At 38.0% G+C, this 57671-nt stretch carries 57 protein-coding genes and 1 riboswitch (1 of these 58 only partly in view); of the genes, 28 read left to right on the top strand and 29 right to left on the bottom strand.

Annotation, left to right across the window (positions count from 1 at the left end):
* Positions 1-165 precede the first annotated feature (165 nt).
* The 4 genes from ACZ5V8_RS05780 to ACZ5V8_RS05765 all read right to left on the bottom strand — a co-directional run bounded on the left by ACZ5V8_RS05780 (position 166) and on the right by ACZ5V8_RS05765 (position 5349).
* Positions 166-354 carry a hypothetical protein gene (locus tag ACZ5V8_RS05780; protein WP_440617112.1) on the bottom strand — a complete coding sequence of 63 codons (189 nt, stop codon included), beginning with the start codon at positions 352-354 and terminating at the stop codon, positions 166-168.
* A 135-nt stretch (positions 355-489) separates the two neighbouring features.
* Complete coding sequence (locus ACZ5V8_RS05775; protein WP_464217017.1) at positions 490-1116, bottom strand: NAD(P)H-dependent oxidoreductase; 627 nt, start codon at positions 1114-1116, stop codon at positions 490-492.
* An 8-nt stretch (positions 1117-1124) separates the two neighbouring features.
* Entirely contained in the window at positions 1125-2342 is a 1218-nt protein-coding gene (locus ACZ5V8_RS05770; protein ID WP_464217016.1) for a pyridoxal phosphate-dependent aminotransferase, read from the bottom strand.
* Positions 2343-2514: 172 nt separating this feature from the next.
* Positions 2515-5349 (bottom strand): ATP-binding protein, encoded by a 2835-nt coding sequence (locus ACZ5V8_RS05765; RefSeq protein ID WP_464217015.1) that lies wholly within the window; start codon positions 5347-5349, stop codon positions 2515-2517.
* A 253-nt stretch (positions 5350-5602) separates the two neighbouring features.
* On the opposite strand from ACZ5V8_RS05765, the gene ACZ5V8_RS05760 reads away from it, so the two are divergent.
* Positions 5603-5911 (top strand): helix-turn-helix domain-containing protein, encoded by a 309-nt coding sequence (locus ACZ5V8_RS05760; protein ID WP_464217014.1) that lies wholly within the window; start codon positions 5603-5605, stop codon positions 5909-5911.
* Positions 5912-5926: 15 nt separating this feature from the next.
* Here ACZ5V8_RS05760 and ACZ5V8_RS05755 read toward each other — a convergent pair whose 3' ends face one another.
* From ACZ5V8_RS05755 to ACZ5V8_RS05745, 3 genes are all read right to left on the bottom strand, one after another.
* Positions 5927-7339, bottom strand: a complete 1413-nt coding sequence (locus ACZ5V8_RS05755) for a coniferyl aldehyde dehydrogenase (RefSeq protein ID WP_464217013.1) — start codon at positions 7337-7339, stop codon at positions 5927-5929.
* A 129-nt stretch (positions 7340-7468) separates the two neighbouring features.
* Positions 7469-8458 (bottom strand): oxygen-dependent tRNA uridine(34) hydroxylase TrhO, encoded by a 990-nt coding sequence (trhO, locus tag ACZ5V8_RS05750; protein ID WP_464217012.1) that lies wholly within the window; start codon positions 8456-8458, stop codon positions 7469-7471.
* A gap of 126 nt (positions 8459-8584) precedes the next feature.
* A complete protein-coding gene (locus ACZ5V8_RS05745; protein WP_464217011.1) occupies positions 8585-9427 on the bottom strand; it encodes a LysR family transcriptional regulator in 843 nt (280 codons plus the stop codon).
* A gap of 118 nt (positions 9428-9545) precedes the next feature.
* Here ACZ5V8_RS05745 and ACZ5V8_RS05740 point away from each other — a divergent pair, with 118 nt between their 5' ends.
* A complete protein-coding gene (locus ACZ5V8_RS05740; protein ID WP_440617121.1) occupies positions 9546-9971 on the top strand; it encodes a nuclear transport factor 2 family protein in 426 nt (141 codons plus the stop codon).
* The gene (locus ACZ5V8_RS05735) at positions 9968-11197 is read left to right on the top strand and encodes an MFS transporter (protein WP_464217010.1); all 1230 of its coding nucleotides are present in this window, start codon (positions 9968-9970) and stop codon (positions 11195-11197) included. Before ACZ5V8_RS05740 ends, ACZ5V8_RS05735 begins: the two co-directional genes overlap by 4 nt.
* Before the next feature lies 1 nt (position 11198).
* Here ACZ5V8_RS05735 and dxs read toward each other — a convergent pair whose 3' ends face one another.
* Complete coding sequence (gene dxs / locus ACZ5V8_RS05730) at positions 11199-13070, bottom strand: 1-deoxy-D-xylulose-5-phosphate synthase (RefSeq protein ID WP_464218695.1); 1872 nt, start codon at positions 13068-13070, stop codon at positions 11199-11201.
* Between the two features lie 456 nt (positions 13071-13526).
* Positions 13527-13723, top strand: a riboswitch (cobalamin riboswitch).
* Between the two features lie 28 nt (positions 13724-13751).
* On the opposite strand from dxs, the gene ACZ5V8_RS05725 reads away from it, so the two are divergent.
* Positions 13752-15770 (top strand): TonB-dependent receptor, encoded by a 2019-nt coding sequence (locus ACZ5V8_RS05725; RefSeq protein ID WP_464218694.1) that lies wholly within the window; start codon positions 13752-13754, stop codon positions 15768-15770.
* A 6-nt stretch (positions 15771-15776) separates the two neighbouring features.
* The gene (locus ACZ5V8_RS05720; RefSeq protein WP_464218693.1) at positions 15777-16502 is read left to right on the top strand and encodes a hypothetical protein; all 726 of its coding nucleotides are present in this window, start codon (positions 15777-15779) and stop codon (positions 16500-16502) included.
* 244 nt (positions 16503-16746) lie between these two features.
* Here the strand turns inward: ACZ5V8_RS05720 and ACZ5V8_RS05715 are convergent, their stop codons facing one another.
* Entirely contained in the window at positions 16747-17415 is a 669-nt protein-coding gene (locus ACZ5V8_RS05715; RefSeq protein WP_464218692.1) for a carboxymuconolactone decarboxylase family protein, read from the bottom strand.
* Positions 17416-17538: 123 nt separating this feature from the next.
* On the opposite strand from ACZ5V8_RS05715, the gene ACZ5V8_RS05710 reads away from it, so the two are divergent.
* The gene (locus tag ACZ5V8_RS05710) at positions 17539-18408 is read left to right on the top strand and encodes a LysR family transcriptional regulator (RefSeq protein ID WP_464218691.1); all 870 of its coding nucleotides are present in this window, start codon (positions 17539-17541) and stop codon (positions 18406-18408) included.
* A gap of 308 nt (positions 18409-18716) precedes the next feature.
* On the opposite strand, the gene ACZ5V8_RS05705 is transcribed toward ACZ5V8_RS05710, so the two are convergent.
* Both ACZ5V8_RS05705 and ACZ5V8_RS05700 read right to left on the bottom strand, forming a co-directional pair.
* A complete protein-coding gene (locus ACZ5V8_RS05705) occupies positions 18717-19208 on the bottom strand; it encodes a hypothetical protein (protein WP_464218690.1) in 492 nt (163 codons plus the stop codon).
* 7 nt (positions 19209-19215) lie between these two features.
* Complete coding sequence (locus ACZ5V8_RS05700; RefSeq protein WP_464218689.1) at positions 19216-19908, bottom strand: TSCPD domain-containing protein; 693 nt, start codon at positions 19906-19908, stop codon at positions 19216-19218.
* Positions 19909-20099: 191 nt separating this feature from the next.
* On the opposite strand from ACZ5V8_RS05700, the gene hutG reads away from it, so the two are divergent.
* From hutG to hutI, 4 genes are all read left to right on the top strand, one after another.
* Positions 20100-21101 (top strand): formimidoylglutamase, encoded by a 1002-nt coding sequence (hutG, locus tag ACZ5V8_RS05695; protein ID WP_464218688.1) that lies wholly within the window; start codon positions 20100-20102, stop codon positions 21099-21101.
* A 27-nt stretch (positions 21102-21128) separates the two neighbouring features.
* A complete protein-coding gene (gene hutU, locus ACZ5V8_RS05690) occupies positions 21129-22829 on the top strand; it encodes a urocanate hydratase (RefSeq protein WP_440617140.1) in 1701 nt (566 codons plus the stop codon).
* On the top strand, positions 22826-24403 hold the full coding sequence (hutH, locus tag ACZ5V8_RS05685) for a histidine ammonia-lyase (protein ID WP_464218687.1): 1578 nt from the start codon (positions 22826-22828) through the stop codon (positions 24401-24403). Before hutU ends, hutH begins: the two co-directional genes overlap by 4 nt.
* 170 nt (positions 24404-24573) lie before the next feature.
* Positions 24574-25773: an imidazolonepropionase gene (hutI, locus tag ACZ5V8_RS05680; RefSeq protein ID WP_464218686.1), complete on the top strand. Its 1200-nt coding sequence runs from the start codon at positions 24574-24576 to the stop codon at positions 25771-25773.
* Positions 25774-26134: 361 nt separating this feature from the next.
* Here the strand turns inward: hutI and ACZ5V8_RS05675 are convergent, their stop codons facing one another.
* On the bottom strand, positions 26135-26488 hold the full coding sequence (locus tag ACZ5V8_RS05675) for a hypothetical protein (protein WP_464218685.1): 354 nt from the start codon (positions 26486-26488) through the stop codon (positions 26135-26137).
* Positions 26489-26594: 106 nt separating this feature from the next.
* Here ACZ5V8_RS05675 and ACZ5V8_RS05670 point away from each other — a divergent pair, with 106 nt between their 5' ends.
* A complete protein-coding gene (locus ACZ5V8_RS05670) occupies positions 26595-27104 on the top strand; it encodes a helix-turn-helix domain-containing protein (RefSeq protein WP_464217022.1) in 510 nt (169 codons plus the stop codon).
* Between the two features lie 64 nt (positions 27105-27168).
* The gene (locus tag ACZ5V8_RS05665; protein WP_464217023.1) at positions 27169-27843 is read left to right on the top strand and encodes a transposase; all 675 of its coding nucleotides are present in this window, start codon (positions 27169-27171) and stop codon (positions 27841-27843) included.
* A gap of 3 nt (positions 27844-27846) precedes the next feature.
* Here ACZ5V8_RS05665 and mpl read toward each other — a convergent pair whose 3' ends face one another.
* From mpl to ACZ5V8_RS05600, 13 genes are all read right to left on the bottom strand, one after another.
* Positions 27847-28935, bottom strand: coding sequence for a UDP-N-acetylmuramate:L-alanyl-gamma-D-glutamyl-meso-diaminopimelate ligase (gene mpl, locus ACZ5V8_RS05660; RefSeq protein WP_464218684.1), 1089 nt, complete (start codon positions 28933-28935; stop codon positions 27847-27849).
* A 3-nt stretch (positions 28936-28938) separates the two neighbouring features.
* Positions 28939-30354 (bottom strand): bifunctional D-glycero-beta-D-manno-heptose-7-phosphate kinase/D-glycero-beta-D-manno-heptose 1-phosphate adenylyltransferase HldE, encoded by a 1416-nt coding sequence (gene hldE / locus ACZ5V8_RS05655; RefSeq protein ID WP_464218683.1) that lies wholly within the window; start codon positions 30352-30354, stop codon positions 28939-28941.
* Positions 30355-30459: 105 nt separating this feature from the next.
* Positions 30460-35298: an NAD-glutamate dehydrogenase gene (locus ACZ5V8_RS05650; protein ID WP_464218682.1), complete on the bottom strand. Its 4839-nt coding sequence runs from the start codon at positions 35296-35298 to the stop codon at positions 30460-30462.
* Positions 35299-35634: 336 nt separating this feature from the next.
* Complete coding sequence (locus ACZ5V8_RS05645; RefSeq protein WP_464218681.1) at positions 35635-36363, bottom strand: glutathione peroxidase; 729 nt, start codon at positions 36361-36363, stop codon at positions 35635-35637.
* A gap of 30 nt (positions 36364-36393) precedes the next feature.
* Positions 36394-36549 (bottom strand): hypothetical protein, encoded by a 156-nt coding sequence (locus ACZ5V8_RS05640; RefSeq protein WP_440616042.1) that lies wholly within the window; start codon positions 36547-36549, stop codon positions 36394-36396.
* Between the two features lie 122 nt (positions 36550-36671).
* The gene (locus ACZ5V8_RS05635; RefSeq protein ID WP_440616044.1) at positions 36672-37253 is read right to left on the bottom strand and encodes an anthranilate synthase component II; all 582 of its coding nucleotides are present in this window, start codon (positions 37251-37253) and stop codon (positions 36672-36674) included.
* Entirely contained in the window at positions 37234-38751 is a 1518-nt protein-coding gene (locus tag ACZ5V8_RS05630) for an anthranilate synthase component I family protein (protein ID WP_440616046.1), read from the bottom strand. Before ACZ5V8_RS05630 ends, ACZ5V8_RS05635 begins: the two co-directional genes overlap by 20 nt.
* A gap of 2 nt (positions 38752-38753) precedes the next feature.
* Positions 38754-39404 carry a flavodoxin family protein gene (locus tag ACZ5V8_RS05625; protein ID WP_440616047.1) on the bottom strand — a complete coding sequence of 217 codons (651 nt, stop codon included), beginning with the start codon at positions 39402-39404 and terminating at the stop codon, positions 38754-38756.
* The gene (locus ACZ5V8_RS05620; protein ID WP_464218680.1) at positions 39405-40319 is read right to left on the bottom strand and encodes a DMT family transporter; all 915 of its coding nucleotides are present in this window, start codon (positions 40317-40319) and stop codon (positions 39405-39407) included. It lies immediately after the preceding gene.
* A 186-nt stretch (positions 40320-40505) separates the two neighbouring features.
* A complete protein-coding gene (gene fic / locus ACZ5V8_RS05615) occupies positions 40506-41111 on the bottom strand; it encodes a protein adenylyltransferase Fic (RefSeq protein WP_440616050.1) in 606 nt (201 codons plus the stop codon).
* A gap of 43 nt (positions 41112-41154) precedes the next feature.
* Positions 41155-42108: a methionyl-tRNA formyltransferase gene (gene fmt / locus ACZ5V8_RS05610; RefSeq protein WP_440616051.1), complete on the bottom strand. Its 954-nt coding sequence runs from the start codon at positions 42106-42108 to the stop codon at positions 41155-41157.
* A gap of 162 nt (positions 42109-42270) precedes the next feature.
* Entirely contained in the window at positions 42271-42735 is a 465-nt protein-coding gene (gene fvfA / locus ACZ5V8_RS05605; protein WP_440616053.1) for a Francisella virulence factor A, read from the bottom strand.
* 39 nt (positions 42736-42774) lie between these two features.
* Positions 42775-43821 carry a FecCD family ABC transporter permease gene (locus ACZ5V8_RS05600; protein ID WP_464218679.1) on the bottom strand — a complete coding sequence of 349 codons (1047 nt, stop codon included), beginning with the start codon at positions 43819-43821 and terminating at the stop codon, positions 42775-42777.
* 162 nt (positions 43822-43983) lie between these two features.
* On the opposite strand from ACZ5V8_RS05600, the gene minC reads away from it, so the two are divergent.
* The 10 genes from minC to ACZ5V8_RS05550 are packed head-to-tail and all read left to right on the top strand — an operon-like array spanning position 43984 to position 49693.
* Positions 43984-44667 (top strand): septum site-determining protein MinC, encoded by a 684-nt coding sequence (gene minC / locus ACZ5V8_RS05595; protein ID WP_440616056.1) that lies wholly within the window; start codon positions 43984-43986, stop codon positions 44665-44667.
* A 49-nt stretch (positions 44668-44716) separates the two neighbouring features.
* Positions 44717-45571 carry a septum site-determining protein MinD gene (minD, locus tag ACZ5V8_RS05590; protein WP_440616057.1) on the top strand — a complete coding sequence of 285 codons (855 nt, stop codon included), beginning with the start codon at positions 44717-44719 and terminating at the stop codon, positions 45569-45571.
* A 1-nt stretch (position 45572) separates the two neighbouring features.
* Complete coding sequence (gene minE / locus ACZ5V8_RS05585; protein ID WP_440616059.1) at positions 45573-45869, top strand: cell division topological specificity factor MinE; 297 nt, start codon at positions 45573-45575, stop codon at positions 45867-45869.
* On the top strand, positions 45869-46666 hold the full coding sequence (locus tag ACZ5V8_RS05580; protein WP_440616060.1) for an ABC transporter ATP-binding protein: 798 nt from the start codon (positions 45869-45871) through the stop codon (positions 46664-46666). The genes minE and ACZ5V8_RS05580 overlap by 1 nt, the downstream gene beginning before the upstream one ends.
* Positions 46667-46681: 15 nt before the next feature.
* Positions 46682-47452 carry a lipid asymmetry maintenance ABC transporter permease subunit MlaE gene (gene mlaE, locus ACZ5V8_RS05575; protein ID WP_440616062.1) on the top strand — a complete coding sequence of 257 codons (771 nt, stop codon included), beginning with the start codon at positions 46682-46684 and terminating at the stop codon, positions 47450-47452.
* A 3-nt stretch (positions 47453-47455) separates the two neighbouring features.
* Positions 47456-47953, top strand: a complete 498-nt coding sequence (gene mlaD, locus ACZ5V8_RS05570; RefSeq protein ID WP_440616063.1) for an outer membrane lipid asymmetry maintenance protein MlaD — start codon at positions 47456-47458, stop codon at positions 47951-47953.
* Positions 47950-48687, top strand: a complete 738-nt coding sequence (locus tag ACZ5V8_RS05565; RefSeq protein WP_440616064.1) for an MlaC/ttg2D family ABC transporter substrate-binding protein — start codon at positions 47950-47952, stop codon at positions 48685-48687. The genes mlaD and ACZ5V8_RS05565 overlap by 4 nt, the downstream gene beginning before the upstream one ends.
* The gene (locus tag ACZ5V8_RS05560; protein WP_440616065.1) at positions 48659-48964 is read left to right on the top strand and encodes an STAS domain-containing protein; all 306 of its coding nucleotides are present in this window, start codon (positions 48659-48661) and stop codon (positions 48962-48964) included. The genes ACZ5V8_RS05565 and ACZ5V8_RS05560 overlap by 29 nt, the downstream gene beginning before the upstream one ends.
* Before the next feature lie 20 nt (positions 48965-48984).
* Entirely contained in the window at positions 48985-49236 is a 252-nt protein-coding gene (locus ACZ5V8_RS05555; protein ID WP_440616066.1) for a BolA family protein, read from the top strand.
* 22 nt (positions 49237-49258) lie between these two features.
* Positions 49259-49693 carry an MAPEG family protein gene (locus tag ACZ5V8_RS05550; protein WP_440616067.1) on the top strand — a complete coding sequence of 145 codons (435 nt, stop codon included), beginning with the start codon at positions 49259-49261 and terminating at the stop codon, positions 49691-49693.
* A gap of 9 nt (positions 49694-49702) precedes the next feature.
* Here the strand turns inward: ACZ5V8_RS05550 and ACZ5V8_RS05545 are convergent, their stop codons facing one another.
* Together ACZ5V8_RS05545 and ACZ5V8_RS05540 are read right to left on the bottom strand one after the other, a co-directional pair.
* Positions 49703-50029, bottom strand: coding sequence for a helix-turn-helix domain-containing protein (locus ACZ5V8_RS05545; RefSeq protein ID WP_440616069.1), 327 nt, complete (start codon positions 50027-50029; stop codon positions 49703-49705).
* A 191-nt stretch (positions 50030-50220) separates the two neighbouring features.
* The gene (locus ACZ5V8_RS05540; protein WP_440616070.1) at positions 50221-51144 is read right to left on the bottom strand and encodes an ROK family protein; all 924 of its coding nucleotides are present in this window, start codon (positions 51142-51144) and stop codon (positions 50221-50223) included.
* Between the two features lie 257 nt (positions 51145-51401).
* On the opposite strand from ACZ5V8_RS05540, the gene rpsA reads away from it, so the two are divergent.
* The 6 genes from rpsA (at position 51402) to ACZ5V8_RS05510 (ending at position 56496) form a co-directional block, all read left to right on the top strand.
* A complete protein-coding gene (gene rpsA / locus ACZ5V8_RS05535) occupies positions 51402-53063 on the top strand; it encodes a 30S ribosomal protein S1 (RefSeq protein WP_440616071.1) in 1662 nt (553 codons plus the stop codon).
* Between the two features lie 447 nt (positions 53064-53510).
* Positions 53511-53711: a hypothetical protein gene (locus ACZ5V8_RS05530; RefSeq protein WP_440616073.1), complete on the top strand. Its 201-nt coding sequence runs from the start codon at positions 53511-53513 to the stop codon at positions 53709-53711.
* Between the two features lie 67 nt (positions 53712-53778).
* On the top strand, positions 53779-54099 hold the full coding sequence (locus ACZ5V8_RS05525; protein WP_440616074.1) for a TusE/DsrC/DsvC family sulfur relay protein: 321 nt from the start codon (positions 53779-53781) through the stop codon (positions 54097-54099).
* Positions 54099-55385, top strand: a complete 1287-nt coding sequence (locus tag ACZ5V8_RS05520) for an MATE family efflux transporter (RefSeq protein WP_440616076.1) — start codon at positions 54099-54101, stop codon at positions 55383-55385. The genes ACZ5V8_RS05525 and ACZ5V8_RS05520 overlap by 1 nt, the downstream gene beginning before the upstream one ends.
* Before the next feature lie 325 nt (positions 55386-55710).
* Complete coding sequence (gene msrB, locus ACZ5V8_RS05515; RefSeq protein ID WP_440616077.1) at positions 55711-56244, top strand: peptide-methionine (R)-S-oxide reductase MsrB; 534 nt, start codon at positions 55711-55713, stop codon at positions 56242-56244.
* A 3-nt stretch (positions 56245-56247) separates the two neighbouring features.
* Positions 56248-56496: a DUF4564 domain-containing protein gene (locus ACZ5V8_RS05510; protein WP_440616079.1), complete on the top strand. Its 249-nt coding sequence runs from the start codon at positions 56248-56250 to the stop codon at positions 56494-56496.
* Positions 56497-56515: 19 nt separating this feature from the next.
* On the opposite strand, the gene ACZ5V8_RS05505 is transcribed toward ACZ5V8_RS05510, so the two are convergent.
* Together ACZ5V8_RS05505 and ACZ5V8_RS05500 are read right to left on the bottom strand one after the other, a co-directional pair.
* Positions 56516-57463 carry an acetyl-CoA carboxylase carboxyltransferase subunit alpha gene (locus ACZ5V8_RS05505; RefSeq protein WP_440616081.1) on the bottom strand — a complete coding sequence of 316 codons (948 nt, stop codon included), beginning with the start codon at positions 57461-57463 and terminating at the stop codon, positions 56516-56518.
* Positions 57464-57475: 12 nt separating this feature from the next.
* Positions 57476-57671: the 3' portion of an MFS transporter gene (locus tag ACZ5V8_RS05500; protein WP_440616083.1), read on the bottom strand. 1097 nt of this gene lie beyond the right edge of the window; only the last 196 of its 1293 coding nucleotides appear in the window; its start codon lies off the right edge, out of view; the stop codon is at positions 57476-57478.

Genomic DNA, 57671 nt, shown 5'->3' with positions numbered 1-57671 from the left:
GGATATTTGGGTCAAACGCAAATATGACGATTCATGGTCATTCCCAGACTTGATCCAAGAATCAAAAAACACCTGATCATATTTTCATAACTGCTGAAGATTGTGAGGGGATAAATGTTAAGATCTTGAGAAGGGGGAATGTTTTAGATTAATAATATGATACTTTTATTCACTATCTGAGTTCATCATCGCTATACTTGGTGTGTTTTTGGCAGGTTGAACAAGGCTATGTTTATATGCTTTGTTTGAGTTTGGAACATAATCAGTCCCTGCATAAGCTGCTGCTAAATTACCTGCTAAGAAAATACCGATAAACATCAGTGCAATCGCTTTAAAAAATTTGTTCTTTTTCATTTTAAGTGCTCCTTTAATAATTTTACGTTTCTATCGGGGAGTGTTATAACACCTGTTCATCATCGATAATCAAAATTAATAAAAGCTTAAGATGTCACAGCAAATAAAATAGTTTTAAAAAAGCAAATTCAATAGCTAAATTTCAATAATAACTTCGGTTGAAGCAGCACGAAACTTTTTTGGTAAATCCATGGCACTATAACCAAATGCACACATCACACCTGAGAAATCAAAATCATCAAAATTAATTTGTTTATATTCATCAAGGACTTTCTTAACATTTTCAGCTTCAAAACCCTCGATAGGACAACTGCTAATACCTAAAGATTGTGCGGCATTGAGTAGGTTCGTTAGCGCAATATAACACTGTCTTTTTGCCCAGGCATCCGTATCTTCAACACTGAGATAGTTTTGCACTAAACCTAAATATGTATCCTGCATTTCTGGTGGTAAATTTCGTCGTGAAACCTTTTGACGAACATAATCACTCTTACCACGGAAATTATGCGCTTTGCGGCTTAAGATGATTACAATAAAGCTTGAATCCGTAATTTGACTTTGATTCCAGCATGCAGGTTTTAATTTCTCACGCAATTTATCATCTTGGATCACGACAAACTGCCATGGTTCCAAACCAAACGATGATGGCGACAGACGCCCTGCTTCTAAAATAAATGCTTTATCTTTAGCAGAAATTTTGCGTGTTGGGTCAAATTTCTTGCAAGCAAAGCGCTGTTCTAATAGTTCAATATAATTCATCATGATCCTCTTTATAATGCTTCGATATGCGTTGTTGTTTGTTTAACATAATCGACCAAACGTCCCATGGCATCTGTTAAAACACTGAGATCATCAGCACAGCTAAGGCGTAGATAACCTGATGCACCAAACGCGGAACCTGGCATAACCGCTAAATGCTTGGTTTCTAACAAATGCAAACAAAAACTTAAGTCATCTTTAAAGCCTAATGCATCAATAATTGGTTGCACATAAGGGAATAAGTAAAAGGTTGTCTCTGGTAATAGACAATCTATCTCTGACACGTTTTGTAAGGCGTCATAACAAAAATTGACACGTTCTTGATATGTTGCTAGCTGTTCAAATAGTGCTGATCTAGGTAAGTTAAGCGCTTCTATCGCCGCATATTGTGAGATAGAGCACGCACATGACATCGATTGTGACTGATAACGCTTTAGCATATTGATCATATCCTCGGGTGCGATGATATAGCCAATACGCCACCCTGCCATCGCATAGCTTTTGGATACGCCATTAACAATGGCATAACGCGATTTTAACTCAGGAGCCACTTCAATCAATGTCAGTGGACGATCTCCCCAGTAAAGCATATCATAAATATCATCACTAATAACCCAAACATCAGGGTAATCATTTAATACGCGAGCGATCATATTCAATGTTTCTTTGTGATATATCGCACCGGTTGGATTGTGTGGAATATTAAGGACTAGCGCTTTTGTTTTGGTACTAAGCTTTGCTCTTAAGTCATGCTCCGTTGGTTGGAAATCATTGTGATGCGTTGTCTCAACGACTACCGGGTTACCATGCGCAAGCTTAATCATATCAGGATAAGATGTCCAAAAGGGTGAGAAGAAAAGTACTTCATCACCCGCATTTAAAATACAATTAAAGATGTTATATAGACTGTGCTTGGCGCCTGTCGTTACACATACTTCATTATTTTGGAAACTAAGCTGATAATCGCGGCTGTAGCGTTTAATAATTGCCTCTTTTAATTCAACAATTCCATCAACTGGCGTGTATTGCGTGCGATTTTCATCAATCGCTTTTTTAGCCGCCTCTTTAACCTCATTGGGTGAATGAAACCCTGGCTCACCAACTGCCAAAGAAATCACATCTTGATGCCCTGCTTTAATAAGACTTGCTGCCCGCGCTGCCATTTCAGCGGCTTTTGAACCTTCAACATTCAGTATGCGCTGACTAAAACGTTTTTCTTGATCTAACATGTAGATTTCGCTCCTTAACATGGTTAATTCATTTTAGCAATGAATCAAAAAATAAGTTGAGTTTTAATTACACCCCTCACCCGTGGAGCTTAAGCTGTATGACCTCTCCCACAAGGCGAGAGGTACTAGATAATGCAACTTATTTATACATCATTACTTATTCTTATTTGTTTTATTGATTATATTGATGATACGCATCTATTGTTTTATCACAAACCGTTATAAATTGCTCATACTTCTCTAGCACAATGGCATCAATCGTATAATTATTATGTTGTAATGCTTTTTCGAGGTTTGCCAATTTATTTTTAAGCACGGGCACTCCACAGTAACTAGCACCTCCGTGAAGCTTATGCACTAAATCTCTCAAGTGTTTGCCCTCATTATTTTCATAAGCGGTTATAATTTCTTTAATGGCATCGCTTAAAGAGCTCATAAATGCTGACAACATCTCCTTAGCAAAAGCAATATTGCCTCCAGCCAAGCTTGAAGCTAGCTCAATATCAATATATTTTTTGCTTTCACCTGCATCATTATTTTGAATTATCTCATTTGTTATTTGCTGATCTTGATTCATTTGAGCATATTGGTCATTTATAGCATTTCCAACTTGTATCGGGATATCGCTATTGCCTAAGTAATGTATCAACAGTTCAGATAAGGCAGTATCATCAATCGGCTTAATTTGTATGGCATCAAAACCCTCTTTTAATAAACTTTCACCTTGTCCTTCAACAACATCTGCTGTCACAGCGATGATGGGCACATCACGATAGCGATCAACTTGACGCAATGCATGGCATAATTCAACACCGTCCATTTCAGGCATATGTACATCGGTTAAGACCATTATAAAATTTTGCTTTTCTATTAGTGACAAGGCTTCTTTTGCACTAAAGGCATCGACTGGGGAGTAGCCTTTTGTTTTCAATAAAATATGCAAAAGCTTTAAATTAATAGGATTATCATCAACGATGAGTATCGATTTTTCTGCTTGAAGATTAGGTATGTCATCTATAGTGACAACCTCTTTTGTTTCACTCAACTCAAGCGAATTCTCTAAAAAAGAAGCCAGTTTATTAGGCTTATATGGGTAATTTAAACAATTCTTAAGACCTAACTGGCGCGTATAATCAAATAACTCATTTAATGGCATATTAGCAATAAGAAAGATATCTGCTTGCGTAAATGACTGTAAATCGATGATTAAAGATTGTTTTAATTTCTGCATATCAGGCAAAGTATTATAAATTAACACGATATCAACGGCATCTTGCTCAACAACAGTATCAATCAATGTGGTTTCACTGTCACAATAAATAAATTCAATATCAAGTAGTGAAATGTGTGCAAGAAACATCTCTCCAGCATATTGACTCTGGCTATAAACAATAAGCTTCTTAACGCTTATCGACTTTGTTTCTTTAATGGTTGGAGCAGAGACTTTATCAAAGAACACATTAAAACTAAAACATGCGCCATGATCTAATTCACTTTTAACCTTGATTTCCCCATGCATCTTTTCAATCAATGTTTTACTAATAGTCAGTCCCAGTCCAGTGCCTCCATATTTGCGACTGGTTGATAAATCTGCTTGAGTAAATGCATGAAAAAGTTTATCAATTTGCGCTTGAGACAAGCCAATACCTGTATCCTCAACTTTGATATATATTTCAACTTGGTGTTGATGAGTTGCTTTTAATTCAACATTGACACAGACACTTCCTTGCTCTGTAAACTTCAGTGAATTGCCGACAAGATTAGTTAAAATTTGGCAGAATCTTAACGCATCACCCATAACCATCTGTGGCAATTGCGGGTCTAGTAATACACCAAAGTCAATCTGCTGTTCAATGATTTTGGGTTTAAACAGCATCATACAATTAGTGATTTCTTCGCGTAGGTCAAAAGGTTGGTATTCAAGAATCAAGTTGCCCGATTCAATCTTTGAGAAATCTAAAATATCGTTAATAATGCTCAATAGATTATTAGAAGATAATATAATTGTTTCTAAATACTCACGTTGCAAAGAACTCAGATTACTTTTTGCTAATAAGTCTAAAAAACCTAATACACCATTCATGGGTGTGCGGATCTCATGGCTCATATTTGCCAAGAATTTACTTTTTATCTCGCTAGCTTCAATCGCTTCTTTTCGCGCTTGATCTAATTGAATATTTTGGCGCTCAATTGTGTTCAGCGTGTGCCTTAACTCCCTTGTCGCTTGTTTGATATTACGCGTCATTTCTTGATGGGCATTATTAAGAGATAGTGCCATACTGTTGACACCCTCTTCAAGATTCTTAAGCTCACCGGGTGGATTGCCGTCAAGCTTAGTATCTAACGCGCCTTCTTTAATACGTTTCACTGCATTAATAATATCAAACAGTGGATTAATCAAATCACCACTTAAGCGTAGCCCAAATAAGATACTCACTGTTAGTCCAATAAGCACAATCAACAATGTCGCAATAATCGCCTGATACTGATTCATAATGGTATTTTCGCGACTTAGGGTAATAACGACCCAACCGATACGCTGGTCTTTCTCAGTATAAAGCTTATCAACACTCTTTTCTTTTGGATTAACCGTACGTGAAATAACAGGTGCCAAAAACTGAATATTTTTATGCCCTTCTTGCATAAAGATTTTTTTACTCATTAAGTCTGCATTGTCTTTGAAAAAATCAGGGTTTACTTGTGGAATTCTACCCGTGAATGTTAATAAATCACCATTACTATCATAAATCGCAGCCATGCGTACATCAGGATAACTTAAAATATTATCTGTAACGTTTTGTAAGATAATCTTGCTATCAAAGTACAGTCCATACTCAGAGGCAGCAACAAGTTCTGTGGTAACTGCCTCACCACGAATATATAAATTACGATCCAAATCAGAAAAGCGCATGCTGATAAAATAAAAACCAAGTAATGCTGACACCGTCAGTGTAGGTAATAAGGTTAATAAAATCATCCGACCGCGGATGCCAACATTTTTAAGCATAAGATGTGCTTTTGATTTAGCGCGTTTAATGATGAATTATATCACCCATAAATCATTTTGCAGTGGGAAACTGCCATCTTAAAAATTGAAGTTGCAAATATTTTTGAACTAATACCCATATTGGGTTGAATCATTTATTGTTGCCATCTATAATTCTCAACATGAGCAATGTCTGCCCCCTGCTATGAGTTGGTTAACGATTGTTAAACAAATGGTTAAAAATCATAAATCAAATCAGTCAAAGAGGTAAGATATGAGCTTTGATTTTAAAACAAGTTTGCTACAAAGCGCTAAAGAGGCACTTCAAATTAGCAAAGGCGAGCTATCAGCAGTCAAGTCACATCAAATTTTCATTCCTGAGGATATTGATGTCAAGGAAATCCGATTAAGGTTGAATGTTACTCGTGGTGAATTTTGTGAAAAATATGGTTTTAAATTACGCACACTTGAAAAATGGGAACAAAAGATCACCAAACCTGACTCTGCAACAAGAGCTTACTTGACCGTTATATCCTGTAACCCTGAAATCGTTCATCAATCATTGCAGCAACATCGACTGTAAAAAGTAACCTTATTCTCACCCTTTGAAAAATTTACGAAACCAAGAAAATCGATGTCCATAAGGTGGATAAAGCCATAAAGCACTATTGAGTCTACCGCGCTGACAAATTGATTTGGCATTAGAAAATGTTTTAAACCCTTCAAAACCGTGATAACGCCCCATGCCTGAATTGCCAACGCCGCCAAAAGGCAAATCATGCTGAGCAATATGATTTAACACATCATTAATACACATCCCACCACTGATAATATTTCTATTAATATATTCTTGCTCAGTGCGATCATAACTCAAAAGATAAGCGGCTAATGGTTGATGCTTTTGATTAATATAACTTATCACCTCTTCAATCGATTGATAGCTTAACACGGGCAACAATGGACCAAAGATCTCATCTTGCATCACCTGTAAATCAAGCTTTGGATTTAATAGCAGTGTAATAGGTATTTTTCGATTGTGGTCATTCTTTGCTTCACATTCATCTAACGCAATAACCTTAACGCCCCGCCCTTTTGCCTCCTCAATATATTCTTGTAAGCGATTAAATTGAACCTTATTAATCACGCTACTGTAGTCATCATTACGCATATATTGCGGATACATCTCCTTAAATGCCGCGCTCATTTCAACAACAAATGCCTCAAGTTTTTGCGCATGAACAAATACATAATCTGGTGCAATACATGTTTGTCCAGCATTTAAACCTTTGGCAAAAGTAATCATTTTAGCCGCTTTTTTTAAAGGAAAATTTTGACTGATAATTAACGGTGATTTCCCACCTAACTCAAGTGTTACAGGTGTTAAATTTTTAGCTGCAGCCTGCATTATTTTCTTACCAATAGTCGTTGATCCAGTAAAAAACAAATGATCAAAAGGTAATTCACTAAAACTTTGCGCGACCTCAACACCACCTGTGACAATCGCCACTTCATCAATATTAAAAGTGCGTTTGCAAATGTCCATCATCACGCGATTGGTTTTAGGTGTATGCTCTGAGAGTTTAATGCACACTCGATTTCCCGCAGCCAATGCATAGATAAGCGGAGATAAGCTCAACAAAATGGGATAATTCCATGGCACCATAATACCAACAACACCGACGGGCTGATAATAAACGTAGTTTTTAGCGGGTTTAAAAATCATACTGGTATGACGTTTCTCTTTAGTCATCCAACTGCGTAAAGATTTAAGGACATACTTAATGGTACTGGTAACTTGAAAAATCTCACTCAACCAAGTCTCATTCGCACTGCGATGACCAAAGTCATCACTTACTGCATCAATCAATGCTTTTTCATATTTTAATAATACAGAATATAAACGCTTAATTTTATCTTTACGCAATGTATAATCAGGATATTGATCAAGTGAAAAAGATTTTTTCTGTAGTGACAACAGTTTTAATAAATGCGTTTTGTCGATACTTTCCATTGATCTGGCTATTCCTTTGCTTTAAGTAATAAGTATAAATAAATTGCATCAGCTCATACCTCTCCCCTTGCGGGATCGCTCGTGCAGCTAGCTGCACGGGTGAGGGGTAATTGATTGATCTACTTATTATTAACGACTCTTATTCGCCAAACGATCTCTTTCGCGCTTTTGCTGTTTTTGCGCTTTACGGATTAACCCTACTTGTTTTGCCTCTTCACCGATATGAAACTCTCCTCGTTCACGCGCTAATTGACTTTGTTTTTCACGCTCTAAGAAACGCTTTCTTTGTTCAGAGGTATGGTTACCCTTACAATGATGACAAGAGACTCCTTGCTCATACTCAGGCTTTAGCTTGTCTTCTTCAGTAATTGGACGACGACAAGCATAACATTGATCATATTGCCCCTTGGTCAAATCATGCGTCACAGCAACACGTGAATCAAAGACAAAGCATTCGCCTTGCCATAGACTTTCCTCTTTAGGCACTTCTTCAAGATATTTTAAAATACCACCTTCTAAATGATAGACTTCATCAAAACCTTGTTCTTTCAAAAAGGCAGTTGATTTTTCACAACGAATGCCTCCGGTGCAAAACATCGCTACTTTTTTGTGCTTTGTCTTATCTAAATGCTTTTCAACATATTCAGGAAACTCACGAAACGTCTCCGTATGCGGGTTAACCGCATTTTTAAAAGTACCAATGTCAATCTCGTAATCATTGCGTGTATCAATTAATAAAACTTCAGGATCAGAAATTAGGGCATTCCAATCTTTTGGCTGAACATAAGTACCGCAAACTTTAAGAGGATCTAGTCCTTCAACACCTAAGGTCACAATTTCTTTTTTTAGCTTCACTTTCGTGCGATTAAAAGGAATATGCTCATCAAATGATTCTTTATGTACCAAATCAGTCAAACGTATATCCGATTTTAAAAACTTAAGTACCGCTTCAATGCCTGTTGCAGTGCCTGCTATCGTGCCATTGATACCTTCTTTGGCTAACAATAACGTACCACGCACCATGTTATCTTCCATTGTTTTTAACAATGGCGCTCTTATTGCTTCATAATCTTCCAATGTGACAAACTTATACAGTGCTGAAACCACGTACTTTGACATGCTATACCCTTTATACCTTTTTATTTCTACTATTTATCATTTGTATGATTCGATTTTAAACAGACAACCGCAATCAAAATATGATTGATGGTGGGTGCCGAGTGAACGCATTATACACCATTTCACCTAAAAAACCATTTCAATAAGACTCAATAGTGGTGAGTTTTGCGCATAGACATAATAACTTTGCACATTAGAGGGGGTCTCAGATATCTGCTCGTTTATATTCAGAAGCATCTCCTTTTCTTGAGCGGCTAACAAGGCTGTTGGTAAAAAGCCATAACCAATGCCTTGGGTAATTGCATGCAATATGGTCGTATAAGAGGAAAAATAAAGCGCATTTTTAATCTGTAACGTATCTTTTAATTGTCTTTGCAATATACATTTTAGTGCGTGCAGTTGCTGTGTAATATCATCAAAACGCTTTGCCAAATCACATGAAATATAAGCATCAAAGACAATATTAGTATAGAGTTTGACTTCAAACCCATGATCTTTAAGCATATTTTTTTCGCCTTCATTGAGTACAACCAAGGCTACATCTACCTGATGTTTAAATAACAACTCAATATGCTTTGTTTTATTTTCAACAACAAGGTCATAATCAAATGATTGATCACTCTTCATAATCTGGCTAATTTTGCAAAACAAACTTTGCTCAAATATTTGCGATAAGGCAATTTTAAGCGTTGGCTTTTTTTGCTTTAAAAAAGGCAACTCCAACTGATTGATGCGATCAAACTCAAGTAGCATGGGTTTAATCATCGTGTAAAAAGCATGCCCTTTGTTATTAGCAATTAATTTATTATTGGTTCGTTCAAATAATTGAAAACCCACAATATCCTCCAAGTTTTGCAGCTGTTTAGTCAAAGCTGGAGGCGTTAAAAACATCACTTCTGCACTTTGGCGTAAGCTTTTTAACTCATAGATGGACATAAAGATGCGCAACTGTTGCAAGGTATAGTTCATTTATCTTCTCACTCAATATCGTTCATAATAAGTTAATACTATATTAAATATTATTCAATTTTAATTAACATTGAAAACTGTATACTGCTAACAAATTCAAAAACCTAAGGTAATTATCATGAATCAACACAACTTAACAATCGTTCGTAACTTCTTAAATCATCAAAAAAATGCACAAGCTGAGCAAGCTCTGGCACTTATCGCTGAAGATGCTGTGTGGCATAGTGACAGTATTGGCGCACCATGGAGTGGCGACTTTCACGGCAAAGCTGAAATTATCCGTCACTTTGCCAATATTCGTCAATCAGTGACAAGCTTTAGCAAAACACCAATGGATATCATTGCTAGTAATAACACCAGTTTTGTTTATGAATATGGCTATCTTGAATGCACCTTTAAGCATAATAATGAATTCTTCGCCACTTATATCGTGTCTATTTATGAAGTTACAGAAAATCAGATCATTTCTTATCGTGCTTTAGAAGACTCCAACACGCTATATCACACCTATCATAAAAAATCCCACATCAAGGAAACATTATGAATACACGTATAAAATCACTGATTTATTTACTTGCTTTACTGTCTATATTAACCGTAAACATCTATGTTCCAGCCATTCCAACATTACAACAAACTTTTGCTACTACCAAAGCACATATAAGTCTTACCGTAAGTTTTTATATGCTTGGCTTAGCAATTGGTATCCCTTTATATGGTGCCATCGCCGATCATATTAAAACTTCTAAGGTACTTATTTTCGGACTGACGCTTTATATTGTTGCTAATTTAATTGCGATATTTTCACCCAATATATCCACCTTTATCTTTGCGCGTTTTGTCGAGGGCTTAAGTGCCGCGAGTGCCCTTTGTTTATGGCAGGTGTTGAGCTTTACCTACTTTGAGGACAAAGCAAAACACATGATTAACTCAGGATTTATCATCATTGGCTCGATGCCAGCATTAGCACCGATGTTTGGTGGATTAATCCTATCCTTTAGCCATTGGCAAGCGCTTTTTGTTACACTAACTATTCTGGCAATTATTCTCATTGCGCTGACTTTGAGTTTACCCGCAGCAAGCGCTGCATCACAAATCCAAAAGCCACAACATCAACTAGAGCAAACTCATATCGTCTTATCAATTTTAAGACAATATAAGCACTTAGTTGTTGATGCGCAATTTATGATACTTGCCTTTGCCAGTGCTACGATCTACATGTCGGTATATGTTTACTTATCACAGGTTCCTTTCTTGCTAACAAAACTTCATTTTGCGACAAAAAGTTTTAGTCTGTTCTTTATACCGATTTCAGTGGCGTTTATTTTGGGTGGACTTTTTTCTAAATTTTTATTGAAAAAAGGCATTTCATTTAAACATATGTTCATGTTACCTGTGGCAGTTACGACCATTGTTTTTATCTTAGTTGTTATTGCTGAACTAGCTGGTGTTACTCTATCGGCATGGTTGTTAGCAGTCCCCTTTTTCATCTTTACCATTGGCGCAGGCATTGGGATGCCCAATTTAGTGAGTCAAGCATTGTCTCTTCACCCACATCGCCGCGGAACTGCAGCATCCGCCATTGGGTTGGTGAAAAATCTGTTTGCTTTTGCCTTTAGTAGTCTTGGTGCTTATCTTACCCGCTTTGGCTACGAGGGTCTGGTTGTTTCTTATGCGCTTATGACTGGTTTGCTGATATTATGGTTTGGCATATATCTTTTTATATGCCATCGCAAAAAATCATTCCTTGAGACTTGCCCTACCGCTTAACTTAAACAATTGATTCAACTAACTGAATAATACCCTCTACTGAAATCCCTACTTCTGCCAGTAAAGCATTTTTATCCCCATGATCCTGATAATGATCAGGCAATCCGATGTTACGCACTTTGATTTTACTCAATAGATCATTAGCTATCAGATATTCATTCACGGCAGATCCAGCGCCACCCATAATCACATTTTCTTCTAATGTAATAATAACCTCATGAGAACCGGCTAGCTCTTTAATTATTTGCATATCTAAAGGTTTAACAAAACGCATATCTATTACGGTAGCATTAAGCTGTTCGGCTGCCTTAAGCGCTATGGGGAGCAATGTTCCAAAATTTAAAATTGCCACTTTTTGACCTTCGCGCACGCATTTTGATTTTCCCATTTCCAAATCAAAATCTTTGGTAATCTCGACACCTGTGCCCGTACCACGAGGGTAGCGAACCATTGCAGGTCCTTGGTGTTTAAAGCCAAGATTTAACATATGGTAACATTCATTTTCATCACTTGGCGTCATGACAACCGTATTAGGAATGCAACGCATAAAGCTTAGATCAAAAATACCTGCATGCGTTGCGCCATCCGCACCGACGATTCCTGCACGATCCACAGCATACAGAATATCTAAATTCTGTATGCTGACATCATGAATCACCTGATCATAAGCACGCTGTAAAAAAGTTGAATAAATTGCCACCACGGGCTTATAACCCTCACAGGCAAGGCCTGCGGCAAAAGTCACTGCATGCTGTTCAGCAATTGCTACATCATAATAACGTTTAGGGTATTCCTTTGAAAAACGAATTAAATCTGACCCTTCACGCATTGCAGGTGTGATACCCATAAGCTTGTCATCTTTGGCTGCCATATCGCAGATCCATTGCCCAAAGATATTAGAATAGCTTAACTTTGCAGTAGATGAACTTATGGTGCTATTGCTATGGTTTGAATTAAACTGAGGATTGACATGATGAAACTTAATGGGATCTGCTTCTGCCTTTTCATAGCCTTTACCTTTTTTGGTTAATATATGCAAAAGCTTAGGTCCTTCGTGATGTTTAATGGTTTTTAAAGCTTCAACTAAAGCCTCAATATCATGTCCATCAATTGGCCCCACATAGTAAAAGTTAAGTGCTTCAAATAAATTAGCCGGTACAAACATCCCCTTGGCTTGGGTTTCCAAGCGTTTTGCCAACTCAAACGCACCAGGCAGTTTTTTAAGAAACTTTTTACCGGTTTCACGAATATTGTTATAGGTTGAACCAGAAAGAATTTTGGTCAAATGACTTGTAAGTGCACCAACATTCTCAGAAATAGACATTTCATTGTCATTTAATACAACCAAAACATCCGAGTGCATGCCTCCTGCATGGTTTAACGCCTCAAATGCCATACCTGCTGTTAGTGCGCCATCACCAATAATAGCAACGGATTTAGCAGATGATCCTTTCAATTTATCCGCTTCAGCCATACCTAAAGCCGCACCAATGGATGTACTTGAGTGCCCGACACCAAAGCTGTCATAAACACTTTCGCTGCGCTTAGGAAAGCCTGAAATGCCACCGGGCTTTTTAATCGTAATCAACTCATCCGCTCGCCCTGTTATAATCTTGTGTACATAGGTCTGATGCCCGACATCCCATACTAAGTGATCAATCGGTGTGTCATAGACATAATGCAAAGCAATAGTAAGCTCTAATGCTCCCAAGCTACTAGCGAAATGCCCACCTGAGACATCTAAAGTCTCAACAAGAAACGTCCGTATTTCACTAGCAAGACTATTTAATTGATGAATCGAGAGCTTGCGCAAATCGTAAGGCGAATTGATTTTGGATAACAATGGATAATTGGCACGATTTGTTTTTGACATAACAACAAGCAATGTGTCTATTTTAGTTCTGAGGCATAGTATCCTTTACTATGGCAGCTTTCTCAAGCAAAACCCTTAATATTCTTTGCTTTTAATGTTATTAATTCCATAGTCAATCGTGCCTCATGAGCCCCTAGATAGATCACTTAGGCTTCGACTCACGCTCAGCCAACGCAGCACCCCTCACCCGTGCAGCGTAAGCTGCACGAGCAATCCCACAAGGGGCGAGGTAACAAATTCGTGGGCGCATTGAAGCTTATTACAACTAAGTCCCCAAAAAGTTACTTGCCGTTCCCTGAGCGAAGTCGAAGGGAATGTAAAAAAAGTAAAGATATAAATTGGCTTCGACTCACGCTCAGCCAACGTTTGTAATCAATCACATTATTATCGTTCCCTGAGCTGAGTCGAAGGGAAAATAAAAATAAATGCCGTCTTGCCATTTGCACTAAAGCACTCTAATATCACCAGCTGTTAGGTGCGTGTGTTATAAAACACACGTTAAAAGGGAAATTGGTGTAAATCCAATACTGTACCCGCAACGGTAAACCACGGTGTTTTTGAGTATTCAAAATACCGCTTGCAATCATTCACTGGGCAACTGGGAAGAAGCATTTAGGTCAAGTCCGGAAACCTGCCTAATAATAATTCGTTTACGGGGATATAAACAGCAAAGAGGGCTCCATGCAACCATACCGTTTTCGCACATTAAGTGCCATCATACTATTTGCCATCGTTGGGCAACCAATATTTGCTGATCAGACAACTCAAAATGATCATCAAAATGCAAATGATGGTTCAGTGACTCAGTATACATTACCAACTATTGTTATCGACTACAGCAACCACTTAAAAAGTAACCAGCGCAAAACACCAAACACGGCTAACCATACGCTTAGCTCAACCATTAGCGTGTCTCTTATGCCAAATTATGCCAATCAAAGCATTGATCACACCATTGAGCAAAACGCTTGGGTTAACAGCAATAATAATAGTGCGGCAAATCCAAGTTTTTATTTGAAGGGGCAACGCGCTAGTGTGTTATTAAATGGCATCCCTCTGAATCAATTTAACTCACAAGCGCAAAATATTTCGTTAATTCCACAAAACAGCATTAAAAGCATAGAAATCAACCCAACGGCCAGTAGTGTGCTCTACGGCGGCATGGGTCTAGGCGGCACAATCGATATTGAACAGAAATTTATCGCCCAGAACCAATACACTATTGATTTATCTGGTAGCTACCCATTTGGCGTTGGCATTAATGTCTTTATTAATCAGCTATTGAATGATGACAAAACATGGAGTTTGCAGCTTGGCAACAGTAGTCAAAGCATTGATGGTTATCGCGATTACTCACGTAATAACAGCAATAGTGCCTATATTGCGTTAATGCATCAAACCAATACGCAAAAATTCACACTGAACTTTAGTGATAGTTACCAATATTTGCATTTCCCTGGCGCACTAAATCAACAGCAAAGTGATGATAATCCATGGCAAGCAAGTGGTGGCAAGGAAAAATATATTAACCACACCGTTAATACACAGCTTAATTTTGAACAAACACTTGATAAAGAATGGCAGTTTAGCGTCAAATCGCAATATCAACAGCAATGGGCTAACGCTATTTTTGCTGATTCAAACTATTCCTCTAAACAAGGCAGTAGCTTATTTTATTTACGCCCAAGTCTCATATTTGATAATGACTTTGTAAAAAACACATTCGGTAGCGAGTTTAATTATCAAACCTTTAGACAAAGTGCTACCATCGATAATGCGACACAAACCAATATTGCACTTTTTAATCAAAGTGACTTTACATTCAATCGCTATTGGCAAAGCGGTATCGGTGGACGTTTTGAGCATAGCTATACGAAAGGTGACTTTATCTCTAGTAATAACTCTGGTTCACAGGTGATTAATATTGGCGCAGGTGATATTTATCTGCAATACAATTGGAATAAATACTTTAATTCACGCGCTTCAGTTTCATATGCTTACCAGCTACCCTTTATCGATCAGTCTAATCTAACGCCAGGAGCAACACCAAGCTTTGGCTTAAATCCGCAAACGGCATGGATTTATCAGCTTGATAATACCTATAAAAACAATAAGTTGACTCTTAAGAATAGCAGTTACTGGATACTAATTAATAATCAGATTGATTATGATCCAAGTTTCAAAAGTGATAGCACACCTTTTGGAGCAAATATTAATCTACCGCCCACGCAAACGATTGGTAATTTATTCGCGCTTGATTACGCGTGGCTGTCGAGCTTAAGACTTGGCGGTAGTTTTGCTTTTAATTTAAATACGTTTAGATCCGGTTTTTTTGAGGATAGCAATAAAATTAACGTTGATATTAGCAACAATCAAGTCCCAGGACAGCCGCCTGTTACCGCTGAAATACACACACATTGGCAACTCAATGACAAGCTTTCATTTTGGCTACAAGAACAATATTATAGTAAAAGCTATGCTTATGGTGATTACACCAATACCCTTGCCAAGCAAAGTGGTTATTTCCTTACTAATCTTGGTGCCAAATATCAATTAACGCATTGGCAGTTTAATTTTAATATTTACAACCTATTTAATAAGTTCTATTACAATTATGTCTCAACCTATAATTTAAAAGATCTTAGCTATTATCCGGCTGACGGCATTGTGGCAATGCTTAATATTCAATATCAGTTTTAATTCCTTATGATGAAGCGTGCAACCCTGCTTTCATTGTTTTTGCATATAAGTGTTATCTTATTCATTGCTCTTTTATGCACGCTTGCCAAATATATTAACAACATACCTCAAAAGACGATTGATATTGCACTCACTAAAGAGAGTATCCCCGCACATATTGTTTATCTTAGCCAAAGCAAAGTAAGTGCTAACATTCCAAATAGTGTAACGAATATTAAACCAGCAACCGCTCAAATGAACATTTCAAAATCAACATCAAAAACAGCTTATACGCCGCTGACAACACATAACGCAAAACTTAAAATTGACAATAACCCACCAAAACAAATACAACCACTACATCGCGAAAACAAGAAGATTGAATCAACCAACTCATCAACTCAGTCGAGTAATAAAGATCATCATGTCATTGAGCTAAATACAACCTCAGCCACCTCTGCTTTTAGTAGCGCCGAAGAAATAAACAATATCATGTCAGAATTGCAAACTGCTTTAAGTAACTATCTTGCCAAACAACCAGCACCTGATCAATCCATCAGCGTGGTGATCACACTAACAATTAATGATAAAGGTACATTAGAAAAAATAAGTTTTTCCCCACCAGCACCTAAAGTTTTGCAAAATCTTTTAATTAATTTCTTGCAATCGCAAAATTATACACACAAACTTTTATTACCTCATAGTATTGATATTAATATTCCTTTGGAATTAATCGCTGCGTCTTCCAATTAAATATCAATCATTCCCTGAGAAAATAAGAACTCTTTTCAAATTATTGACCGTTCCCTGAGCCTGTCGAAGGGAGTATAAAGAAGATAAAGACTAAAATTGGCTTCGACTAACGCTCAGCCAGCGCTTGTAGCCACTCAGATTATCCACCGTTCCCTGAGCTTGTCGAAGGGAATATCAAACATAAAGAGGCAGCAAATTCGTAGGGGCGTATTGCATACGCCCTTTAGATTAAACCGCGCCCCACTCAGTTATTTTCGCTATTTAACAAATCATTTAACAGCGCCAAGGCATTAGCAACTCTTGGGAAACCCACAAAGGGAATCGCTAGCAGCAGGGACTCAACAATCATTGACTGACTTGCACCACAATTTATAGCAGCTTCGGCGTGTACAGCCACCTGTCTATCACAATCTCCCATCGCAACAAGCAGCATAAGTGATATTAACTCTTTGCTTAACATGCTAAGCTCACTTTGACGCGCAAAAATCTGACCGAATGCAAAATCATACGTCAACGCGATAAAATCAGGGCAAATATTATTCAGTTCATTTGCAAAGGCTTCCCCTGCATGTTCACCATGTAACTGTTTAAAGATTTTCTCGCCTTCTTTTGCATAGCCAATTTCATCAAAGCAAAGCTTAAAGGGTGCATTGCTTTTAGTGGGATTAAAATGCTTTATGTCATATGATGCTAGCTTTTCAATATAAAATGGATCATTCTCAACAAGATCTTTTCGCTCTTTCTCTGTTAACTCTCGAGTCAAAATAAAACCACCTGTTCGCGGTTCATAGGGACCTGAAGCATATATTAAACCTCTGTCATAATATTGTTGCAAATGCGCAATGTGTGCCTCCCTGTAATCATCAATTTCAGCTAATGATTTGATATATGTGATACTGATTAACGTTAGCATTTGATTTCCTTTTAAGTTTATTGTCTATCAACAAAAACAATCTTACACTGACGCTAGATTTACGATAATACCCATTTTTTGAATATGACTGATTTAAAAATAAGATCAAATAAACTTAGTATTATGCATTATCAGATTTTTGATACACTCGCCCAGTTAAACAACTTTAGACTGACTGCCAAGCACTGCAATACCACATTATCTAAAGTTTCAAATGCTATCAAAGAACTTGAGCGTCATTACAATGCCACTTTATTTTATCGCAATACAAGGAATGTGAGCATCACCCCAGAAGGGCAAAAAATATGGCGTGCAATTAAAGAGTTGCTTGCTATTGAAAACAACCTCAACGCTCAAATTCATAGCATGGAAAACAATTTACATGGGTTACTTAAAATTGGGGTGCCACAAAGTATTTTTAGCGAGGTCTGCATTACATCACTTAAATTTCTAAGCATAGAACATCCGCAACTACAGCTAGATTGGCATATTGGCAATTATCTTGCCAATATTATTGCAGATAACTTTGATGCCATTATTTTTTGTGGCATATTACCTCCTCAACTTGACTATTATGCAGCATACATCGGCACGTGGACTAAAATCACTTGTGCCACACAAAACTATCTTGATCATCATGCTGATATTAAAACACCATCGGATTTAGCCCACCACAAGTGCATTGATCATAGTTACAATTTTAAAGGAACATGGGAATTTACGGTCAATGATAAATTAACTCATATTGCAATAGCAGGACAGTACAGAAGCTCCTCAAGCAAATCATTATTGGAGATGGCTTTAAATGATCTAGGCATTGCTTATCTACCCTCTTTTACGGTGCAATCAGCCATAAAACACAAAAAGCTTATTCCGATATTGCAAGATTTTCAACCACCAACCTTAAACTGTTACTTGATCACTAAAAAAACGCTTAAAGACGATCTAAAATTGCAAGCTTTATTCAATGCCATAAAAGACCATTGGCTTTAAAACGCCCAACAATTGGCTTCGACTGACGCTCAGCCAACGTAGTCCCCCTCACCCGTGCTGCTTACGCCGCACGACTCCGGCAAGGGGAGAGGTAATAAAATTACAGGGTGCATTGAAACTTATTACGACTATGCGCTTCCCCTCAAATTATTCACCGTTCCCTGAGCCTGTCGAAGGGAGATAAAGATAATAATTGGCTTCGACTAACGCTCAGCCAACGTAGTCACTCCTCACCCGCGCAGCTATGCTGCACGACCTCTCCCACAAGGGGCGAGGTGAGATTCGTAGGGGCGTATTGCATACGCCCTTTAAGCATCAAAAGGACGTTTAACAATAAACCGACTTAAGCCCACCCATAAATAAAGATACGTAAAGAAACTTAACCAACCAGCAAAGCTACCAAAGCGATATAGCCAACTAACTTGTGATAACAAATGATTAATATCAGCATTTGCTTGATGCATTAACACCTGCTGCATATAAGGAATGGCAAGACTACTAAATAAAACAACCACACTAAAAAGCACTAATAAAACAGCTGCAACAATAAGCGTTTTGCGTACGTTTGGGCGCGTTAGTTGAATGATTTTCTGAGGGAAAAAATACAACAACACAGCAAACTCGCTGATATAAGAGATGAGCGTTAAAGCAAAGCGCCAACTAAGGTCACTATTAACCTCAGGTAAGCGCACAATAAACCAACTTATAACCGAAATAGTAAGCAATAATGCTGCCCATTTATTCTTAAGAAAAAAACCTAGATAAATACAAAAAGCAAGATAGAAAAAGGCATAAATCATGATTGATTTATCCGCACTTAGAATAACCGCAATTCAAGCAAGTTAAGCAATTATCCATGCGCACCATCGCTTTGGTACTGCATTTGGTGCACAGTTGTGATTCAGGTGGAAAATTATTACTGGCATCATTACTGGGTTGTTGACGTTGGTCAAGCTCTTGACGCTTTGCAGCAATATATTGCTTTTGCTCTTCATCTAGCTCATCATCTGGCAGCATGCCGATTTTCTTTAAATGCTTTTCAATCACATCACCAATTTCAGAAACCAATGAGGGAATATACTTACCACCACGCTTTAAATAACCACCATTAGGATCAAACACGGATCTTAGCTCTTCAACCAAAAAGATAATATCCCCGCCTTTGCGAAAAACTGCTGAGATAATCAAGGTCAACGCAATTGTCCATTGGAAGTGCTCCATATTTTTTGAGCTTAGAAAAATCTCGAATGGACGACGCATTTCGTGCTCTGTGCCTTCATTTAAAACAATATCATTAATCGTCACATACAACGCATGCTCAGCTTGCGGTGGCTTGATCTTATACGTTTCACCAAGGAGTGATTCTGGACGCTTGATATTTTCACTCATCTGCTGATGTGATTTTTCTTTTTTTGTTGGCTTGACTGCAACATTGCTTGCCCCATCATCGGGTTTAACAATATTAAATCCTGTGATTTTTTTCTCTATCTTAACTGCCATCTTTATTCTTTTAGCTCTTTTTTCTTTTTTTCTAAAGGGTTAATAACAAATACTTGTGATAAATCGTGCATCAAAAGTTGTCTTATTTTGCCTGATCACGCTTATGAATACAATCGATAATTCAAGGATATATATGAATAGCACAGTATTTTAAATAATTTTGCAGATCAGGGTTGCGATTAAGCGGTTTATTGGTAAAGATATTACATATTCCACAATTAAGTACAGTTTTTAATCTTATGAAATATCTTCCTGCTAATAGTGCATCAAGCTACGCCTCTCGAGTCACTAATGTTAAGCATGAGTATTTCCATCAACTGGTTAAAAGTATTGATCTCAATCAACCTATTGAGACATTGGAAAACAACAAACAGCATTTTATCTTAATTGGCTTTTGTTGTGATGAAGGGGTTAAACGTAACCAAGGTGTTATTGGTGCCAAAGAAGGTCCTGAATATTTTAGACATGCGTTTTTTAATTCAGCGGTACATCTCAATAACAACATCATGCTTTATGATGCAGGTAATGTTTATTGCGACAGTCAAGATCTTGAATTAGCTCAACAATTATTAGCAGAATATGTAGCTAAAGTCATAAAACTCAAAGCCATACCGATTGTTATTGGTGGCGGACATGAAACAGCTTGGGGACACTTACAAGGGATTTACAAACAAAATCTTAATCCCGTCATTGTGAATTTTGATGCGCATTTTGATTTGCGTGAAACTTTAACAGGTGAGCTTGGCAGCTCAGGCACCCCTTTTTATCAGGCATCGCGCTATTTACAAAATCATCAGTTAGATTTTAATTACTACTGCATGGGTATACAACCACTTGCTAATACCAATAGTTTATTTAATTACGCTCATGCGGCCAATACACACTATTTACTTGCTGAGCACATCAACAATAACCCGCAAGATTTGTCATTTATTGACAAAGTCATAGCAAAACATGATCGCATTTATGTCACGCTGTGCCTTGATGTTTTCCAAGCTGCTATTGCACCAGGGGTTAGTGCACCACAAGCATTAGGCATTGGCAGCCCTTTTGTCATTAATGCTTTACGCAAGCTCAAACAATGCAATAAAGTCATCGCTTTGGATATCGTTGAGCTTAATCCAACAAAAGATATTGATAATAGAACCGCAAAGCTTGCCGCAGCACTTCTTGCCAATTTTTTGCAAGCTTAAACAACACTCATAGGAGGGATTTATAACATGTCACGAACAGTCAAAGCCGCAACTGGCACCAAACTCACTGCCAAATCTTGGCTAACCGAAGCACCTTTGCGCATGCTGATGAATAATTTAGACCCTGATATCGCTGAGCATCCTCAGGATCTTGTTGTTTATGGCGGCATTGGTAAAGCAGCACGTAACTGGGAGTGCTTTGATAAGATCGTTGAGTCTCTAGAGAAGCTTGAAGATGATGAAACATTACTTGTGCAATCAGGAAAACCAGTAGGTGTTTTCAAAACACATGCCGATGCACCACGTGTGCTCATTGCTAACTCAAACCTTGTTCCACATTGGGCAGATTGGCAACACTTTAATGAGCTTGATAAAAAAGGCTTAATGATGTACGGACAAATGACTGCTGGTTCTTGGATATATATCGGCTCACAAGGTATTGTCCAAGGCACCTACGAAACATTTGTTGAGATGGGACGTCAGTATTATAACGGCGACTTATCGGGCAAGTGGATTCTAACTGCAGGATTAGGTGGTATGGGTGGCGCGCAAACACTCGCTGGCGTTTTAGCCGGTGCCTGTGTTTTAGCCATTGAGTGTGATGAAAGCCGTATTGATTTTAGGTTACGCACCAAATACGTTGATTACAAAGCCAAAACATTAGATGAGGCAATGGCTATTCTCAACAAAGCCTGCGCTGAGAAACGTGCTATTTCTGTGGGTCTGTTAGGAAATGCTGCTGAGATTTTACCTGAAATGATCAAGCGCAGCATCAAGCCTGATGCGGTAACGGATCAAACCAGCGCACATGATCCATTAAACGGCTATCTACCGATTGGTTGGAGTTTGGAAAAGGCTAAAAAAGAGCGTCAAAGCAATCCTGAATTAGTTGTAGCAGAAGCCAAAAAATCAATGAAAATTCACGTAAAGGCAATGCTTGAATTTGCCAAACAAGGCATTCCAACTTTTGACTATGGTAATAATATTCGCCAAGTTGCCTTTGATGAGGGCTTGCAAAATGCGTTTGATTTCCCAGGTTTTGTTCCGGCATTTATCCGTCCACTCTTTTGTCAAGGCATTGGACCGTTTAGATGGGTTGCTTTATCCGGTGATCCTGAGGATATCTATAAAACGGATCAGAAAGTTAAAGAACTTATGCCGCATGACAAACACCTACATAATTGGTTAGATATGGCAAAAGAGCGTATCGCCTTTCAAGGTCTGCCGGCACGCATTTGTTGGGTTGGCTTGGGCGATCGTGCGCGCCTTGGCTTGGCATTTAACGAAATGGTTAAAAATGGTGAGCTTAAAGGTCCTATTGTTATTGGTCGTGATCACTTAGATTCAGGATCTGTCGCAAGTCCTAATCGCGAAACAGAAAGCATGAAAGATGGTTCAGATGCGGTATCTGATTGGCCGCTTTTAAATGCATTACTCAATACCGCAGGTGGAGCTACGTGGGTAAGTTTACATCATGGAGGTGGCGTTGGCATGGGCTTCTCTCAACACGCCGGTGTTGTTATCGTTGCCGATGGTACTGAAGCTGCGGCAAAACGTTTGCAACGCGTGTTAACGAATGATCCAGGTACTGGGGTTATGCGTCATGCTGATGCCGGTTATGACATCGCAATTCAATGTGCTAAAGACAAAGGACTCAATTTACCCATGGTTAATGCAGATACAAAAGATACTACCTGTGCTACAGCCAAAAATGAGGCGTTAATATGAGTGAAGTCATGAATAAAACAAATACAACCAATAAAAAAGCGCATAACCCGCAAAGCTTTTGCTTAATCCCGGGTGAGCTTAGTCTTCAGGATATCGAACTATTACTTAATAGTGCATGCCCCATTCATTTGGATGATAGCGCATACGCTAAAGTGGCAACATCACGCAGCATTGTTGAGGAAGTGCTTAAAGAAGGCAAAACAGTTTATGGGATTAACACGGGCTTTGGCTTACTGGCAAATAAAAAAATCCCAACCACAGAGCTTAAAGAACTACAACGCCGCATTGTGCTTTCTCATGCTACCGGCGTGGGTAAAGCGCTAGATAATGACACTGTTAAGCTTATTATGCTACTGAAAATCAACAGTCTTGCACAAGGCTACTCAGGTGTCACACAACAAACCCTAGATGCACTCATCGCCTTTTATAATCATGGCATTTATCCTGTAATTCCTGAGCAAGGTTCAGTTGGTGCATCGGGCGATTTAGCACCTTTAGCGCACATGAGCATGCCACTGATTGGTGAGGGTGAGGTTGATTATCAAGGTCAGCGCATCGATGCAGTCGAGGCTTTAAAGAAAGCAGGATTAAGTGCTATTGAGCTTCAAGAAAAGGAAGGCTTAGCACTGCTTAATGGCACCCAAGCATCAACTGCCATTGCTTTAATGGGGTTGATTAAAGTCGAACGCAATTTCAGTATTGCTGCTATTGCTGGCGCTTTAAGTATTGAAGCAACCTTTGGCAGTATGAAGCCCTTTGATCCAGTTATTTCCAAGATCAAACGCGTTGAGGGTCAAATCCTTTTCTCACAAGTCATGCGCAACTTATTGGAAAACAGTGAGATTATGCACGCGCATGATCACTGTAGCAAAGTACAAGACCCTTACTCATTACGTTGCCAACCACAGGTAATGGGAGCCGCTTGGCAAGTGATCAATGACGCTAAGCGCAATTTATTAAATGAAGCTAATGGTGTCTCTGATAACCCGCTAATCTTGCCAGAAACCAAAGAGATTATATCCGGCGGCAACTTCCACGCTGAGATGGTGGCAATGAGTGCAGATATGTTAAGCATCGCTTGCGCTGAAATTGGGGCTATTTCTGAGCGTCGTATTGCCCTTTTGATCGATAAACATTTAAGTGGCTTACCTGCATTTTTAATTGAAAATGCTGGTCTTAATTCGGGCTTCATGTTGGCACATGTGACCGCATCCTCGTTAGCCAGTGAAAATAAAACACTGGCGCATCCGGCATCTGTTGATAGTCTACCAACTTCTGCTAATCAAGAAGATCATGTCAGTATGGCAACTTTTGCCGCACGCAAATTAAACACAATTGCTCAAAATGTATTATCTATATTAAGTATTGAAGTGCTTGCTGCTTGCCAAGGTGTCTCAATACGAGCACCACTTAAAACATCAAACATATTGGATAATAAGTATCGCCAAATTCGCGCCAAAGTGCCTTATTATGATGAGGATCGCTATTTTGCACGTGATATTGAAAATGCCACCGATATTATCAAACAACATACGTTTTATAGCGATGTGCATGCACAGCTTTTCCAAGTGTAAAGGAGTAAAACATAAGTTGTATCAGCGCCTACCTCCCCCCTTGCGGGAGAGGTCGTTCAGCTTAAGCTGAACGGGTGAGGGGAATATTTAAATCTCAACTTACTTTTATTCCGGATAAAAGAATAAAAAAATAAAAACGTAATAACATAGGAATAACAAAAGGTAAAAGTATGTATGATCTTATCATCCTAAATGCGCAGCTTGTAACCTTCGATCAAGACGACCGTATTTTGGATAATGCCAGTTTAGTCATTGATCAAGGCAAGATTATTGATATCCTGCTCAAAGATTCCATCTTACCCAAGGCGCGAGAAATCATCGATCACAATGGGCAACTTATAACACCGGGACTTATTGATTGTCACACGCATCTTGTCTATGGCGGCAATCGCGCAGATGAGTTTGAAATGCGTTTAAATGGTGCCTCATATGAGGAGATTGCCAAACAAGGTGGTGGCATTCGCTCAACCGTTGCCGCAACACGTAACGCTTCCTTTGAGGAGCTTTATCACAGCGCCAATAAACGTCTTAAACAAATGAGGCAATATGGCACAACCACCTGTGAAATTAAATCAGGGTATGGCTTAGATCTCGATAGTGAAATGAAAATGCTGAAAGTTGCTCGCCAACTTAATGAGTCTAAGGGTATTGATATTATCCCCACCTTCTTAGGTGCACATGCCCTGCCGCCTGAGTTTGATAATAAAGACAAGTATATTGACTTTATCATTGATGAAGTTTTACCCGTGTTGCAAAAAGAAAATTTGGCACACGTTGTCGATGGATTCTGTGAAAATATTGGCTTTTCACATAGTCAAATGAAGCGCCTTTTTACTGCAGCAACAAAAAATCATGGGTTTCAATTAAAACTGCATGCCGAGCAACTATCCGATCAAAAAGGTGCAGCTCTTGCCGCTCAATTTAACGCCCTATCAGCTGATCATTTAGAGTATCTTGCGATTGAGGACATTACTAAAATGCGCGATGCTAATACCGTGGCTGTTTTACTACCTGGTGCCTATTATTTCTTACGTGAAACCAAGTTGCCACCTGTTGCTGATCTGTTAAAACAAAAGGTGAAAATAGCCATTGCCACTGATGCCAATCCCGGCTCATCACCTTTTTTATCGTTGCCACTGATGATGAATATGGCATGCACCCTATTTCGCATGACACCTTATCAGGCATTTCAAGCAACAACGATCAATGCCGCTTATGCACTTGGAATACAAAGCCAAAAAGGAAGTATTGAAATCGGTAAATGCGCTGATTTGATCCTATGGGATTGTGAACATTACAATCAAATCATCTATGACTCAACTTTAAATTATCGCAAAGCAACTATTAAGAATGGTGAGTTAATCGTTTAAGGTGCACTGCACCCATCTGCTATCACTAGTCAAAATGCCTTTGTTTTGCATATAAAAACAATCAAATTAATGCTGCAATCCTTGTTGTTGATTCATGCCATTAGATCAAGTTTATTTTAAGGCTTCATCCCCTAGCTGTTTCATTCAATGCAACTCGCTTTGCGAAGCGCCTATGCTACCGAAGCTTACGGTTTTACATTGTGTTAATTGAGATCTGACTCTCACAAATTACCTCTTTTATGTTTAATATATTTCACCGCTGCAAGCAGCTCAAGTGACTTACCTTTTTGCGTGGTCAAAAAGGTAAGCGAAAAATCCCATTTTACTGACGTCAACAAAACTTGCAGGGCGAGCTTTTTGGTTACTTTTTTGCGGGAAAAAAGTAACTGCCTAAAGCAACGTTAGTTGCGGGCAAGATTTCATCACGACTGAAATTACGCATTTTTTCTATTTCAACACCTCGCCTCGCAAGTGCACCTAACTGTTTATACAACCCATCAAAAGCCCCATTACTCATAATGACGTAATGGGTAAAACGTTCGGGTTGTAATTGCTTAAAATGCGCAACAATATCGGCAACCTCATCAAATACTATAAAGTTTTCTTTAGCGTAAGATGCCGCCTGCCACTGCATCGCACTGTTTTGATAAAACCAGACTTCATCAGCAATAGTAAGCGCATTAATTAATGCCTGCTCTTGCGTACCCATTTTCATCGTATTTGAGCGCGGCTCTAGAATAGCTACTGCTGCATATTCTAAATAAACAAAGACAAAATGTAGTATAATAAATCCTTATAAATGACTGACTATTAAAGCGACAATGGCAAAGGCTAAACAAGCAATTATTCTGACTGAAAAACAAAGACATATTCTGTCAAAACTGCATACATCAAATACGGGACAATATCGCTATAAACTAAGAGCCAAGATTATTCTTGACAGCGCAGATCATAGACGCACAAAAGATACACTTTCTGAGTTGAATATAGTAGCTAGCACGGTAGGCAAATGGCGTGATCGTTGGAATAATGCTTCAGAAAAACTTGCATGCCTTGAACGAGAAGAAATAAAAGGTATTGAGTATGAGCGAGCTATATGCGAAATACTTGATGATCTACCTAGAGAAGGAACACCTGCAAAGTTTAGCGCAGAGCAAATTTGTAAAATTATAAGCGTTGCTTGCGAAGCACCAGAAAAATCAGGGCTTCCTTTAAGTCATTGGAGTTTACCAAGTTTGGCTGCAGAGTTAGTTAAACGACAAATAGTGGACAGCATTTCAATTTCCCAACTACATGTTTTTTTAAAATCAGGCAGATATAAAGCCCCATAAGGTAAAACAGTGGATACACACACCCATTGAGGATCAAGCCACATTTGATCATGAAGTAGCGCAAGTGTGCAACACCTATCAAAAAGCATATGATGAAAAGGACAATGACATGCTTCAAGTGGTCAGTTGTGATGAGAAAACAGGGATACAGGCATTGGAGCGTCAAATCACTCCAATGAATCTGGATCATTGTGAACGCGTTGATAACAGCTATGAACGCCATGGCACACAATGTTTAATTGCAAATTTTGATATTGCTTCAGGTAAAATAATTGCTCCAACCATAGGTGATACCAGAACGGAAGAAGATTTCAAGAATCATGTCGAGCAAACAGTGCAAACGAAGCCTAAGGCTAATTGGGTTTTCGTTGTTGATCAATTAAATACGCACATGTCTGAAGCGTTGGTTTTGCTAGTGCTTAATTTGTGTGGTATTACTGGGGTGGATATTGGTGAAAAAGGCAAACATGGCGTGTTGAAAAACATGCAAACACGTAAAGCGTTTCTTGAAGATAGTTCACATCGTATTCGGTTTGTATATACACCGAAACATGCTTCATGGCTTAATCAAGTTGAGATATGGTTTAGCATTTTGGTTAAGCGATTACTTAAACGTTTATCTACGAAGTCAACAGTTGAGCTTAAAGATAAAATAACGGCATTTATTGGGTACTTTAATGATGTATTGGCTAAGCCATTTAAATGGACATATAAGGGGAGAGTTCTACAGGCGACATAATATTTACTTATTTAAAGGATGAGGTACTACTACCCTTTCTTTTTCACCGGCACGTGCTTTAATTGCCTTAAGCGTTTCTGCTACCGCCGTTGGATGATGGGCAAAATCATCATAAATGGCATAGTGATCGTTTTGGATAATGCATTCAAGGCGGCGCTTGACACCTTTAAAATTTTTAAAACTCTCTGTCACTTTATCCAATGAAACACCTAGTGTTTTTAAAACTGCATAAGCTGATAACGCATTTTTGGCATTATGCTCACCTAATAGCGCCCAGTTAATTTTAAGTGTTTTATTGTGGTCTATGATCTCAAACTGGCTATAGTCTTCAAGTATAGGCTTGATATCAAGCCCACGCTCAGCTTGCAGAGGGCAACATTGAGACCAACAGCCCATCGCTAGTAGCTTATGAATGTGGGTATCTAGCTTAGGATAAATAACCGTCGACTTTCCAGGTAACAGCCGCATAAGATGGTGAAATTGTCGATAAATATCGTCAATCGAATTGAAAATATCAGCATGATCAAACTCAAGATTATTAATTACTAACACATCTGGATGGTAATGCATAAACTTCGAGCGCTTATCAAAAAATGCCGTATCATATTCATCGGCTTCAATCACAAAGTACTCAGAATCCGTTAAGCGCGATGACACCCCAAAGTCTTGAGTAATACCACCGACCAGAAAGCTTGGATTTAATCCTGCATCATCCATCAATTTAATGACCATCGATGTGGTAGTTGTTTTACCATGTGTTCCGGCAATGGCAATGACCGTTTTACCTTTAAGAACTTCTTGATAAAGCCACTTGGGACCTGAAAAATACTCAAGATCACTATTTAATAAGTGCTCAACAATTGGCATACCACGGCGCATCGTATTGCCAACAATCACCTGATCAGGTCTAAATGATTCAATATCATAATCATAACCAGATATAAGCTTAATGCCTTGAGACTCAAGGTAGCTGCTCATCGGTGGGTAAACATTTTGATCACTGCCTGTGACCTTGTAACCTTTCTCACGCGCTAATAGCGCTAAAGCACCCATAAAGGTGCCGCAAATGCCTAATATATGAATGTGTTTCATGACCTACTTTTGATTTTTTATTTTTTCAATAATCGATGTACTCGAATGACTGGGCTTTAAGGTAATGGTTTTGACCTCACCACCTGCAGCTAACACTTCTTTAGCGCCCGCAATTTGTGAAACTTCATAATCGGCACCCTTAACCAGAATATCCGGTAATAGTTCACTAATAATTCGCTGTGGCGTATCTTCTTCAAATGCTACTACCCAGTCAACACAGCCTAATGCCGAAAGCACTTCCATCCGCGATTGCAAGTTAACATATGGTCGAGATGTCCCTTTTAAGCGCTTAACCGACTCATCGGTATTAACAGCGACAATCAAGCGATCACCCAAAGCGCGCGCTTTTTGTAAATACTCAACATGTCCGGCATGCAAAATATCAAAGCAGCCATTGGTCATCACGACTTTTTCACCTTGAAGATGGACCTCACTCATTGCTTTTTTGAGCTCAGTTTGACTTAAAACACCTTTGTGTACTCTAGCTTGTGCATGGAGTGAATCATGCAACTCTTGAGCATTCAGTGTTGCCGTGCCAACTTTACCAACAACAACACCTGCTGCGGCATTAGCAAGACGCATCGCTGAGGTGTAATCATAGCCACACGAAACTGCCATTGCCATGACGGCAATGACGGTGTCACCTGCACCAGTCACATCAAAGACCTCTTTGGCAACGGTAGGAATCGTTGTCACTTCACCGTTTTTTAACACCAACGTCATACCTTCCTCACTTCGAGTAATTAGCAGTCCACCTAAATGACAATTGGCTATTAATTGATGCGCTTTAGTAATTAACTCATCTTCAGTATGGCACTTTCCAACAACTGCTTCAAATTCCTTGCGATTGGGGGTAATTAACGTTGCACCTTGATAGATACTAAAGTCATTACCTTTAGGGTCAACGAGTGTTGCAATATTTTGTTTATTTGCCAATTCAATCAGTTTTTGCACATCGTGTAGTGTCCCCTTACCATAGTCCGATAATACCATGACATTATAGTTTTGAAGCACTGCCTCAACATTGCTGAAAAGCACACCTTCATCAACTTGCACAAAACCTTCTTCAAAATCAAGACGCAATAATTGTTGTTTTTGAGATAACACACGCAACTTCGTAATCGTTGGCAAATGTGTTTCAATCAAATGACTATGAATTGATTGTTCAACTAAAAAGTTTTTTAGAATGTGTGCCGGCTCATCCTGACCAATCATCGCACAAATTCCCGCCTTCCCTGCGAGTGAGGTAATATTTAAGGCGACATTGCCAGCACCACCTGCACGATCTTGAATATTCTTAACATGCACCACAGGAACCGGTGCTTCAGGTGAGATACGCTCTGTCGAACCGTAGTAATAGCGATCTAACATCACGTCACCTACGACTAAAACACGTGCTTTTTGTAAGTTACTTTGCATTATTTATTTAGACACTAATAGCAGTAGGCGTAATACTACACTAAAGCCTAATAAAATTACAGTTTGTCGTTGATGCTATTTGCTAAGATTTAGAGAGAGTATAAATTAATGGGAACGCGCCAAATCGCTTAAACTTCTAAAAGCAATATTGACTGATTCAAAGTTTGGTTCATCCGTACGCATATCTTCAATAAGTCCATTCCAACGTGCTAAATAACTGCTGTTGATACTCAACCAATACTCAACTTTGTCATTAACATCATCGATATCTTTGGTAAACTCAATAACACGTCTGACCAAGCGATATTGCAATTTATCCAAATCATCACGCAAAGCAGACGTTGATAACGTACCCCAGTAAGATTGTTTACCGCCTAAGTGATTAATGCAACTTCTAAACCAAGATAACCATAGCTTTTGATTAAGCAATATAGCAATCTTTTCAAATGACTCACTTTCTTTAGAGATCTCTATACTATGGGCTAAGTCCATCACTGAAGTTGCCATCTTAAATGATAACACCTCATCAACAATCGTTTTTGGCACCCCGGCATTAATTAAAGCCGTCGCTTTATCCTCAATTTTTTGTTTTTCTGATGGAATCAAAAGCCTTGGAAATACCTTTAATGCAATAGGTGCTGTATGTCGATACTTAGCAATCACCTCAGCAATTGGGAAGCCTTTAGGCTCATTGCGTAAAATCCAACGACAATTGCGACGCACAAATCTAAATAAGATCTGTAAACACTTTTGAATGCTTTCAGCGTTTACTTTCCCACTTAACTTCTCTGACTTTTGCCATAGTTTATCCAAAGAGAAAATCTCAACCACAGCAATAAACGCTTTGATAATATCAGCAACTGACGCCCCTGTTTCATCATATAGACGTTGAATAAAAGTGACCCCCATGTGTAAAGTAACCGCATTAGTAATCTGTGTTGCGATAATTTCACGCTTTAACTTATGTCCTTGCATTAAATCAGCGTATTTCTCACGTAGTACCGTTGGAAATTCCCACAATAAGAAAAAGTTAAAGTGAGGATCGTCTGGTAAGTCAGATTTTAAAATCTGCTGCTTAATCATCGTTTTGGTATATGCCATAATCACAGAGAACTCCGGCGCTGTTAAGCTTTTCCCTGATAATGCACGTGATTGTAGCATCTTGTCTGTTGGTAAATACTCAACTTCACGATCAAGCTGCATCTTACGCTCAAGCTCACGCATCAAACGTGCATATGACTCGACAAAATAGCGCTCTTGTGATTGCAATTCATTAGCGATTGTGCGGTTTTGACCATAGTTATTCTGTAGCACCAAATGTGCGACATCACCAGACATCTCAGCCAATAATTTGTTACGACCACTTTCCGATAACTCGCCATTTTCAATCGCCATATTCAGTAAGATTTTGATGTTTACTTCATGATCTGAACAGTCAACACCCGCAGCATTATCAATCGCATCAGTATTGATTGAACCACCTTTTAAGGCATATTCAATACGCCCTAACTGTGTGCAACCTAAGTTACCACCCTCGCCAACAACTAAGCAGTTTAAATCACGCCCATTAATGCGCACTGGATCATTGGCGCGATCGCCAACGGCTTCATTAGTTTCAGTGTGTGCTTTGACATAAGTCCCAATACCACCATTCCACAGTAATTCATAATCCGCTTTCAATAATAACTGAATTAACTTGTTTGGTTCCAATTCATTAGCATCAGTCTTTAACAGTGCTTTCATTTCTGGACTTAATTGAATACTCTTCAATTGACGGCTAAATATACCACCACCCTGTGAGATAAGCTTTTGGTTGTAATCTTCCCAGCTTGAACGCGGCAAATCAAACATGCGCTTTCTTTCTTTATAGCTTGAAGCTGCATCTGGATTAGGGTCAATAAAGATATGCATATGGTTAAACGCACCCACTAAGCGAATATGCTTGGATAATAGCATACCATTACCAAATACATCACCTGCCATATCCCCTATACCAACGACCGTAAATTCTTCAGTTTGGGTATCTTTACCTCTTTCTCTAAAGTGACGTTTCACCGACTCCCAAGCACCGCGCGCGGTAATACCCATCTTCTTGTGATCATAACCATTTGAACCACCTGAAGCAAAAGCATCTCCTAACCAGAAATCATATTCCATCGCCACACTATTAGCGATATCAGAGAAGGTGGCCGTACCTTTATCCGCCGCAACCACTAAATACGGATCATCTTCATCATAGCAAACGACATTCTGCGGCTTAATGATTTCATTATTTTTAATGTTATCGGTAATATCTAGCAACGAGCTAATGAACATGCGATAGCAGCTAATCGCTTCTTCCATCACCGCTTCACGCCCTTCTAGAATTGGTAATCTTTTTGGTAAAAATCCACCTTTGGCACCCAATGGCACAATGACCGCATTTTTAACTTGTTGTGCCTTAACCAAGCCTAATACTTCGGTGCGATAATCTTCTTTTCTATCTGACCATCTTAATCCACCACGCGCAACTTTAGCACCACGCAAGTGAACCCCTTCAACACGTGGAGAGTACATAAAGATCTCAAACATTGGTACAGGCTTTGGCATTTCAGAAATTTTTGATGGAATCAATTTAAATGATATATATTCCTTATGCTGATTATGTGTGTCTTTTTGGTAGAAGTTCGTTCTTTGTGTTGCTTCAATTACCTCTTGTAAACGACGCAATAATTTATCTTGATCAAGACTTGCCACATTAATAAGTTTTGCTTTAAGCTTTTCACGAATGTCGCTTACTATAGTCTCACGATTTTTTTGTTCACAGACTGGATTAAAGCGTGCATCAAATAATGATACCATCAGGCGAACGATCTCGGCATACTCAATATAAGTATCTTCGATATACTGCTGACTCAAACGCACGCCAATTTGTGTCATATAACGCGTATAAGCACGCACAATTGCTACTTCACGCCAATCAAGACCCGCATAAACAATCAATGAATTAAATCGATCATTCTCAGCAACCCCTGCCCAAGTAACCGCAAAAGCTTCTTTTAATTTATCGGTTACTTCAGCAATTTCAACTGGCTTACTGGTTAATAAGGCAAAATCCGACAACCAGACAAAACCACCTGATTTAGGTTTGACCTTATAAGGACGCTCTTCAGCAACGGATAAACCGAAGTTTTCTAAAATAGGCATAATCTGACTTAGCTGCACCATCTGATCTTTTAGGAACAATTTAAAGTGTAAACGGTCACCAGATTCTTCAAGCACTTGATATAAACTCATCGATAAACGATTTTTGCGCGCCTGTTCAAAGTGCACGATATCAGACACTGCCTTGCGTGGAATATAATCATCTTTATAAGCTAAAGAAAAGGCATGTGCATATTCTTGGGCGTAAGATCGACCTTTGTTCTCGCCAAACTCTTCAATTAGATCATCAAATAGATAATCGCTCCACTGACGCTCAACGCTCTTGATTTTATCTTCCAATAATTCTAAATCAACTTGCTCCACTGGTTCGTTACCATCAAGATAAACAGTAAAGTCAATTCGGCATAATACACTTTCTAAGAAGTTTGTTTTAAAAGTCGTACGTTGACCATTCAATGTTTTTAACAAAATGCGCTCAACACGTTCTCTGACTTCTGAGTTATAACGATCTCTGGGCATGTACAACATACAGAAATAGTAACGGCTAAACTGATCCTTGCGTACAAACAACTTCATGACTTGACGTTCACGGATATGGTAGATACCTAATGCGGTATTAAACAACTCCTCATCTGAGCTTAAAAATAGCTCATCACGCGGATAGGTATCGATAATATTACTCAACGCCTTATAAGCATGCCCAAACTTTCTGAAGCCTGACTGTTTTAATACCATTTCTTTACGCAAACGCAAAAAAGGAATATGTTGTGGCGATGAGTGGTATGCCGTTGATGTATATAGACCTAATAAGCGTTTATAACCAGTAATTTCACCTTTTTTGTTATAAATTGCGACTGAGATAATATCCATATACGCAGGACGGTGAATCGGAGAAACCTCATCAGATTTAGCAACCGTTAAAATGGCATCAACATTTTTATTGATATTTAGATTTTTTTCATAGATATCACTTAAGGCAGTAATATAATCATCATTCACTGAGAACAAACCTAATGCTGAGGATTTCTCAGCCACAAATGCCTTCTCGCCTTTAAGCATTTTCGCATCAAAAGCGCAATAGCCTAAAAAGATAAAATGATCTTTCTTTAAGAACTCTAAAAAATCAATCGCTTCTTCATAGTAGTTTTGTGCCACTTTATCTTTAGGTTGGTGCACCTCTTTGATCATTGTTTGCAACTCTGCCTTCATCGGCTCAAAATCGCGAACAATTGCTTGGAGTTTTTTATAATTTTCAGTAATTTTTTGCTCAATCGCCTTAAGTGCAACTTTATCATCTGTTTGACGATCCACTTCCATGATCACCAAACAGGTTTTATCGTTATTGACCGCACCCTTCTCATCTGCCACATTATCCGTCAATGCAATCAAATTGCCTTTGGCATCACGCTTTAAATCAATGCCGCCAATATTCATCATAAAATGAATACCAAGTCCCATTGATGACATCAACATCATTAAGGTATCTACTATAAATGGAGAATCCTGACAGCTTAGCTCAATAACCGTATGACGTGATACCCAGCCATTTTGCTCATATACCGGATTATATACGCGAATCAGCGCCTTTCCTTCAGGGTTTTTGTAGATAAATTTCCAAAAAGAAATAATTGAACCATATAAATCCAATAGCTCACGCTGATGAAGCTCATCTTCTGATATTACGCGTATATAAGCTTTTAATAGGGATTCGAGTATTGAAGCATCCTGTGACGAAAATTTCTCCTTGAACATGCTTGTTAACTTCTGAATAACCGCTTGCGTTCTCTCGTTGTAGTGCATTTTTAACCTACTGTTTTGTTTTGACAAAAGACGCATGCATGATAAGCCAGTTTTGCCTGTCCCTCAACAGTAAGTTCTGCCTAAAATAGAGTTTTTTTACCTATCTGTTGTATATCCCCATCACAAACCATTTTACAGAATTTTTTGCTTTGTATTTTGCGTGCTTTTTGCAAGTTAAATTTTGATAATAATCCTAGCTATTACCTACAATTTAACTTGCAAAAATCTTCACAAACTACCTTACAACCAAACACCGCAAAATGATTTACGATGGGTATATTTTAAATTTATTTGACTGTCAGGGAAAATTCAGGACAAAGATAAGCCGAACACAAATTAACTATAATATTTCTCCAAATCATCGGCACCACCAATATGTTGCCCATCAATATAGATTTGCGGCACGGTTTGGCGATTTGTTAATGCTTTAACGGTTCGCATTGACGCTCCATGACCTAGCACAACTTCTTCATAGCCTTGGTTATGATCATTAAGTAACTTTTTGGCGCGTTTACAATGTGGGCATCCAGGCTTAGTGAAAATTGTCACTTCTTTTGGCAACTGCGCATTAGGTGCAACAAACTCAAGCATCGTATCCGCATCAGAGACTTCAAATGGGTCACCTGCTTTATTTGGCTCAATAAACATCTTGGCAATCACACCATCTTTTACAAGCATTGAATAACGCCATGAGCGCTTACCAAAACCTAAAGTCTCTTTATCAACCAAAAGCCCCATTTTTTCGGTAAACTCACCATTACCATCGGGGATAAACTCGATATTTTCAGCTTTTTGTTCTTTTTTCCAAGCATTCATCACAAAGGTATCATTGACTGACATGCAAACAATGCGATCAATACCATGCTTTTTAAACACTGGAAACAACTCATTAAAACGCGGCACATGTGCAGATGAACATGTTGGCGTGAAAGCACCCGGTAATGAAAAAACAATGACATTTTTACCTTTAAAAATATCATTGCTTGTCACATCTTGCCACTGACCATCTTGCATGGTTCTAAACGTGACATTTGGAACGTGTTGGTTTTCTAAATTTGGGAACATCTATTGACTCCTGTTTTATTGATTGTTTCGTTATTCATTAATATTAATTGACGCATTTAAACTATGCATTTGTGTCTTGTGCACTTGTTTCGCCATGGTTGATGTTGCATAAAAATCTGTGCCTGCTAAAGCAAGATTGCTACCTAACAACATAACACTGATTGTGATATTTATAATCTTTTTCATGCTCTTTATTCCTTTTTGCTGTTTCGATGTCAACACTATAGCAAACGTTCAAGCATGTGATAAATATATTATATTTTAATTATTGATCAATTTTATTTATTGTAAATTAAGCCTACAACAACCTAAATCAGCAAGCGCTTTATTACATTCATAAAAATATCCACACCATGATTACTTGTGATACTCTCTGGGTGAAACTGTACTCCGCTTACCTGAAAATGCTTATGTTTGATTGCCATAATACAATCATCGTCCAATGATCTTGCCAAAATATCTAGATTTTCATGAGGAAAAGATGAATCTTCAGCTGCTAATGAGTGGTAGCGTGTCACCTCAAAAACAGAGGGCATACCAGCAAAATATGCGTCTGAATTATGTTTAATTTTACTGACTTTTCCATGCCTAACGTTTTTTGATCTTACCACCTTACCATCAAATACTTCAACCATAGCCTGCATACCTAAACAAACGCCAAATAAAGGGATTTTTCCACTAAACTCCTTTATTAGAGGGATATATCCACTATCTTTTGGGCTACCAGGACCTGGACCAAATATAATTAAATCATATTGGGCTTGCCTTATACTGTCAGCCGTAACACGATCATTTCTGATAACGTCTGCACTCACTCCTTCTAGTGAGACACAATATTGATAAATGATATGCACGAAACTATCATAGGCATCAATTAATAAAAGCTTCATTTCTTAACTCCTTTGCTGTAATTGCATAATACGTTGAGCTTAACTTACTAATAGTTTCATTCCACTCTCCTTCCGGAGTTGAGTCATAAACAATACCGCCTGATGCTCTAATCGTATATGTTCCAGACTGGTAAGTGGCAGTGCGGATACAAAGCGCTGTTTCAACCACACCAGAAAAATCTATAAAACCAATACAACCAGCATAAAGACCTCTTCGCGAATTTTCCGTTTCCTCAATAATTTCCATTGCTCTAACTTTAGGAGCCCCAGTCATTGTCCCTGCGGGAAATGTTGCTGCTATCACATCATACTTATCATAACTTGCTTCTTTTTGTCCAATGACATTGGAAACTATGTGTGATACATGAGAGTATTTCTCAACGACCATCAATTCATCTGTTTTTAAAGTTCTCTTAGCACAGACTCGACCTATATCATTACGACATAAATCCACCAACATAATGTGCTCTGCTCTTTCCTTTTCATCATTCAACATAGCTTGCTGCAAAATTCTATCTTCTTCTGCATTTTTTCCAGCCCTAATAGTTCCTGCGATTGGTCTCATCGTTAGCTTATTATTCTTATCAATTCTTAAAAATAGTTCAGGACTAGCTCCGATGATATGCATGCCCCCCAACTGCGTATAGTACATATAGGGAGAAGGATTAATTTTACGTAACCTTTTATATACAGAGTAGGGTTTTATCTCACTATCTATAGTTATTTCATGTCCTAACTGAATCTGATAAATATTGCCTTGCACAATATGATCTAAAGCCTTATAAACCCAATTAAAATATGTCATTTTATCAACAGAATCCTTGATCTTCTTAGGGATTAAAACTTTACTATCTGAGCAAAAATCTAACTGCTGTTCATCATAAATTTCTTCACTAACAATATTCATAACAGCTTTCTTAACAGAGCTTTTAGGAGTATTTTCAAGTTCATTAGTAATTAAAAAATTCTGACCATTTTTTAAATCCATATTAATTAATGTACTATAAATACTCAGATCAATAATGTATGTCTGGTCTTTTTGATGTATACAATATGGCAAGCTTTCTATTATTCGGACACTGTCATAGCCAAAGTAACCAAAAAAACCAAAAGCTAGTGAAGTACTATCACCAACATAATCTAAAGAAAAAATCGACTCTATTTTTCTTAATATCTCCCATACTTTATTTAAATTTTTAATTTCATACTCACATTCTTTAACTTTGCTTAACTCATCAAAAGAATCTAAAGCAGCATTCACTGAAGCTAAAACTACACTTATTCCAGATGTTTTTATCATTGTTAAGCTAACCTTTATATTAAACAAAGGCTCTATACCAATTAAAGCTTGGTTCATATCTTTATTTGGTCCGGACAAGGATTCAAGTAAAAATAACTGATCATCCATATACACTTTTCTTAAGCTATTGAAAAGACTAAAACTATCAGCATTAGTTGGTAAACTTTCACAATAGCTTCTAACTTTTAACATATTCATTTTTATACCTTCATTTTTGAATTATTTTCAACCGCTACTCGTTCATTCTGAATCAAACATAACTCATCTGTTCTTTGAAGATTCATAGAAATAGCCAACGAATATAATCGTTCCATTAATTGATTGATTGCCGACACACCTTCTTCATCATCCCAAATACCCCCTGACTCTCCACCATGTACCAAGGCTGGATAACCAGAACCAGGAACAATCATTCTATTTAATAAAAAATTATTTAATAACTGATCATGTACATTTCCTAAATTATACCTTCTCCCTACAACAACACAGCCTCCAAGCTTATCAGCTAAAGGTCTGTTAAACCTCAAATAACCAACACCAGCTCTTTCCAAAAAAATTTGCATTTTATGCGCCATTCCAAAAGCATGCACAGGCGCCACATAAATTATAATGTTAGAATCAACTAAATAATCAACAATAGAGGTGACATCATCATCTAAACTGCAAGGAGAAGAACGATAATTACAATCTCCACAACTACCACAAGGCAATATTTCCTTCTCAGATAAGAAAATACTATGTACCAAACAACCAACATTTTGAAAGTAACCATCTAAATAACTTACTACAGAATCACTATTACCTCCTCGCCTTTCTGAGCCAGATATAATTGTAACAACTATTTTTTTCATTTATTTAAATCTCCTAAAACTATATATCCCAAAAATCACCAATAAAATCCCAATTAATTCCATATAGCTAATACTATCATCTAATATAACTACTGATATCACAAGTGTAATAATTGGCCCTAAATTATTCATTAGCGCACTTGGAACTACCCCTATTCGTTTCATGCCTAACACCATAAAAATTGATGGAATAACAGTAGAAAAAACAGCCATGAATAATGCTAATATATAAACCTGCCAAGTCTGCTCTAACAATAAGCCTACTTGATTATAACTAGAAAAATATTGCATTAATGCGTAAAATCCAGCAAAGAGCATTGACCATGAGTTAAAAAGTATAGGATTTGTCTTTTTTAGTGACTTTTCACATACGATAAAATAAACGGCATAAAAGATAGCACTCCCAAAAATTAATAAAACTCCCACCAAATCATTACTCATCCCATCGCCAACTCCAGAGTTTGCAAAAAAATATATTGCTAAACCACTGTAGCTAATAGCAAATGGAGTAATAACCATTTTTGAATATGTTTTTTTAAAAAACATAATTGAGAAGAACACGACAAAGCATGGAAAAGTAAATAAAATCATCCTTTCTACCATAACCGATACATAAAACAGTCCATACATATCAGTTAAAGTAGTTAAATAATAACAAAGAGAGGCAATAATTATTAGCTTTAGGCTAACTAATTTCGTTTCACCAAGCTTAATTTTGCTATAAAACCCAATAAATAATATTACCAACATAAATAAAGGTATAGATAGACACATTCTCAAGGTTAAAAGTGTTACTGGTTGAACATTGTAACTATATGCTAGTTTAATGAATATAGATTTAATAGAAAAGCCAACAACACTGATAAGAACATAAAAATATCCGAGCAAGTATTCATTTTTAAGTAATTTAATCATGTCAGATAAGAACATTAACAAATAAGATTTATATTTTTGTAACGATACACGAATACAAATAGACTGTCTATATATTTTAAACTAATAAAAACAAATGACTTATGCAAAATCAATGATACTCACACCTTGAACCCATGATGATCTGTCTATGACCTTTTAGAAAGTAAGCATTAACACAAATTAGAGTTACAAATCTTCAGTTTTAAACTCACTATAACCTTCATAGTAGTAGCTAATATCGATACCTTTGATAAATAAAGCCCTATCGTTTATTTGCTTGGTTAATGCTTCTTTAAGTAATACTTTGATTTCTATGTCTTTAACCACACTGCGCTCCATTGCTGATAAATACTCATCCTTATCGACTTGATTCCAATCAATTACATGCTGAATTTCTTTTTTTAGGATCAAATCCAACCAAATGCGTGTTGCACGCCCATTGCCCTCTCTAAATGGGTGAGCAACATTCATTTCAACATATTTTTCAATAATCTCATCAAAACTGGTTTGTGGCATGCCATCGATATATTTTAATGATTGCTCAAGATACATCAAAGGAGCAAAACGAAAATTACCTTTGGCTATATTCACATCACGAATTTTTCCGGCGAAATCATAAATATCTGCAAAAAGATAAGCATGGATATATGACAATCCTGAAAACTTGCCGACTTCAACCTCATCGATATCACCGCTGATAAATAGCTGTTTTGCCTTTTGCTTACTGATTTTCTCTTGCGCTTTAGCCAGTTCTAATTGATTGGTAATATTTAGTTTGTTTGCCAAAATCATTTTTGAGTTTCTCCAAGTTAATCACGTCAGTCCAAGCATCCAGTTAAACTACTTTTCCTATAAGATAACTTAAATCCTTACCATTAAGAATACTTGCGACAGCTAGCATCTTTTTGCCGGGGAATTGCAACGAACCAATATTGATCAAACCATCTTGCACCTGAACTTTAAGTCCTTTTTTATCGACACCAATAATGGTGCCTACCGCGGAACTAGTCATTTCATGAATAATTTCAATATCAGCGAACTTGACTGCTTCACCATCAAGCATCATATAAGCACTTGGCCAAGGGCTAAAGGCACGGATTTTGCAATCAATTACCTTGCAAGGGTTATTAAAGTCAATCAACCCTTCTTCTTTAGTCAGCTTATGTGCATAGGTCGCACCTTCAGATTGTACTTGAGGATTTAATCTATTCTCTGCCATCTCTTTCAAAACAGTACATACGGCAGGCACTGATAACTCTGCCAAGCGATTATGTAAACTTAAACTGGTGTCATTATCTAAAATAGGGGTTTCAAGCACATGTAAGATGTCACCAGTATCTAGGCCTTCATCCATCTGCATAATGGTAATACCCGTCTTTTGATCTCCCGCTTCAATCGCGCGTTGTATGGGAGCTGCTCCTCGCCATTTTGGTAAAAGGGATACGTGAATATTAATACAGCCCTGTTTAGGGGTTTCTAGCACCATTTTTGGCAGTAATAAGCCATAAGCAATAACTACCATTACATCGGCATTTAAATCTGCTAATTGCTTGACTGCCTCAGGTTCTTTTTTGAAAGATAGCGGCTGAAACACTGGAATATTATGCGCCAAAGCACAAGTTTTAACTGGTGAGCATTCCAATTTTTTACCGCGCCCTTTGGCACGATCTGGTTGTGTAAAAACACCAAGAATGTTGTAATTTTCTTCAAGCAAGGCGCTTAGCACATGCGCTGAGATATCTGGCGTACCAGCAAAAACGATACGTAACGATTTAGGATTATTTGACATATAGGTACCTAAACAATAGTTTATTGATAATCATAGATATTTGGATTAAATCCAAATATGACGGTTCGCTGTCATTCTTGGACTTGATCCGAAAATCCAGAAAACACCTATTGACATTTGCATAGCCACTTATAGCTACTTATTTTAAAAAGATTCAATAGATTAACGATATGCGTAAGCGTAAAGATTGGCACCATCCAACGGTCCAGTATTGCCCGAAGCCACGCAATTGCCAATGACTTTGGTCGCACCATATTGTGCTGCCACTTCTTTGGCTTTTTGTACATTTTGCTCGCATGCCGCTTGGATTTCTTTTTTGCTCGTATAATGCGTATCAACACGGATAATACCAATAGGTGATTCATTAAACCCGTTAACCACAGGCACGGCTTTTCTTAAATTCATATCTTCTGATGCATAAAACTGTACACTCTGAAGCTTCACCGGCGAGTAGACTTCTTTGGTCTGCGGCAAATATACGGCATGTGGTTCATATTTTGTTTTAGGGACGATCGCCCAAAAAAAACCAATCACGGCAATTAAAATTCCTGCATAAATAATATTTTGTTGAAAACGACTCATAGCAATCAATAAATCAATACTCTGGTTTTGGTTAGCGCGTATCATAGCATAGTCGGCTTACGATAAGCTATACCACTTACCGCGCTATTTTCCTGCCAGTGCACGAATCACTAAAAATATTAAAAATGGTGCGCCTATTAATGAGGTGATAATGCCCACTGGAATAATCATTGGATAAAGTAATGTTTGCGATAAAAACTGGCTGATTAGCATTAAAATCGCACCACATAAAAAGCTGCTTATCAGCAAATACTTCATTTTATTTGTACCAATACACATTCTTGCGATATGAGGTGCAACGAGCCCTAAAAAGGCAATGGGGCCAGCAATCGAGACAATGGCGGCAATCAAGAATGCCAATAACACAACCAACTGAATCAGTAATCTTTTAACATCAAGCCCCATCATCATTGCTTCAGATTCACCAAGACTCAATAAATCAAATGCCTGATGTTTACGATAGGCAAAACTGCAAAAAATCAAGGTGATAACGGTTAATAATATCACCTGTTGCCAAGTGACATTGACAAAGCCGCCAAACTGCCACAAGGTGATTTGCTGCAAGGTTTGTGCTTGACTAAAACTCATAATCAATGCCGTTAATGCGCTAAAAATAGCTGAAACACCGACACCAAGTAAAATCACCACAGCGATATTAGCAAGGCGATCCTGCAAACTAATCACTAGTAAAAACACAATAAGCACAACAAATGCGCCAAACACACACGCAAGGAAAAAGAGTAAATACGAATGATGCGTCAGTGTTATAAAATAAGCAGGCAAGATAAATAACAACATCAATCCAACAAACTGACTTCCCGAGGAGACACCTAAAATACTAGCATCGGCTAATGGATTACGCAATACCAACTGCAAAATAGCGCCACTAACACCCAAGCCACCACCGACAAGCGTTGCTGCAACCCAGATGATTAACTGATATTGCCAAAACAACTGACTCGCCAACGAGCTATTTAAATGCGCATTGTGAGTATACGACAATGAACTCACGATGATAAACAGTATGAGCCACAATAAGCCCAACATCATATTGAAGCCAACAACTCCAGTTGTTTTTTTTGCTTTTTTTATTTTTTTTACTTTTCTGACTTTATTTATCTGTGTTTGCAACTTTTTCGCCCTTTCACCATAATTTATCACCTAAAGGCATAATTAGCCTTGCCAATTATCATGATATTCGTTATAAAATCGATATATTTTAACGATACAATGCAATAGTGCATTTTCGCTACCATTATTGGTAAAGTGCGACAAAATAACAAGGGAAACAAAATGCCGGCAGCTTTTCAAATCAAGGGAAGTCTCTTCACGTTAAGCGTATTACAAGTATTGAGTACCGATCTTGATGACATTGAAAAACAAATCACAACCAAAATAAAACAAGCGCCGCAATTCTTTAATAACACCCCGATGGTCATTGAATTAACCGCCATAAAGAGCGGATTAACGATTGAGTTTGTCGAAAGCTTAACTGAAATGTTAAGAAAACACACATTACTTACTGTGGGCTTTAGATTACCCGATCAAACGCTGACCGATGCCTTACAAACCAAAGGTTTTCCAATATTCAAGGAAGGCAAAAATATTCCCGCACCGACGGTTTCGGTGAATAAAGTCTCAACGTCACAACACAAAATTATCAGCTCGCGCGTGCGCTCGGGGCAACAAGTAATCTCACAAAATGGTGATTTGATTATATTATCCTCCGTCAGCTCAGGCGCTGAGCTGTTAGCCAGTGGCAATATTCACGTATATGGCACATTGCGTGGACGTGCAGTTGCCGGATTGGATGGTGACACCAATGCGCGAATTTTTTGTCACAAATTAGAAGCAGATCTTGTATCAATTGCTGGCCAGTATAAAATTTTTGAAGAGCCTGTTGAGGCACTTGGAAATGACAATAATGGCTATCAAATACAGCTAAAAGACGGTACAATCATGATCAGCCAAATTTAGGCTCTCCCATTTTTTAAGAAAATAACAATTGAATCAAGGATTAAATACTGTGAGCACAGATTCCAAACAAACCAAAAAGAATGCCAAGCCGCGCGCCACGACCGTGGTCATCACCTCAGGTAAAGGTGGTGTTGGCAAAACCACAACAAGTGCCGCGATATCATTAGCATTGGCCATGAAAGGCTTTAAAACCGTTGTTATTGATTTTGATGTTGGTCTTAGAAACCTCGATCTTGTCATGGGGTGCGAACGCCGCGTTGTCTATGATCTAATTAGCTTGATCAATAAAGAAGCGAACATCAATCAAACATTAATTAAAGATAAGCGCTCTGAGAATCTTTATATTCTCCCTGCTTCACAAACGCGCGATAAAGATGCGTTAACCGAAGCCGGCTTAGAAGGCATTATGCAAGAACTAAAAGAAAGTTTTGACTACATTATTTGTGACTCGCCTGCAGGTATTGAAAAAGGCGCATTAATGGCAATGCTCCATGCTGATAAAGCGATTGTTGTGACGAATCCTGAGGTTTCCTCTGTGCGTGATTCCGATCGCATTATTGGTGTGCTTTCCAGTAAAACACGTAAAGCCAAAGAACATGATGAAGGCGTTGATGCAAAGCTTCTAATTACACGCTACGACCCGACACGCGTTGTACAAGGTGAAATGCTATCGCTTGATGATGTCAAAGATGTATTATCTATCCCGCTATTAGGTGTTATTCCAGAATCAAAAATGGTGTTACAGGCATCAAACTCAGGCGTCCCAGTAACTGCTTATCAAGACAGTGAAGCCGGTCAAGCCTATATTGATGCCGTCGAACGCTTCTTAGGTCATGATAAACCATTACGCTTTATCACTGCAGAAAAACCTAGTCTTTTAAAGCGACTATTTGGAGGAAAGTAACATGGGATTGTTTAATTTTTTTAAAAAGCCTGTCGCGAAAAATAGCGCACATATTGCTAAAGAGCGCTTGCAAATCATCGTATCACACCAACGAAATGAAGCTCACTCTGGGGTTAAAAAACCAGATTTCATTAATAGGTTACAAGATGACATTCTTGAAGTTGTTAAAAAATATGTCAACATTGGTCACAATGACATCAAAATTGACATCGATAGCCAAGGAGACAGATCCGTCCTCGAGCTTAATGTCACTATTCCTGAAGAGTCAAACCAAGCTAAGCAAGCATTAAACGCCTAATGTCTTACGATCACCTTGCTGTAAGTTTTGATAAAGTAGTCTTTTTCCGTGGTGAAAAATGCATTTATAAAAACTTAACATGCAGCATCCCTAAGGGAAAAATCACCGCAATACTAGGCCCATCGGGCACTGGTAAAACCACGCTTTTGCATCTCATTGGTCGCCTGATAAAAGCTAAAAACGGTGATATTCGTGTACTTGATCATGAGCTTCATTCACTAGATAAAAAAGCATTACTCGCTTTACGCAAGAAAATGGGCGTTTTATTCCAATCTGGCGCCCTTTTCACGCAATTATCAGTATTTGACAACGTTGCCTTCCCACTGCGTCAAAATAGCAACCTAAGTGAGCGCCTAATTCATAACTTAGTATTAATGAAGCTGCAATCTGTTGGACTGCGTGGCACAGCCGATATGATGCCTAGTGAACTATCAGGCGGCATGGCTCGACGCGCCGCCCTTGCACGCGCCATTGCATTAGATCCTGAGCTTATGCTTTATGATGAACCCTTTACTGGTCAGGATCCTATTTCTTTAAAGGTGATTTTAACCTTAATCAAAGCACTCAATGATGCACTACATATGACCTCAGTCATTGTTTCGCATGATATTGATGAGGTAATGAGCATTGCCGATCATGTCATTATCATTGCCAATCAACAAGTAATGCTCGAAGGTTCTCCTGAATTCATCAAAAATAGTAAAGATCCATTTGTCTCGCAGTTTCTATCCGGTAGCGCAGACGGTCCGGTGGCATTTGATTATCCTGCGCCTAACTTCTTAAGCACATTGCAATAAATGAGGAAGTGATTCATGCTAAAAACCATCCAAATGCTTGGTCGCAACACCTTAAATACAATAACCAATCTCGGTGAATCAATATTACTAGCACTTGAGATGATATTTGGTCGCTGCAATCCGCGCGGCATTATTACGCAAACCTACCACGTTGGCATCAACTCGGTTTTGATCATTTTGGTTTCAGGCTTATTCATTGGTTTTGTCTTAGCATTACAAGGTTTTTATACACTTGCTAAATTTAGCGCTGAATCAGCTTTAGGTCCAATGGTTGCCTTAAGCATTATTCGTGAGCTTGGACCGGTGGTCACTGCTTTGTTGTTTGCTGGACGCGCTGGCAGTGCACTAACCTCTGAAGTGGGATTAATGAAAGCAACTGAACAACTAGCTAGTCTTAATATGATGGGCGTTGACCCAGTGCGTTTCATCTTAGCACCAAGATTTTGGGCATGTGTTTTAAGTGTGCCTATTTTAAATTTGTTTTTCTCGAGCATCTCAATTTGGGGCGGATACCTTATTGGCGTCAAATTGCTAGGGCTTTTTAGTGGCACATTCTGGGGTAACATGCAAGCTTCAGTATTATTTTATGACGATGTGATGAATGGTATTTTAAAAAGTTTAGTCTTTGGCATTGCTGTGGCGATTGTCTCGCTTTATCAAGGTTATAATTGTCGCGCTAATTCCGCAGGTATTGCACAAGCGACGACAAAGACTGTCGTCTATTCCTCTTTAGCAATTTTAGGTCTAGACTTTCTAATGACCGCCTTAATGTTCAAAGGAGTTTAAAAAATGTATAAAAAATCTTACGAGCTATTAGTAGGTGTTTTTGTCCTTCTTGGCATTGTTGCACTTATCTTTATGGCATTAAAAGTTAGTGGACTGTCACTTGCTGGCTTTGATAATAGCTCTTATCAAGTCAAAGCGCAGTTTCAAAATATCGGTAGCTTACGCCCAGGAGCTGCTGTACGGATTGCTGGTGTTGAAATTGGTAAAGTTGATAGTATTACACTAACACCAAACTACAATGGCTTTATTGCTGACGTTACTTTAAACATTAATAAACGCTATAACAACATTCCAAGCAGCTATGGCGCTGCCATTGATACAAGTGGTATTTTGGGTGATAGCTTTATTGCACTGCACCCATCAGATATCGACATACCCGGATTATATAACAGTAAATACTTAGAAAATGGCAGCACAATAGAGTTGTCAAACACCTCTTCAGCCATTAACCTTAACTCACTGATTAACACCTTTGTATCAGGTTCTGGAGATAAAAAATGATCGATAAAACAAAGAAAATAACGACATTTGCAAGCGCCACTTTAATGCTTGCCAGCATGCAGATAAGCTTTGCAGCCAACACTAAACCTGCAACAACTGTAACAACCACAACTTCTGCAGGTACCAAACCAACTGTTGAGACTAGCAAATCATTAGCAGGTACTGATCCGGTAACTTTATTGCAAAAATCTATTGTTGAAACACAAAAAACCTTGATTCAGTCAAAGAAACAATTAAGTCAAAACCCTAAAAAACTTATCCAGTTAATTAACACGCATGTAATGCCACTTTTAGCGACAAATATCATTGCGCAACTATTGGTTGGCAAGGAACGCTGGCAAGCTGCTGCTAAGGCTGAAAAAGAGAAATTTATCACTGAAATTACCCAAATGTTGGCATATTCATATGCTGAGAATATTGCTCAGGCCGGTAATTATGATATTCAAATTTTTCCTTTTAGTAATGATTCATGGCAAGGACAACGTCTAATAGTTGTAACAGGCAAAATCATTAATTTGCAGAATCAATCCTCTTCTGATTTGAGTATTAAAATGCTTAATGAAGCAAGCAAAGATACCAAGCAGGCAAAATGGAAAATTTATGATCTAGCCGTTGCCGGCGTCAGCATATTAGATAACTTCAAAGCACAGTTCAAAGACTATAAAACCCTTAAAGATATTAACCTTGCCATTGAGAAAAAGAACAATGAGCTTATCAATAAAAAATCCAAATAGTTTTAGCCTAAACGGCGATCTTAATTTTAGCAACGCTTCAAGCATTGAAAAAGAACTAGATCATGCGCTTAAATCTGTAGCATCAACACTAGAAATTGATCTTAACAATACTCAAGAGATTGATAGTGCCGGCATCGCACTTCTTATGCACATTATCCATCACTGTCAAAGCAATAACATTGATCTGCAATTTACAGGTCTTGTTTCAGAAAATGCTAAATCCTTGATTAACATCCACGGTTTGGATAATCTATTTTCACCTTTTGTAAAACAATAACAAATAAGAGATCATAAATCATGAATACAGTCGAGTTAAAAACTTTAATCGAAAACAGACTGGGGGATAACACCACTGCCTTAATTGAAAGTGATGATAATGTGCATTTCAATGCAACGATTATCAGTGATGCTTTTAACGGAGTACTTAGTAAAGTTAAACAACAACAAATGGTCTATGCCGCAATTAACGAGCACATTGCATCAGGTGAGTTACATGCTATTGCCATGAAAACATATACACCGGAAAAATGGCAAGCACTCGCTAAATAAACTTAATAATTGGAGTATCACAATGTCAACAACGGCTTGGTCAATACCGATTATTGTGATGATGATTCTTACCATTGTCAGCGTTTTTATTACCCTGTTTAATCGTATTCAGGCCATTCGCAAAGGAAAAATCACGTTGAGCGATTTACGGACAATGGATTTTTGTAAGAAAGAGCATCCTTGGCTTGAAATCACATCAAGACATCTTGATAACTTATTTCAAATGCCAGTACTTTTTTATATTTGCTTCATTATCATCTTGCTCAATCCAGAGCTGATGCAGATCAGTTATTTACTCATCCTTGGTTGGCTATTTGTCAGCTTTAGAATCATTAACTCAATGATTCATTTAACAACAAACAACTTAAGCTTAAGACTCTGCTCGTTTCTATTATCAACTGCTTTTTTATTTACGATAATTTTAATGCTACTGATTGAGTTGATTAAGCTGCATTAATCATCAAACTTAATTTTTTCTGTCAACCGTAAAGTATTGGTGATCAATAGACCAAGAACGGTACAGTACATTATATGTATTGACGGAAACAGCATTAAGGCTTGACTGATAAAGCGTTTCATAAGCTTTTGCCGCATTACCATCTGTAGGACCTAACAACTCAATATTGTATTTACGACACCATTTACGCACAGTGGTGGTTTTAAACCCAAACTTACCCGCAACGTCCTCATAACTTAAGCCTTCGCTTGAGTAACTCTTTAGTACTTCCTCTGCCGGTCTTCCATATTTCTTTGACAGAATGATTTCAAAGCTCTGAGAATATTGATTTGCCATTATTTTACTACTCCTTCCTCCATCTAAACATCGTGTTCATTCTTAGCTTCATGCTGTTAGTCACCTTAAGACGTTTAAATTTCTGTTTACTTCTGTTTATTTTCGTTTTAATTACTTTATGTAACCTAACCTCGCGCTATCATTGATAACCAATGTTAAGGCATCCGTCAAGCATTTCACGCAAATAATCATTAACACACCCTTAATTTGCTCAATAAACACGCAACCCCTTGGACACCAGCATGATTCCCAAGATGGGCTGGCATAATTTTCACTTCTTTATAAAAAGGTAATACTTTCTCATGAAAGCGCTGCCTTAATGCGTCGATAAAAAATGATTCCTCCGAAATCGCGCCACCAATAATAATCAACTCCGGCGCTAATATATGCGTCAATGAAATGAGCCCGACAACAACCTGATGTAAATACGCTTCAAAGACCTTTAATGCAATAGGTTTTTTATTAAATAACTGTTCTTTAAAATACGCTATACTTACTTCTTCACTTTGTGTTGCAGCGCAATATTTTTCTAATAAAGTTTTGGCTGAAGCATAACCTTCCCAAGCACCTGGTAACATGCTTTTTATTTTTTGATTGTTTTGTTGATTATCTTGCGCATTTGTCAGCATATAACCAAACTCACCTGCCGCATTATTAAATCCACGATACAATTGACCATTAATAATAATCGCGCCACCAATACTGGTGCCTAAAGTTAAAAAGAGATAATTCTGGCAGTGATGACTCTGCCAATAGGTTGATTCACCAATAGCTGCTGCATTAACGTCATTTTCAATCACTACAAGCTCAACACCTGCTTCTTGTTTAAAACGCTCGACTAGCGGATAATTTTCTAGCGCTTTGACATAAGGTGAGCCAAAGGCAATACAGCCCCTTTGGATATCAACAATTCCATGACACGAAAAGCCAACACCCACGATCTGATATGTCTTCTTTAATTCTACAAAACGCAGCATAAATTGCTGAAGCAGCGCCTCGGGGTCAATGATTTTTCCTGTGTGATATTTATCTGATACAACGATGTTTCCCGCTAAATCAATCAATGCATATTTGGTATAGGTACCCCCTAGGTCAAAACATAGATAACTCTTCATACTGTATTAATGATCTTTAGTTAAGAATTTATGGCATTAGCATATACCGCTTCAACTATTTCATCTAATGAAAAGCAGAGGAAGTATTTAACTTTTGAATTTTTTGCATAAAACAGTAACAACTGATTGAAAACGTCAAGACAATCCTTTAAAATCTTGCCACCTTTTATTTAGGCTGAGTTTATGCAGTTTTCCAGTGAATGCAGTAAACTCAATGTATAACTAACCACTGGCTTAAGATATATTGGAACTAAACCATGACTGAAAATTTTAAAGACCTCTTTGAAGCTTCACTAAAAGAAACTGAAATGCGTGTTGGCAAGATCATCAAAGCAACTATTGTTGCTATTGATCGTGAATTTGCTTGGATTGACGCAGGTTTAAAATCAGAATCTATTGTTTCTCTTGATCAATTCAGAAATGATCAAGGCGAAATTGAAGTTCAAATTGGTGACCAAGTAGATGTTGTACTTGACGCATTAGACAACAGCAACGGTGAAACACGTCTATCACGCGAAAAAGCAAAACGCATCGAAGTTTGGGGCGCGCTTGAGAAAGCATGTGATGACCAAGAGACTGTATTAGGTCGTATTACAAACCATGTTCGCGGCGGCTATACAGTTGAAGTTAAAGGCCTGCGTGCGTTCTTACCTGGATCTCTTGTTGACGTTCGTCCATTGCGTGATATCTCTCACTTAGAAGACAAAGACATCGAACTTAAGATCGTTAAACTTGATACTAAGCGCAACAATATCGTTGTTTCTCGTCGCGCGGTTATCGAAGCTGAAACGCAAGAAGATCGTGAAGCATTATTCGAGAAGTTGAGCGAAGGTTCAGTTGTTAAAGGTGTTGTTAAAAACATTACTGACTTTGGTGCATTTATTGATCTTGGCGGCGTTGATGGTTTATTACACATCACTGATATGTCTTGGAGCCGCATTAAGCATCCGAGTGATATGTTAGCACTTGGCGATGAGATCGATGTTAAGATCATCAAATTTGATAATGACAAAGGTCGTATTTCTCTTGGTATCAAGCAGTTGGGCGAAGATCCTTGGGCGAGTGTTGCCGAAGAGCTTGCTGTTGGTACTAAGCTTATGGGCAAAATCACTAACATTACTGACTACGGTTGTTTTGTTAAGCTTAAAGAAGGCATTGAAGGTCTTGTTCATACATCTGAAATGGATTGGACAAACAAAAATGCTAACCCACACAAGTTAGTTTCTTTAGGTCAAGAAGTTGAAGTAATGGTTCTTGAAGTTGATGCGTCACGTCACCGTATTTCGCTTGGCATGAAGCAATGCATTATCAATCCATGGCAAGCATTCGCTGATGCACATAAGCCAGGTGATAAAGTCAATGGTAAGATCCGTTCTATCACCGACTTTGGTATCTTCATCGGTTTAGATGGTAACATCGATGGTCTTGTGCATATTTCTGACGTTGCTTGGAACAAAGCAGAAGATGTTGTAAGCCAATTGAAGAAAGGTGAAGAAATTGAAGCAGTGATGCTTTCTGTTGATATCGAGCGTGAACGTATCGCCCTTGGTATTAAACAGCTTTCTAATGATCCATTTACACAATACACCGCTGCAAATGACAAAGGTGCTAAAGTTACTGGTGTTATTACAGCGGTTCAACAAAACGGTGCTAACGTTGAGCTTGCACCTGAAGTAGAAGGCTTCATTCGCGTTGCTGATATTTCACGTGAACACACTGAAGATGCACGTCATGTCCTTAAAGTAGGTCAGGAAATTGAAGCGCGCGTTAGCAATATTGACACTAAACGTCGCAGCATCAACCTTTCTATCAAAGGCCTAGATGAAGATATGGAAAAAACAGCTAAAACGAATTACAAAGCTGAGCAAATGGCGCCAACAACCATTGGTGACTTAATTAAAGAAAAACTAAATAAATAAAAACAAGTAATACGTTAAGGCAATGATCACGTTGCCTTTTTTGAATTTGCTTGATTTATCTTTATATTAAATTAAAGGATTTAATTTATTTTGCGAATCATATTGACACTTTTACCCAAAAAACTTTCAACACCTAGAAAAGCGTCAAGATGGTTTGTGTTACTTCCTGCTTTTTTTATTTTGTTAATTACTACATTATCATTGAGCGCTTGTACGCATCACTCCTGTGAAGAAAATGACAACTCTACACGCTCTATTTCAGTACTATTAAATCAATACATTAACAACAACTATTTTGAGTTGTTAGAAAAAATTCGTCATAAAAAAGGCATTACAGCAATCTATTTTGCCTCACGCGAAAGAGTTACCCTCCCGTCACAAACAAAAATTCAACAATGCTGGGTCTCAACAAATAATTCAAGGCATTCGCAACCCGCTTTTAAAACAATGTCTGATAATTCATTTTACACCTTAAGCAATAACAGTAATGCCCCCTGCTATTTAAATATGGTTATTGACTACAATCCTTCAAACAAGCTATGGGATGTTCACATTTATAACTTCAACCCTGATCAATTACCGTTTTCTTGGGTGTACAAACAGGTTCTAGGCAATATTGAAGTTGGTTTATATAACCTAACCGTTTAATTTCAACTTCACTATATCACTAAATTCCTCTACTATAGGGCGATTGTAAATTTCCTTTTCTGCATTAATGACCCAATTTACCATACCACTTGATGAGCACGGCTTTTTAAAAGACCACACACAGTGGTCAACTGATATCGCTTATGCTTTTGCCAAAGAAGAGAATATTACACTAACCGATGAACATTGGCAGGTTATTTATTTTTTACGCGAATACTACAAGACACATAACGCAGCACCAGCGATTCGCCTTTTGGTTAAATCACTCAAAGAGCAATATGGCAATGACATTGGCAATAGCCTTTATCTACAAACCCTATTCCCTGTCTCCCCTGCGCGGCAAGCTGCCAAAATTGCAGGATTACCTAAACCCAAAAGATGCATTTAATGATGTTAATAGCACAAGCTAAAAAACTACTTAACAACGAGATTTTAGTCAAATCTCTGGGCACTATGTTTGTACAAGGCTTAGGACAAATGACTGCCTTTGCTTCTGCCATTTTACTGGCACACTATCTAACTATTTCTGAATATGGACAATATATGTTTGGTGTGACCATTGCCACTATTTCTGCAGTGATTGCTACCCTTGGTGCTGATGGCATCTTAGCTCGTAGCTGGGGCTGGTCTAGCAACAGTGGGGGTAGACGTACAAAAGAAGTTTTCCAACTACACAATTGGTTTTGGCGCCGCGGGATAATCATTCTTGCACTTGCCTGCATTGGCTGTTTTAGCTATATCTATTTATTTGATCCCAATGCCAGTTTTATTGAAGTTTTTGCTTTCTTATTTGCGCTACCTTTTTTTATTGCTAATCTTCTGCAGTCTTTTTATGTCGCCAATAGAAAAGTGATTTATGCAAACTTAATTCAATTTATCATGCGTCTGATTATGCTACTGATCATTGGCATCTATATTGTAATCAAAATTCATAATGCCCCGCTACTTGTGGGCTCAATGTTTGCCGCGATTACCCTTTACATGCTTATATTATGGTTAAAAGTCAGCATCAAATACGGATTTAAAAGTCATAAGCCACACGGCAGTAATCTCGCTTTTATGTTATTAAAATGGGGTAATTTATTGCTAAGTCAAATTGACATTGTCTTACTGAAAATATTCTCTAGTAATGAAAGTATTGCTTATTATGCCGTGGCACTTCAACTAAGTGCTTTAGTTGTCTTTGTTTTAAATGCAGTTAGCGCCAATATTATGGCACAAGTGGCTAATGATTATAAAATGTTAGCACATGATGCATTCCAAGCCAAAATCACTGAATATACACGTATTATTTGCGGGTTATCCACTCTTGGCATGGTAACTTTAGTTATTGCTGGCTACTGGATTACTATGCTTTATGGTCAAGCATATACACAAGCCTATTCGCTGTTTTGTGTGTTAATGATTGGTCAAGCGGTTAACGTCCTATGTGGTAGTGTCTTTACGATCTTAAATATGGCAGGATTTGAAAAAACAACGTGTCGTGTTTTTTACATCGCACTTGTTATCAACATTATCCTCGGCATTGCACTTATTCCAAGTTTACATGCCTTTGGTGTCGCAATTGCTTCAGCAATTGCGATGATTTTCTGGAATCTGGTATTAACTTATTTTGTGATCAATAAACTTGGCATTAACCCAACTATCTTTACCTTTTTCCACAAACAAAACTAACCTTATAAATATAAATGTGACTGTGCTTGCAATGAACAAAACTTGATATATTCTTTTTTGATTTTTTGCCAAGTTGATGCTTTTTGTTGTGTCTGTTTTGTTATGATCATTTTCTGCTCCTATTACTCAAATTTCAAACTATTATTTCTAACGATCACGCGATCGAATTGATTGCATTATATTTAGAAAAATGTGAAGAAACCGTTTCAAGAGGGTATTGCCATGTAAAAAAATTGTTACATTATTGTTTTCACTCTCTTAAGTTATCACTTTATAGCAATTACCCTGCTAAAATCAAAACAGTGCAATTGGCAGGAGAATATAGATGTACCCGCGTAATATTAGCATAGGCTTTATCTTAATAAGTATAGGAGTTATTGCAATGGCAACTGATTACCAACATTTTAATGCCGATATAAAAAAGCAGAAACTTAGTACACTATCAACGCTGCAATACCAAGTCACTCAAGAAGAGGCAACAGAAAAGCCCTTTGATAATAGCTATTGGAATAATAAAAGCGAAGGTATTTATGTTGATATAGTTTCTGGCGAACCACTGTTTAGCTCGACTGACAAGTTTGACTCAGGCACAGGTTGGCCAAGCTTTACAAAACCAATAGATACAAAATATATTCAGGAAAAAGAAGATCGTAAATTCTTCTTTCTTGTACGCACAGAAGTTAGATCTCTGGTAGCTGACTCACATTTAGGACATGTTTTTAATGATGGACCAAAGCCAACAGGACTTCGCTACTGTGTTAACTCAGCAGCACTTCAATTTATTCCTAAAGACGAGATGCTAAGTAAAGGCTATGGTGATTACCTTTATCTGTTTGATAAAAATAACCCATCGAAATAAACTATGCGCGTTATCTTTAAAAAAACCTTACTCATCGTCATTGTCATCATTCTATTTGCACTGGCCTTGCTGGGTGCGGTTTTGCCCATCATTCCGGGGTTTGTATTCTTTTTCGCAGGAATCATTGTGCTTTCATGGCTTGTCCCACCAATACGAAAATGGCTTCACAAACTATTGCATCGCTTTCCAAGATTAGAGAAACATGTATTAAAAGCAGAAAATAAATTGAAGAAATGGTTTGGACATTCTTAATAGCTGCCCTTTAAAATAATTACCCCTCAAATGCACCAAAAGACATTAATTTGTCATAGCGTTTTGCCAAGCGATCATCATTAGATAGTGCACTTAAATCACCTAACAAACGCTCTAAAGTCAGCTTGATTTCCTTTGCGGCTTCAGTAATATTGCGATGCGCACCACCCAAAGGCTCTTTGATGACCTCATCAACAATGTTATGCTCTTTTAAACGCTTAGCAGTAATACCCATAATCTCAGCGGCATCGGCGGCTTTTTCGGCTGTTTTCCATAAAATTGAAGCACACCCTTCTGGTGAAATTGTGGCAAAATAGCTGTACTCGAGCATCACCAGCTTGTCACCCACACCAATACCCAACGCTCCTCCTGAGCAACCTTCACCAATCACCATGCAAATAATTGGCACATTAAGCTTAGACATTTCAAGCAAATTGCGCGCAATCGCCTCACTTTGCCCGCGTTCTTCGGCTTTAACACCGGGATAAGCACCTGGTGTATCAATAAATGTAATCACAGGCACATTAAACTTTTCAGCCAATTTCATTAAGCGGAGTGCTTTACGATAACCTTCTGGATGCATCATGCCAAAATTATGACGCAGTTTATCTTTTGTTTTGCGCCCCTTTTCCTGACCAATCACCATCACTGCTTGATCGCCCAATTTGGCTAACCCGCCAACAACTGCTTTATCATCTGCAAAAGCGCGATCACCGTGCAGCTCTTGGAAATCAGTAAAAACTTTATTAAGCAAATCTAAAAAATATGGGCGCTCAGGATGACGCGCCAATTGAATTATCTGCCAATCGCTTAATGAATTATAAATCTTCTTCATTAAATCGGTCGTTTTACCTTGTAATTTCTCGATTTCCTGTTGAACATCTTCACTATGTGCATTGGATTTAGCCAACGCTTCAATCTTTGCTTCTAATTCAGCAATTGGTTTTTCAAATTCAAGAAATTGCATATTTTCCCTTACTTAGTCCACTTGACGCTTACAATACGTCTCTTTAATGAATAAAGCAAATATAATACTAATGATAAAGCCAATTAGCAAAATCCCCATACCAAAATTAAGCCCAGGGGCTGCCATATCATCCAAACCTTTACTGTGATTAAACCATGTTGTCATCACGCCAAATAATGGCATAGCGATTACGCCACCCCATAATAAT

The sequence above is a fragment of the Cysteiniphilum sp. GTC20157 genome (assembly GCF_055396795.1).
Note: the sequence above shows the minus strand (reverse complement) of the source record. Positions and strands in the feature narration are given on the sequence as shown.

Excerpts from the sequence above, each read along its gene's own strand:
- msrB (WP_440616077.1), top strand. The coding sequence starts at position 55,711 with ATGTACCCGCGTAATATTAGCATAGGCTTTATCTTAATAAGTATAGGA.
- mlaE (WP_440616062.1), top strand. The coding sequence starts at position 46,682 with ATGCTAAAAACCATCCAAATGCTTGGTCGCAACACCTTAAATACAATA.
- ACZ5V8_RS05635 (WP_440616044.1), bottom strand. The coding sequence starts at position 37,253 with ATGAAGCTTTTATTAATTGATGCCTATGATAGTTTCGTGCATATCATT.
- ACZ5V8_RS05780 (WP_440617112.1), bottom strand. The coding sequence starts at position 354 with ATGAAAAAGAACAAATTTTTTAAAGCGATTGCACTGATGTTTATCGGT.
- ACZ5V8_RS05560 (WP_440616065.1), top strand. The coding sequence starts at position 48,659 with ATGAGCTTATCAATAAAAAATCCAAATAGTTTTAGCCTAAACGGCGAT.
- minE (WP_440616059.1), top strand. The coding sequence starts at position 45,573 with ATGGGATTGTTTAATTTTTTTAAAAAGCCTGTCGCGAAAAATAGCGCA.
- ACZ5V8_RS05735 (WP_464217010.1), top strand. The coding sequence starts at position 9,968 with ATGAATACACGTATAAAATCACTGATTTATTTACTTGCTTTACTGTCT.
- ACZ5V8_RS05765 (WP_464217015.1), bottom strand. The coding sequence starts at position 5,349 with ATGCTTAAAAATGTTGGCATCCGCGGTCGGATGATTTTATTAACCTTA.
- ACZ5V8_RS05775 (WP_464217017.1), bottom strand. The coding sequence starts at position 1,116 with ATGATGAATTATATTGAACTATTAGAACAGCGCTTTGCTTGCAAGAAA.
- ACZ5V8_RS05520 (WP_440616076.1), top strand. The coding sequence starts at position 54,099 with ATGATGTTAATAGCACAAGCTAAAAAACTACTTAACAACGAGATTTTA.
- ACZ5V8_RS05580 (WP_440616060.1), top strand. The coding sequence starts at position 45,869 with ATGTCTTACGATCACCTTGCTGTAAGTTTTGATAAAGTAGTCTTTTTC.
- hutH (WP_464218687.1), top strand. The coding sequence starts at position 22,826 with ATGAGTGAAGTCATGAATAAAACAAATACAACCAATAAAAAAGCGCAT.
- ACZ5V8_RS05640 (WP_440616042.1), bottom strand. The coding sequence starts at position 36,549 with ATGAAAAAGATTATAAATATCACAATCAGTGTTATGTTGTTAGGTAGC.
- fvfA (WP_440616053.1), bottom strand. The coding sequence starts at position 42,735 with ATGATACGCGCTAACCAAAACCAGAGTATTGATTTATTGATTGCTATG.
- ACZ5V8_RS05705 (WP_464218690.1), bottom strand. The coding sequence starts at position 19,208 with ATGATTTATGCCTTTTTCTATCTTGCTTTTTGTATTTATCTAGGTTTT.
- ACZ5V8_RS05745 (WP_464217011.1), bottom strand. The coding sequence starts at position 9,427 with ATGAACTATACCTTGCAACAGTTGCGCATCTTTATGTCCATCTATGAG.
- ACZ5V8_RS05725 (WP_464218694.1), top strand. The coding sequence starts at position 13,752 with ATGCAACCATACCGTTTTCGCACATTAAGTGCCATCATACTATTTGCC.
- ACZ5V8_RS05670 (WP_464217022.1), top strand. The coding sequence starts at position 26,595 with ATGGCAAAGGCTAAACAAGCAATTATTCTGACTGAAAAACAAAGACAT.
- ACZ5V8_RS05715 (WP_464218692.1), bottom strand. The coding sequence starts at position 17,415 with ATGCTAACGTTAATCAGTATCACATATATCAAATCATTAGCTGAAATT.
- hutU (WP_440617140.1), top strand. The coding sequence starts at position 21,129 with ATGTCACGAACAGTCAAAGCCGCAACTGGCACCAAACTCACTGCCAAA.
- trhO (WP_464217012.1), bottom strand. The coding sequence starts at position 8,458 with ATGTCAAAGTACGTGGTTTCAGCACTGTATAAGTTTGTCACATTGGAA.
- mlaD (WP_440616063.1), top strand. The coding sequence starts at position 47,456 with ATGTATAAAAAATCTTACGAGCTATTAGTAGGTGTTTTTGTCCTTCTT.
- ACZ5V8_RS05565 (WP_440616064.1), top strand. The coding sequence starts at position 47,950 with ATGATCGATAAAACAAAGAAAATAACGACATTTGCAAGCGCCACTTTA.
- ACZ5V8_RS05760 (WP_464217014.1), top strand. The coding sequence starts at position 5,603 with ATGAGCTTTGATTTTAAAACAAGTTTGCTACAAAGCGCTAAAGAGGCA.
- dxs (WP_464218695.1), bottom strand. The coding sequence starts at position 13,070 with ATGTCAAAAACAAATCGTGCCAATTATCCATTGTTATCCAAAATCAAT.
- ACZ5V8_RS05505 (WP_440616081.1), bottom strand. The coding sequence starts at position 57,463 with ATGCAATTTCTTGAATTTGAAAAACCAATTGCTGAATTAGAAGCAAAG.
- hldE (WP_464218683.1), bottom strand. The coding sequence starts at position 30,354 with ATGCAAAGTAACTTACAAAAAGCACGTGTTTTAGTCGTAGGTGACGTG.
- hutI (WP_464218686.1), top strand. The coding sequence starts at position 24,574 with ATGTATGATCTTATCATCCTAAATGCGCAGCTTGTAACCTTCGATCAA.
- ACZ5V8_RS05650 (WP_464218682.1), bottom strand. The coding sequence starts at position 35,298 with ATGCACTACAACGAGAGAACGCAAGCGGTTATTCAGAAGTTAACAAGC.
- minC (WP_440616056.1), top strand. The coding sequence starts at position 43,984 with ATGCCGGCAGCTTTTCAAATCAAGGGAAGTCTCTTCACGTTAAGCGTA.
- fmt (WP_440616051.1), bottom strand. The coding sequence starts at position 42,108 with ATGTCAAATAATCCTAAATCGTTACGTATCGTTTTTGCTGGTACGCCA.
- ACZ5V8_RS05645 (WP_464218681.1), bottom strand. The coding sequence starts at position 36,363 with ATGTTCCCAAATTTAGAAAACCAACACGTTCCAAATGTCACGTTTAGA.
- ACZ5V8_RS05720 (WP_464218693.1), top strand. The coding sequence starts at position 15,777 with ATGATGAAGCGTGCAACCCTGCTTTCATTGTTTTTGCATATAAGTGTT.
- ACZ5V8_RS05620 (WP_464218680.1), bottom strand. The coding sequence starts at position 40,319 with ATGATTAAATTACTTAAAAATGAATACTTGCTCGGATATTTTTATGTT.
- ACZ5V8_RS05555 (WP_440616066.1), top strand. The coding sequence starts at position 48,985 with ATGAATACAGTCGAGTTAAAAACTTTAATCGAAAACAGACTGGGGGAT.
- mpl (WP_464218684.1), bottom strand. The coding sequence starts at position 28,935 with ATGAAACACATTCATATATTAGGCATTTGCGGCACCTTTATGGGTGCT.
- ACZ5V8_RS05700 (WP_464218689.1), bottom strand. The coding sequence starts at position 19,908 with ATGGCAGTTAAGATAGAGAAAAAAATCACAGGATTTAATATTGTTAAA.
- rpsA (WP_440616071.1), top strand. The coding sequence starts at position 51,402 with ATGACTGAAAATTTTAAAGACCTCTTTGAAGCTTCACTAAAAGAAACT.
- ACZ5V8_RS05530 (WP_440616073.1), top strand. The coding sequence starts at position 53,511 with ATGTCTGATAATTCATTTTACACCTTAAGCAATAACAGTAATGCCCCC.
- ACZ5V8_RS05545 (WP_440616069.1), bottom strand. The coding sequence starts at position 50,029 with ATGGCAAATCAATATTCTCAGAGCTTTGAAATCATTCTGTCAAAGAAA.
- ACZ5V8_RS05770 (WP_464217016.1), bottom strand. The coding sequence starts at position 2,342 with ATGTTAGATCAAGAAAAACGTTTTAGTCAGCGCATACTGAATGTTGAA.
- fic (WP_440616050.1), bottom strand. The coding sequence starts at position 41,111 with ATGATTTTGGCAAACAAACTAAATATTACCAATCAATTAGAACTGGCT.
- ACZ5V8_RS05630 (WP_440616046.1), bottom strand. The coding sequence starts at position 38,751 with ATGAATATGTTAAAAGTTAGAAGCTATTGTGAAAGTTTACCAACTAAT.
- ACZ5V8_RS05540 (WP_440616070.1), bottom strand. The coding sequence starts at position 51,144 with ATGAAGAGTTATCTATGTTTTGACCTAGGGGGTACCTATACCAAATAT.
- ACZ5V8_RS05525 (WP_440616074.1), top strand. The coding sequence starts at position 53,779 with ATGACCCAATTTACCATACCACTTGATGAGCACGGCTTTTTAAAAGAC.
- ACZ5V8_RS05510 (WP_440616079.1), top strand. The coding sequence starts at position 56,248 with ATGCGCGTTATCTTTAAAAAAACCTTACTCATCGTCATTGTCATCATT.
- ACZ5V8_RS05740 (WP_440617121.1), top strand. The coding sequence starts at position 9,546 with ATGAATCAACACAACTTAACAATCGTTCGTAACTTCTTAAATCATCAA.
- ACZ5V8_RS05550 (WP_440616067.1), top strand. The coding sequence starts at position 49,259 with ATGTCAACAACGGCTTGGTCAATACCGATTATTGTGATGATGATTCTT.
- ACZ5V8_RS05755 (WP_464217013.1), bottom strand. The coding sequence starts at position 7,339 with ATGGAAAGTATCGACAAAACGCATTTATTAAAACTGTTGTCACTACAG.
- ACZ5V8_RS05675 (WP_464218685.1), bottom strand. The coding sequence starts at position 26,488 with ATGAAAATGGGTACGCAAGAGCAGGCATTAATTAATGCGCTTACTATT.
- ACZ5V8_RS05710 (WP_464218691.1), top strand. The coding sequence starts at position 17,539 with ATGCATTATCAGATTTTTGATACACTCGCCCAGTTAAACAACTTTAGA.
- ACZ5V8_RS05625 (WP_440616047.1), bottom strand. The coding sequence starts at position 39,404 with ATGAAAAAAATAGTTGTTACAATTATATCTGGCTCAGAAAGGCGAGGA.